Source organism: Caballeronia jiangsuensis (assembly GCF_046030135.1).
Lineage (GTDB): Bacteria > Pseudomonadota > Gammaproteobacteria > Burkholderiales > Burkholderiaceae > Caballeronia > Caballeronia jiangsuensis.
The window spans coordinates 1-55,987 of record NZ_JAQQDB010000041.1; the positions used below are offsets into that span (position 1 = coordinate 1).

Here is a 55,987-nt window from a genome sequence, read left to right on the forward strand (position 1 = left end):
GGCATCTATGTGGCCGAAGCACCGGAGGCGCGCTCCGTGACGTTCAGGATGCCGCGCGGGCTGGGCCCGATCGAGACGCTGCGCGCCCGGGCGGTGATCGAAAGCGGGATCGCGGCGCTCGCCGCTATCGAACGCAAGGATGCGGACCTCGACCGGCTCTTCGCCGCGTTGCGCGCGATGCGTGAAAACATGCACGACAAGGCTGCCAACGAAGCTGCCGACCGTGATTTCCATCTGGCGATTGCACGGGCGACGGGAAACGAAGTGCTCCACTCGGTCGTGACCGCGATATGGGACAACTCCCGCGCCGATCCGTTGTGGAAAAAGATCGAGGAGCACTTCCACACGCCCGCGTTGCGCGAGGCTTCGCAGGACGACCATCAGCGCATCTTTTCGGCCATCATGGCGCGCGATGCGAGCGCCGCGCGCGGAGCGATGCAGGCGCATCTCGCGCGCGTGGTCAGCGAGTTCACGCAGGCCTGGCGCTAGCAGGCGGCGACGTAACGGACCGTGGCGAGAGACTTGCTTCAATTCGCACCAACTCAATTGGCGCAGAGACTCTTCATGCCGCGACCGTCGTTCTCCACCCAGCTCTTCGCGCTCTGGATTCTCGTCGCCATCCTGTGTGGGCTGCTCACTGCGGCCGTGTGGCTCATCCTCTCGTCAGCGCTCGGCGAGCGTGTCACGACCGCGAAGCAACAGGCGGCAGCGGCGTGCACGGCGGTCGCATCGCGCTACGACCTGTCGATGCAGCGCCCCGGCGAAACCAACATCGATCTCATGCACGCGGTGCTCGATCTCGTGCTGATCCGCACCGATGGCATCGAAGGCGGCTTCTGGAACGACAAGACGACGGCCGGCGCGCCCAACGGCTTTCTGGCCTATGCGTTTCCCACCTACGAAGGCAGCGGCGTGAAGCGCGATGTCCCCGAGGCCGAGACGCCGCTCATTCTGCGCACGCTCAGGAAAGCGGGCGGCGCTGGCCAGATGCAGGTCGATGTCGTATCGAGCGGCGCGGATGCCGTGGTCGCGGTCGCCTGTCCCGTGCCGCGCCACGCAGGCCTGCTGGCGTGGATGCTTACGCGCGCGCGGCCGCCGCTCGGACCGTACGGCGAGCGCGCTGCGACCATCCTGGCGGGCGTGCTCGCGATCATCGTCGTGCTGGCCTTGTTTCTGGCCGTCGCGCTCAGGCGCTGGCGGCGCAACCTCACGCGGCTGGAACAGGCGCTCGCGCCCGATGGCGGATTCGAGCAGGGCCGGCGGCTCGAACGGCTCGGCGAGCGCGATCTGGACCAGATCGTCGATGCGCTCAATCGCTATGTCGAGCGCGCCGCGCGCCTCAAGCGCGAGGCGAACGCGCTGAGCACGCAACTGGCGCAGGCCGAGCGATTCGGCGCGCTGGGCAAGATGGCGGCGCAGATCGCGCACGAGATCCGCAACCCCGCGGGCGCCATGCGTCTGAAGGCAGAAAACGCGCTCGCCGGCGACGGTGCGCGCCGCGAAGCCGCGCTGCGAACGATCATCGAGCAGGTGGGACGCATCGAGGCGCAGGTGACCAGTCTGCTCGCGCTCACGCAGCCGGTGACCGTGAACGCGCGCGCCGTCGATCTGCACGCGTGGCTCGGCGACATCGTTCATACGCATGAAGCGGGCGCCGAGAGCCGCGCGATATCGTTGCGCGCGGAGATCGAAACCGGCGCGACGCAGCCCGTCTTCGATCCGGCGCAAATGGCGCGCGCGCTCGACAACCTGATCGTGAACGCGCTGCGCCATGCGCCGCCGGGCGGCCACGTGACGGTGCGCGCGAAGGGCGCACAATGGACCGGGGGCGAACGGCTCAGGCTGGAAGTGACCGACGATGGTCCCGGCGTGAGCGCGGCCGAGCGCGAGCGCATTTTCGAGCCGTTCGTGACGGGCCGCCCCGATGGCTCCGGCCTCGGCCTCGCCGTCGTGCGCGAGATCGCGGCAGCGCATGGCGGACGCGCTTACCTCGCGGAGGATTCGAACGTGACATGCTTCGTGATCGAGGTGCCATGGCGACCATACTGATCATCGACGACGACGACGCCTTTCGCGAAGGCCTCGTCGAAACCATACAGGACCTCGGTCACACGACGCTCGAAGCGCGCTCGGGCGAAGCGGCGCTGGAGCACTTGCGCGAGCGCTGCGCGCCGGACTGCGTCTTTCTCGACTTTCGTTTACCGGGCGCGGACGGTCTCGCCGTGCTCGAATCGCTGCGCGGCATCGCGGGCCTGCAACATGTGCCGGTCGTGATGCTGACTGCGCATGCGACGAGCGACAACACCATCGGCGCGATGCGGCTCGGCGCGTTCGAGCATCTCACCAAACCCGTCGGCCGCGACGAGATCGCGGTGCTGCTCGCACGCATGCTCGCGGCGCATCCCGATGCGCCCGTCGCCGCGACGCCTGCCTTCGCGGACGAAACGCCGTCGCGCGAGCCGCAACTGCTCGGCGTGAGCGATGCCATGCGCGATGTGCAAAAGCGTCTGGGCCGCGCGGCGGGCACGCACTCGACGGTCCTCATCACCGGCGAGACGGGCACCGGCAAGGAAGTGGCGGCGCATGTGCTGCATCGCGCTTCGGCGCGGGCGGGCGGGCCGTTCGTGGCGGTGAACTGCGCGGCGATTCCGGATGACCTGCTCGAAAGCGAGCTTTTCGGGCATGGCAAGGGCGCGTTCACCGGCGCGCACGCGGAGCGGCGAGGGCGCTTCGAGGAAGCGCACGGCGGCACGCTCTTTCTCGATGAAGTCGGCGACATGCCGCTCGCGATGCAGGCCAAGCTGCTGCGCGTGCTTCAGGAACGGCAGGTCACGCCGCTCGGTACGAACCGGCCCGTCGCGGTCGATGTGCGCGTCGTGGCGGCGACCCATCGCGATCTGCCGGCGATGGTCGCCGCGGGAACCTTCCGGCAGGATCTGTTGTATCGGTTGAACGTGATCCCGCTGCACTTGCCGCCCCTGCGTGAGCGGGTGGCGGATATCCTGCCGCTCGCGGAGCATTTCCTGGCGACGCTCGCGGCATCGCCCGATGCGGCTCACAAGCGGCTCTCCGCCGATGCGCAGCGCATGCTCGTCACGTTCTGCTGGCCCGGCAACGTGCGTGAACTGGCGAACGCGATGGAACGGGCGAGCGCGCTCGCGCCGGGCGCGCTGCTCACGCGCGAGGACTTCGCCTTCCTCTTCAACACGACCGCGAGTCCCAATGACGCGATCCCTGCCAGCCTCGCCGAGCTTCCACTCAACGACGCACTCGCGCAGCTCGAACGCGCGCTGATCGTCCGCGCGCTCGCGCTCACCGACGGCAATCGCGCCGAGGCGGCGCGCAGGCTCGGCATCAGCCGTCAATCGCTCTATACGCGGCTGGCGAACCTCGGGATGGCCGGCTCCGACAGTTGAGTGTCAAGAGATCGGACACCCGGCGTCCGGTTCCCCGACACCGCCGCGCGCTTCGCCGCGCCGAGCCCTTTGAGCAGTGGGCTTTCGTTGGATGGCATAGCCCTTGCAGATCACTCCACGTCAAGCGAAGGAGTGAATCATGCAATCGACATCGACCAAGGCAAGCCGCCGCAACACCGCCCGCATCGCAAGCGCGATGAGTCTCACCGCGCTGCTGGCGGTCAGCGCGGGTTGCGTCGCCCAGACCCAGCCGCCCGTTGCGCCTGCGCCGCCCGTCGCGGCAGCGGGTATGCCACCACCGCCGCCGCCCGGAGCCGCGCCTGTGCCGCCGCCGCCCGGCCCCGGTCCCGCGCCGCTCGCGGACCAAGGAACGGCGGTCACGACGCAAGCCACGGTGTCGCGTTTTCTCATCAACCCCGATGGCGATGTCGACGGCTTCCTGACCGGCGACGGCACTCTCGTTCATTTCCCGCCGCACATGAGCGCACAGCTCACGTCGGCGATACATCCGGGCGACAGCGTGCAGATCGAAGGATGGCGCGATGCGGGCAGCAATCTCAAGGCGCAACGCATCACCGATGCGAGAAGCGGCCAGCAACTCACCGATCAGCCACCGCTGCCGGGCGCGCAGCCGTTGCCGCGAGAGTTGCGCGGCGCGGGTCTGTCGCGCCTGAGCGCGCAGGGACAGGTGGCGCACGTCACCACCGCTCCGCGCGGCGAGCCTGACGGCGTGATTCTCGCGGATGGCACCGTCATCAAACTCACGCCTCCCGTCGCCCAGCAATTCCCCCGGCTCGTGCAGACGGGCGCGCGGGTATCGGCGCAAGGCTACGGCACGCGCAACCAGTACGGCACCGCGCTTCAGGCGACGTCGTTCGGTGCGCCGGGCAACCTGACCCGGCTCTATGACCGCGCGCCGCCGAACCCATGAGCGCGTCGATGACCGACGCGCTTTCATCATCATCAAACGAGGATCAACGACATGCATTGGATCGACCCTGAAAGCCTTCCCGAAACGCGCGGCAAGGTGACGCGCTTTCTGCTGAACCCGCACGGCGAAATCGATGGAATCGTGCTCGGCGCGCGACAGGCGCTGCAGGTTCACTTTCCGCCTCATCTGTCGCGACAGATCGCGCGGCAGGTCGCGGTGGGCGACGAGGTTCGCGTGCGGGGCGTGAAGCCGCGCGGCGCGGACATGATCGCGGCGGTCTCGCTTGTGCCTAAGAACGGCAAGGTCATTCTCGACGAAGGCCCGCATCACGATGGCGAGAAACATCACAAGCCGCACGTCGAACGCAAGCCGATGGAAGCGAGCGGCGAAGTGGTGCTGTCGCTCTTCGGGCCGAAGGGCGAACTGCGCGGCGCGCTGCTCGACGATGGCACGTCGTTGCGGATGCCCCCGCATGCCGCAGCCGAACTGACGGCGTATCTCGCGCCGGGCGCGCACGTTCAGGCGTGGGGGCACGGCATCCGCAACCGCCACGGGCGGACGATCGAAGTGGATGAGATCGCCGAACTGATCGACGCGCCGGTCGCCGCCTGACGCAACACGGGCGTGCAACTCTGGAGAGCGACATGCCGAGCCGGCCCAACAAGAACGGACGTCCCTGGTGAGCAGCCCATGAACCCTCTCTATGCGCTCGAAGGACTGAGCTTTTTCATGGCCGATGTGCAGGCGGGCATCGGCCCTTTCCTCGGCGTCTTTTTGCAGGCGCAGGGCTGGCATCCGGCATCGATCGGCACCGTGATGACGCTCGGCGGCATCGCCGGCATGCTCGCGACTTCCCCGGCGGGCGCGCTCGTCGATGCGACGCATCACAAGCGCGGCCTCATCGTGACGGCGGGCGTCATGACGACGCTCGCATCGCTCGTGCTGTGGGTATCGCACGACTTCTGGATGGTCGCCGCCTCGCAGATTCTCACGGCGGTGACCGGCGCCGCGCTCGGTCCGGCGGTCGCGGGCGTGACGCTCGGCATCGTGCGCGAGCGCGGCTTCGACCGGCAGTTCGCGCGCAATCAGGTGGCCAATCACGCGGGCAATGTCGTGGGCGCGGCGCTTTCGGGATGGCTCGGCTGGCGCTTCGGATTCGGCGCGGTGTTCGCACTCGTGGGCGTGTTCGGCGCGCTGACGGTTCTATCGACGCTGCTGATCCGCGCGGATTCGATCGATCACGACAGCGCGCGCGGCCTCGCCGCCTCGTCGCCAACGTCGTCGTCTTCGGAGCATGAGCACGCGAGCGGCTTTCGCATGTTGCTCACGTGCAGGCCGCTGCTGTTGCTCGCCGCCGCGCTCGCGATGTTCCACCTCGGCAATGCGGCGATGCTGCCGCTCTATGGCCTCGCCGTGGTCGCCGCGCATCAGGGCGATCCGAGCGCCTTCACCGCGCAGACGATCGTCGTCGCGCAACTCGTGATGGTCGCTGCGGCGTTCTTCGCGAACCGGCTGATCCGGCGCACCGGCTACTGGGGCGTGATTCTGATCACGTTCCTTGCGCTGCCGTTGCGCGGTCTGGTCGCGGCGATGTTCATCAACGCATGGGGCGTATGGCCCGTGCAGGCGCTCGACGGCATCGGCGCGGGGCTGCAAAGCGTGGCTGTTCCCGCGCTCGTGGTGCGTTTGCTGCAAGGCACCGGGCGCGTCAATGTCGGGCAGGGCGTGGTGATGACGGTGCAGGGCATCGGCGCCGCGCTCAGTCCCGCACTGGGCGGCGCGCTCGCCCAGCATTTCGGCTATGTGACCGCGTTTCTCGCGCTGGGCGCCGTGTCTACGGGCTCGCTCGTGCTCTGGCTCTCTTTCGGCACATCGCTCAAGAAAGCATGCGGCAGTTGCCGCGATTCCGCCAACGATCCTTCTCTCGCCACATGATCGCCACATGAATCCGATTTTTCTGTCCTGGGGCATCGGGCTGGCTGCGACCGCCGGCGTCATCCTCCGTCCATTCAGATGGCCCGAGGCGATCTGGGCCGTCGCGGGCGCCTTGCTGCTCGTCGCGCTCGGCCTGCTTCCCGCGAATCTCGCGTGGCAGGCGGTCGGAAAGGGCACCGATGTGTACCTGTTCCTCATCGGCATGATGCTGCTCTCCGAACTCGGCCGGCGCGAAGGCCTGTTCGACTGGATCGCGGTCCTTGCCGTGAATCATGCGAAGGGTTCGCCACGCAGGCTCTTCTTGCTGGTGTATCTCGTCGGCGTCGTGGTGACGACTTTCCTTTCCAACGATGCCGCCGCCGTTGTGCTCACGCCCGCCGTGTTCGCCGCGGCGAAAAAGGCGCAGACGAAGCCGCTGCCGCTTCTGTATGTGTGTGCGTTCATCGCCAATGCGGCGAGCTTCGTGTTGCCGATATCGAATCCCGCCAATCTCGTGCTCTATGCGAATCACACGCCGGCGCTGGGATTATGGGTAGCGCGCTTCGCGTTGCCCTCGGTGCTGTCGATCGTCGCGACGTTTTTCGTGCTGCGCTGGACGCAACGCGGCGAGCTTGTTGGCGCTTGCGCCTCCGATCTTCCCGTCGACAAGCTGAGCGCGAACGGGAAGGTGACGCTCGCGGGCATCGGCGTGACGGCGATCGCATTGCTCATCGTTTCCGCCCTCGACATGCAACTCGGCTTGCCGACGGCCATCCTCGGCATTCTCACGGCGCTGGTCGTGCTCGTGAAGGAGCGTCAATCGCCGGTCGAACTCGTCAGCGAGATTTCGTGGAGCGTGCTGCCGCTCGTCGCGGGCCTGTTCGTGCTCGTGGAGATGCTCGCGCACACGGGCGTCGTCGCGGCGCTTTCGCATGTGCTCGCGAGCGTGGCGCAACAGAATCAATCGCTCGCGGCTGCGGTGTCGGGCGTTGTCGTCGCTTTGGGCAGCAATGCGATCAACAACCTGCCGGCCGGGCTCATCGCCAGTGCGACGGCGTTGCAGGCGCACAGTCCCGAGCGCGTGATCGACGCGTTGCTGATCGGCGTGGATCTCGGGCCGAATCTGTCGATCACCGGTTCGCTCGCGACCATTCTCTGGCTCTCGTCCATTCGGCGCGAGGGCGAGGAAGTGAGTTTCATGCAGTTCTTCAGGGTCGGCGTGGTCGTCATGCTGCCCGCGCTCGTGCTGGCGCTGGGTGCGCGGCTTCTGATCGCGCATTGAACGAAAACAACGGAGGAGAACGATGAGCCAGGTGTGGATCTTTCCGTTCATCATCGCGGGCGGCATCCTTCAGGCCGCGGGTGCGCCCATCAACGGCGTGCTGAAAGGCTCGCTCGTCAATCCGTGGCTCGCGTCGAGCATTTCGTTTTTGCTGGTGACGTTTCTCGCCGTCGCGTTGTTCTTCATCCAGCCGACTCCGCTGCCGACGCTCGACGATCTGCGCAGCATGAAATGGTGGGCGCCGCTCGGCGGCATCGTCGGGGCCGTGGCCGTATTTGCAGGTCTGACGCTGGTGCAGAAAGTCGGTGTCGGCACGCTCAATGGCCTGACCATCTGCGCGAACCTCGTCGCGTCGGTCGCGATCGATCACTTCGGTTTGATCGGCGTGGCGGAACATCCCATCACCTGGCTGCGCCTGCTCGGCACCTTGCTGATGGTGGCCGGTGTCGCGCTCGTGATGCGCTTCTGAACGGCGATGGAACGCGAACGCGGACGGTGGCGTTTTCGCGAGTCGTTCGACTGGCGCGTCGTGCCGCTCACGGCGCTCGTGATCGTCGCTGCTGCGACGTCCTACGGCTATCACCGCATCCTGCTCGCGCAACGCGACTGGATCGAACACACATATCGCGTGATGTCGACGCTGGAGACGACACTCCAGTTGATGACCGATGCCGAGACCGGTCAGCGCGGCTACATTCTCACGGTCAACGAAGCGTATCTGAGGCCGTACTTGCAGGCGATCAGGGAAGTGCAAGCGGAGCCGACGAAGCTCAGGAAACTGGTTCACGACAGCCCCGCGCAGCTTGCACGCGTCGATGCACTGGACCTCGCCTTGCAAGACAAGCTCGCCGAACTCGCACGGACGCTGAGTGTTCTGAAAGAGCAAGGGACAGCGCAGGCGCGCGACATGATACTGAGCGATGTCGGTCTCGAGCGCATGGACCGGATTCGGATGCTGATTGCGCAGATGCGTCAGTCGGAAACCGAGCTGCTGATCGAGCGCACCGATCGTGCAACACGAACAGAGCGCGCGATGCTCGTCGTGACGATCAGCCTTGCGATGCTCTCGATAGCGGCTCGGCTCGGGCTGCATTTCGTGCGCGGCAATAAAGCGAGAACCTGAACGCGATCTAACCCTCGCGAATCTCCCGCGCGCAAGCCTGCAAGCGGATGAATGCGCGATACCGCGCATCGTGCAACTGCGCAAGGTCGCCGCTTGCCGGCGAGTAGGTCTCCTTGACGCGCGCCATGCCGCTCATCGCGGAGCGAACGTCGTCGAACAGGCCGCCCGCCACGGCGCCGAGCATCGCAGCACCGAGCAGCACGGGCTCCTCGGCCTGCGTGGCCAGCACCGGCTTGCCGGTCGCATCGGCGAGCAGTTGCCGGACCAGATCGAGCCGGCCCGCGCCGCCGCTGATCATCACACGCTCGATCGGCGCGCCGGCCTGAGCCTGCGCTTCGATGATCTGACGCAGGCCGTAACCGATGCTGCACACGCCGGCGACATACAGCGCGACCAGACTGTCGAGGCCGGTTTCCATGCCGAGACCGGCGATGACCGCGCGCGCGTGCGGGTCGGCGAAAGGCGCGCGGTTGCCGAGGAACTCGGGGACGATGTGCAGGCCGTCGGCGAGCTTCACCGCGTCGGACAGGCTTCCGGACGCCTGGGCCGCGAGCCCGGCCAGCATGCCCGGGAGCGATTCGCCGCGCTCTTGCGCGCGCCTCCCGGCATCGGCGGCGGCGGGATGCATCGCGAGCAGGCGTTCGATCGCCGCGCCGGCGACCGACTGACCGCCTTCGTTGAGCCATGCCTGCGGCACCATCGCCGAGAAGTAGGGGCCCCAGACGCCGGGCACAAAGACCGGCTCCGCGGTCGTCGTCATCGTGCATGACGAGGTGCCGAACACATAGGCCAGGCAGGACTCCGGATTGCCTTGCGCGCCCACGGTGCCGATGCCGCCCGCATGGGCATCGATCACACCCGCGCCGACCGGCGTTCCGGCGATCAGCCCGAGTTCCGCGGCGGCGCGTTCGGTAAGCCCGTTGCCGAGTCGCGTGCCCGGTTCGACTACCTGCTGACCGATGCGCGCGAAGTCCTCGTCCGCCAGCGCGCCGAGTCCGATGGTCCGAAAATAGCCGTCGTCCCAGCGCCGTTCATGCGCGAGATAGGTCCACTTGCAGGTCACGGTACAGACCGACCTCGACAGATCGCCGGACGCGCGCCATGTCAGGAAGTCGCTGAGATCGAAGAACTGCCACGCGGCGTTGAAGGTCTGCGGACGGTTTTCCAGAAGCCACAAGAGCTTCGGCGTCTCCATTTCCGGCGAGATTCTGCCGCCGACGAACTTCAGCACCGCGTGGTCCGTCGCGTTGATGCGCGCCGCCTGTTCGAGCGCGCGATGATCCATCCAGACCACGATGTCACGCCCGGCCACTTCCGACGGTCCCACGGGCAGCGGCATGCCGCCATCGCCCAGCACGACGAGCGAACAGGTTGCGTCGAAGCTGATTCCGGCGACGGACTCGGGCGCGATCGCCGCCTGCCCGAGCGCTTCCTTCACGGCATGGCAGACGGCGTTCCAGATTTCCCCGCTCGATTGCTCGACGATGGCGCCGCTCTCGTGGAACAGCGTGATGTCCTTTTTCGCCGACGCGGCCATATTGCCGGCGGGGTCGAAAATTCCGGCGCGGGCGCTGCCGGTGCCCACGTCGACGCCGATGACATGGCGTGCGCCGGCGCTCGGGTTGCTTGCGTTCATCTCTCTGTCCGTGGTTGGAGTGGGGTCATGACGGCAAGGCTACATCGCCCGGCCGATGCGTGCTCACAGATCGACGCTGTTGGGCAGGATCACGAGATCGCGAATGGTCACGTTGCGCGGACGCGTCAGCATGAAGAGCACGGCTTCGGCGACCTCGCGCGGCTGCATCAGACTGCCGGAGGCGAGCGCTTCCTCCATCTTGGCTTTCGGCCAGTCGTCGAGCAGGGCGGTGACGACCGGGCCGGGCGCAACGGCGCCCACGCGCACGCCGTGCTTCGCGACCTGACGCCGCGTGGTGTGCACGAACGCCTGCACGGCGAACTTGGATGCAGTGTAGATCGGTTCCCACACGACCGGCACGATGCCCGCGATCGAACTGGTGAACACGATATCGCCCGATTTCTGCGCGACCATATGCGGCAGTACGGCATGCACCGAGCGGAACGCGGCGTTGATGTTCAGGTTCAGCATGCGATCCCATTCGTCCGGATTGCCGTCCACGATTTCGCCGCCAATATAAGCGCCCGCGTTGGCGTGAAAGATGTCGAGGCCGCCGGCGAGATCGAGAATTTTCGGCAGCATCGCCGAGACTTCGGACGGCTTGAGCAAATCCACGGACAGGGGCAGCGCGTTCGCGCCCAGTTCCGCGCAGCAGGCCGCGAGCCGGTCCTGCGCGCGATCGATCAGCACGACCTTCGCGCCTTCCTCGATCAGGACGCGCGCGCACTCCAGGCCGATGCCCGACGCCGCGCCGGTGATGGCGGCCACTTTTCCCGCGATGGATACTGACATTGACGATTCTCCTGTTTGAGTCCGATCACGCGCGACCGTGCGACACGCGCGATTGCCGGGCGAGCGAATCGACGATCACCGCGATGGCCAGCACCGCGCCGGTGATCATGAAGCGCAACGAAGAAGACAGATTCAGCAGCGTGAGGCCGCTTGCAATCGACTGAATCACGATGATGCCGAGCACCGCCGAATACGCGTTGCCGCGGCCGCCGAACAGACTCGTCCCGCCGATCACCGCCGCCGCGATGGCGTTCAGGTTGACGTCGCCGGTGCCGGCCTGCTGGCTTGCGGATGCGAGTCGGGCGGCGGTGAGAATGCCGCCGAGCGCGGCGAAACTCGCGCACAGCACGAACGCGCTCGTATAGATGCTCGCGACCTTGATGCCCGCGCGCCGCGCGGCCTCGCGGTTGCCGCCGACGGCGTTCATCGAGCGGCCCCAGCGCGTGCGTGTCAGCGCGTAGTCCATGAGCACTGTGAGGCCGAGGAAGACGCCGAACATCAGCGGCACGCCGCGCCCCGAGTTGAGATAGGCGACGACGATCTCCAGAAACACGGTGATCGCGACGGCGCGTGCCAGCAGACCGCCCATCGAGGGCGCGGAAAGCCGCGCGGCCTGACGGCGTGCGCGTGTGCGCAGACCGAGCACGAGGATCGTCACGCCGGGCAGCAGGGCCAGCACATGCGAGACGAGCGCGGGGATGATCATCAATTGCCCGAAGTCCACCATCGTCGTGGAATACGGCAGGTTGATGGAGCCGCTCGCGCCCAGCACGTAGAGCTGCATCCCGAGAATCGCGAGCAGTCCCGCGAGCGTCGAGACGAAGCTCGGCATGCCGAGCCGGTTGAGCAGCAACGCGTACAGCGCGCCGATCGCGCCGCCCACCACGATTGCCGCGACGCATGCGAGCAGCACGGGCCAGCCTTCATTGACCCACAGCGTGCCGACGAGCGCGGAGGCGAAGCCGCTCATCGAGCCCACCGACAGGTCGATCTCGCCGACCAGCAGCACGCAGACGATGCCGAGCGAAATGACGCCGACCGTCGAACAATCGAACAACAGGTTCACGAGATTGTTCGCGGACAGAAAGACCGGGTTCAGACTCGTGAACACGGTCCAGATGATGATGAGACCCGCGATGACCGGCAGCGATCCGAGATCGCCGGAGCGCACGCGGTCGACGAACGCGGAGACGCTTTCACCGACGCCGCTCGCGTGCTTGACGCGGACGTCGCTGCGGTCGAGCAGGGTGGAAGGCTGGGGCGCGCTTTGCGTATCGGGCGGCGCGCTGCCCGGAGTGTGCTTGCTCATGATCGATCCTTTACCCGATGTCCTGTTTCATGCGTCCTGTTGAGCCTGACGGCGTCCGGCGCGGCGCGATACGGCGTTCTCGGTCGCGCCGGTGATCGCGGCCACCAGCTCCGCGTTCGACGAATCGGGATAGAAGATGCCGTTGTTGCGGCCGAGCCGCAGCACCACGATGCGGTCCGCGACCGCGCGCACGTCCTCCATGTTGTGACTGATCATGATGACCGCGTGGCCGCGATCGCGGACGCGCTCGATCAGGTTCAGCACTTCGGCCGTCTGCGCGACGCCGAGCGCGGCCGTCGGCTCGTCGAGCATGATGAGCTTCGGGTCGAGCAGCAGCGAACGCGCGATCGCGACCGTCTGGCGCTGTCCGCCCGAGAGCGAGGCGACGACGTCGCGCACGCTCGGAATGCGCGCCGAGAGTTCGTTCAAGAGCGTCCAGGCGCCCACTTCCATCGACACTTCGTCGAGACGCATGGGGGCGAGCTCGCGCCCGAGATAGATGTTGGCGACGACATCCAGGTTCTCGCACAAGGCGAGGTCCTGAAAGACCGTCGCGATACCCAGGTCGAGCGCCGTGCCCGGATCCGACAGCGTGACTTCCTTGCCGCCGAAGGTGATCGTGCCTGCGCTCGGCTGATGCACGCCCGCGAGGATCTTGACGAGCGTCGATTTGCCCGCGCCGTTGTCGCCGACCAGTGCGACGACTTCGCCGGCGTGGACGTCGAGCTCGATGTCGGTGAGCGCCGACACCGCGCCGAAATGCTTCGAGACGCCGCGCAGGCTCAGTACCAGCTCGCCGCGCCCGGCGTGTGGAGTGGGGATTGCATTCATGATGTTCCTCTTCGGTGCGGCGGAGCCCGCAGGCAGCCGGACTCCGCCGCGATCAGTCCCGGTCAGTGCGTGATGCCGAGCTTCTTGCAGCCGTCCGCATAACGGTCCGTGCAAAGCTCCTTCGCGTTCGCGAAGCCCTTGTCCACCACTTCGGCCTTCAGGTTCTGCGCCGTGATGACCGAGGGCTTGAACAACTGCGTCGGCGTGTTGAAGAGCGAGGTTTCGCCCTTCGGCGCCTGTCCCGAGAGAAAGCCGACCGCTGCCTTCGCCGCCGCCGCCGCGACGATCTCGCTCGGCTTGAGGATGGTGTTGTACTGGTCGCCCGAGATGATGAGCTGCAGGCCGGCGATGGTCGCGTCGTTGCCGGTCACGGGCGGCACGGGATTGACGCCTGCCGCCTTGAAGGCCGCGATGGTGCCGCCGGCCGTGCCGTCGTTGGCGGCGACCACGCCGACGATCTGCGAGCTGAAGCGCGTGATCTGCCCGCTGACCCATTGCTGGGCCTTGGGCGGCGCCCATTCCGGCGTGTCGTATTCCGCGAGGGTCTTGTAGCCGCCGCTTTGCAGACCGGTGTGAATGCCCTTCTTGATGAGACCCGCCGCCGCATCCGTGGGCGAGCCGTTGACTTCGAGCACGCCGCCCTTGCTGGTCGCGACGCCCGTCGCCTTGAGATGATCGACGAGCGACGTCGCGATCGCCTTGCCGATGCCTTCGTTATCGAAGGAAACGTAATAGTCCGCGGGCGTCGACGGCACGGGCCGGTCATAGGCGATGACCTTGATCCCCTGACTCTGCGCCATATGGACGAGCGACGCGGCAGCCGTGGAATCCACCGGATCGAGGACGATCACCTTCGCGCCTTGCGCGATCACGGAATTGAACTGCTGCTGCTGCGTCGCGACGGCCGCATTGGCGTTCTGATAGAGCACCTTGCAATCCGGACAAAGCTTCGCCATTTCGGCCTTGAAGCCGGGAAAGTCGTGTTGCTCGTAGCGCGTCGAGGCCTGATCGGGCATCAGGAACGCCACCGTGCCGCTGGGCGCGGCCAGCGCCGGCAGGCTGCACGACAGGCCGAGACTCAGCACGCCCGCGCTGATCAGTTGGGTTGAGAGCTTTTTCATTGCATGTCTCCGAGTTCTTGGGATTTGAATGTCGTACTACCGTGGTTGGCCTGCCGCATGCGCATTCGAACAGCTTAGGTATCCTTTTCAAGAAGTCTGTTATCGGATGCCCGACACCGCCATTGCGCCGCACACTAGCCGGCGATTTCCGGCATCTCGACCTGTTCGATCGAATCAGCCGCGCTCGCGGCGTTGAGCCGTTGATAGGTGCGCCAGCGCGTCGGCGACATCTGCTTGAGCAACAGGAACTGGCGATTGAAATTCGAAAGGTTATTGAAGCCGACCTGATAGCAGATATCGGTGACGCTCAACTCATCCGACATCAGCAACTGGCAGGCCAGGTTGATGCGCAGCCGGTTCACGTACTGGACGAACGGCACACCCGTATGACGGCGGAAATAGCGCGAGAAGGCGCTTGCGCTTTGTCCGGCGAGTTCCGCCAGCTCGGTCTCGCGCAACTCCTGCGAGAGATTCTTCCCGATGAACGAAAGCACGTGATTGATGCGGGTCTCGCCGTAACGGTCGGGGTCGGCGCGATAGGCGGCGCTCGCGAGCCTTCGCGGTTCCTCGCTCTGGGCGAGCAACTCGAACAACGCCGCCAGCAGGCCGATGCGCCGCATGCCTTGCGCGCCGAGCATCTCGCGCATGATCGGTTCGGCGGCCGCGCCCGTCTCCTGTGTGAAGAGCAGGCCCCAGCGCGATGAATCGAGGAGCGACTCTATGCGCCTGAACTCCGGAAACGCCTCGGTCGCGCGCGTGACGAATCCGCTATCGAACTGGAGCACGAGGCAGCGTTCGGCGACGCGATCGCCGCCCGGAACGTTGCTGACCCAGTTGTGCGGCAGGTTCGATCCAACCATCACGAGATTGCCCGGCGCGAAATTGCCGATGTGATCGCCGACGAAGTATTTGCCCGTGGTCGCAGTGATGAGATGGATCTCGTACTCGGGATGAAAGTGCCAGCGCACAGTGCGATAGGGATAGCCATGCGACCACACTTTGAACGACTCATCGCGCGGGACAGCGACCAGCTCCAGATCGGGCTCGGTCGCTTTGGCGCGACGGACGTCGTCGTTGCGCGCCATCGTCTCCCGGTTTGCTGTCATGCATCGTCTCCACGGCTTTTTGTGCTTTTGCGCAGCGCGTTTCATCGCGTCTTGCCATGACTGAAAAGTAGCCCTTTCGGTGTCATCTCACCACTTAAAATAACACCGCGGACTGATACTTTCTTGCATCGGGGTTAGTCCTTAGCGGAAGAAAGTCAACTTTTGTGCAAAGCAGCAGCATGCAGGGACGACGATGCGCGCGGCTATTTGGCGAGCCTCGCGTCAGCGACGCCGGACGATTCGCGCATCACGAGTTCCGGCAGGGCCGGCACGACCGACCGCGCGCCTTCTTTGCTTCCGAGGTGGGCGAACAGCAACTCGACAGCTTGCAGCGCCATGTCATCGAGATGCAGATCGACGGCGGTGAGCGGCGGCCGGCAGCTTCGCGCGCGCATGCCGTCGTAGCGCGTGACGACCTTGATGTCCTCGGGCACGCGCTTGCCGGCCTGCGCGATCGCCTGAACCGATCCGACCGCGAATGCGTCGACGAGCGCGCAGAGGCCGTCCACCTCGGGATGGTCGCGCAGCAACGAAGCGCACGCATCGCGGCCCGCGTCTTCGCCGCCCGATTCGTCGGCGATCGCGATCACCGGCGTCATGCCGTGCGCCGCGCAGAAGCGTTCGTAACTCGCGCGCGCTTCGATGTACGAATTGCGCTGCTGCGCGCCGATGAGCAGCGCGATCCGCTTGCTGCCCTGTTCCCGGAGATGATTGAGCAGCAACTCCGTGGTCGCCGACGAGTGGATGTCGACGAACGGTACGGCATCGTTGCCCGGCTGGCGTCCGAGGCATACGACGGGCAGGCCGCGATCCTGCAGATGCGCGACATTGGCGTCGTCCGTCGTGGGCTCGATGACGATCGCGCCGTCGATGTCGAGTTGCCCGAGCGGCAGTCGTCCCGCCATCACCGGCGGCACCAGCACGAGCGCGAGCCCGCGCGTGAGCGCGGCCGCCGCGGCGACGGCGGCGACTTCCATGAGGAAGCCGAGCCTCGATGCGCCGCCCGCGATTTCGAAGGGCATCGACGAGATCAGCGCGATGGTGTGGGCCTCGCCCGTGCGCAGCCGCTGCGCCCGCACGCTCGGGCGATAGCCGAGCGCGCGCGCCGCTTCCTTCACGCGCTCGCGCGTGTGCGGATCGACGTAACCCTTGTCGTTGAGCGCGTGCGAGACGGTCGTCGTCGAGACGCCCGCGGCGCGCGCCACATCGGCGATAGTGGGCCGCTGCTTGTTCGGCGCCGGGTTCTGCATGGTCTTTTCGTTCACGCTGCTCACGTTTCGATGCGGAATTCTCTCACGGGACAACGGCGCCTCCGGCGATCGATTCCTGTGATCAAAAACCGGAGCACACGTCGCACGACCTGATGAAATCCCCTGCTTGACAGGCTGAAAATGAAGCACCATTCTACGATCACAAATCGATTTGGGGCAGACGCCCATTTCTTTTGTCGCGATCCCAAATCGATTTTGGATTCATCAACCGTCCACCGGAGTCGACCGTCATGGCCCATCATCCACCGGTTCACGCAGTCGACGAGCGCCTGCCGCTCGCGAAGCTCGTCCTGTTTGGTCTGCAACATGTCCTCGTCGTGGCGGCGTCGCCGATCACGGCCGTGTTTCTGGTGGCGAAGGCGCTCGGGCTTTCGTCCGCGCTCACCGTCGATCTGATCAGCGCGACGTTTCTCGTCTGCGGGCTCGGCACGCTGTTGCAGTCGTTCGGGCCGCTCAAATTCGGCGCGCGCCTGCCGTTCATCATGGTGCCGGGCGGGGCGCCGGTCGTGCTGTTCGTGCTCATCGCGCAGCAGACGAATCTCCAGACCGCCGCGGGCGCGACCATCCTCACGGGCCTGTTCTACTTCCTGCTGCTGCCGGTCTTCGCGCGCTGCCTGCGCTTTTTTCCGCGCATCGTGATCGGCACGATGCTGATCCTCGTCGCCGTCAATCTGATCCGCATCTACGGCGTGGTGATCGTCGGCACACCGGGCACGGCGGAGTTCGGCAGCCCGCTCGGCATCGGCCTCGCGCTCGCGACGGTCGGCTTCACGGTGCTCTTCGCGAAGCTCTTCAAGGGGATGCTGGGGCAGCTCGCCGTGCTGCTCGGCCTGTTCGCGGGCGCGGCGCTCGCTTGGGCGCTCGGGGTGATGAGCTTCGCGGACGTCTGGAGCGGCGCGCTCGTCACGCTGCCCACGCCGCTGCCGTTCGGCATGCCGCGCTTCGACGTGCTCGCCGCGCTGCCGCTCATCATCTTCAGCGTGATCTCGATGGCCGAAGCCACGGGTCAGACGGTTGCGATCGCGGAAGTGGTCGGCAAGGAAATCGATCCTCAGACCGAAGTGCCGAAGACCATTCGCGGCGATGCGTTGATGTCCGTGCTCGGCGGGCTGTTCGGCACGTCGCTGATCATCACGAGCAGCGAGAACATCGGCATCGTGCAGGCGACGGGCGTGCGCTCGCGCTTCGTCACGGCGGCGGCGGGCGTGCTGCTCGTCGTCATCGCGTTGCTCGCGCCGCTCGGACGGCTCGCGAACGCGATCCCCGCGCCGGTGGTGGGCGGCACGGCGCTCATCGTGTTCTCGATTATCGGCGTGATGGGCATCAACCTGCTGCGCCAGGTCGAGCTGCGCTCGCGCGCCAACATGTACACGCTCGCCGCGGCGCTCACGATGGGCGTGCTGCCGATCGTCGTCCCCGGCGTGTACAGCCGCTTTCCGGCCGCCTTGCAGATCGTGCTGGGCAACGGCCTCGCGATGGGCGCGCTCACCGCCGTCCTCGTCAACGCGCTGTTCGCGCATCTGAACCTCGACTGGCGCGAGCGCCGCGCCGCCGATCCCGCCGCGCATCTCGAAGCCGCCGTCAACGACAACCGCTCTTGCCACTGAAGAACCATCATGAAGAACGATTCCCTCACGCCTGCCCGTCTGCACGACGACGAATTCCTGCTCCTGCCCGGCTATGTGCTGCTCGCCGACGGCCCGCAGCGCGATCACGCCGTGGTCGTGTCGAACGGCACGTTCACGGCGGTCGGTCCCGCCGATGAACTCATCGCGCGCCATCCGCATCTGAGCCCGCTTGCGTTGCCGGAGAAGCTCGTGATGCCGGGCTTCGTCGATGCGCATCATCACCTGACGCAATCCTTCGGCAAGGCGCTTGCGTTCGGCGAGCCTTCGGAGATCTATCGGCGCATCTGGGTGCCGCTCGAGAACTGTCTCGACGAAAACCTCGTGTATCTGTCCGCGAAGCTCGCCGCGCTCGAAGCGCTGCGCGGCGGCTTCACGACCGTCTGCGATGCGGGCACGCGCGCGGCCGGCGATGCCTCGACGATCGCGGCGGCCACGCAGGAAGCCGGCGTGCGTTGCGTGCTCGGCCTCATCTGCAACGATCTCGCCGATGACATCGATGCCCGCGCGCGCGCCGCGATCGTGGTGCGCGCGCAGCAGCATCTGGCGCGCTGGGAAGGGCATGCGCTCGTGCATCCGTCGCTCGCGGTCTCGGTGCCGGAAGCGGGCTCGGACGGCATGCTGCAAACGGCGGCCGCGCTGTGCGCCGACGCGGGCGCGGTGTTCCAGACCCATGCGAACGAGCATCTCGCGGCGGTCGAGCGTTCCATCGTGCGACGCAAGATGCGGCCGATCGAGCATCTGCATTACGCGGGCGCGCTGGGGCCGCAGACGCTGATCGCGCACGCGACGCTCGTCACGCCTTCGGAGCTGAACCTGCTCGCCGGAACCGGCGCGGCCGTGAGCTACAACCCGGTCGCGAGTTCGTGGAAGGGCAATGCCGTCGCGCCCGCGATGCAGATGGCCGCGCTCGGCATCCGTTTCGGTCTCGGCACGGACGGCACGCGCAGCGACGCGTTCCGCCTGATGGATGCGGCCGAAACCGCGCAGCGCTTCGCCTTCGGCCTCGCGACCGGCGATTCGTCGTGCGGCGGCGGCGAGCTGTGGCTCGATCGCGCGTTGCGCGGCGGCGCGGACGCGTTGCGTCTCGACGCGCGCATCGGCCAGATCGCGCCGGGCAAGGCGGCGGACTTTCTGCTCGTCGATCTCGATGTGCCCGAGATGCGCCCGTCGTGGGACCTCACATGGGAACTGGTGCGGCTCGCGAACCGCAGCCAGATCGAAGCCGTGTTCGTCGCCGGCAAGCTGCGTCTCTGGCAAGGCTGGCCGACCGACTGGGACGCGCGTGCCTTCCTGCGCGAAGTCGACGAAATCGCGAGCGAAGTCGTCGCGCGCGCGCCTATCCAGCGCGTGCACAGCGCGCCGCGTGTACACGAAGCCGCGCGTCACGCGGCATCGGACGCGATTCTTCCCACCGCCTGAGAGAGCCTGCCCGTGAGTCTCACTGTCTTTATCGTTCTCGCATCGACCGTCGCGATCGCCGCGTTCATTCAGGGCGCGGTCGGCGTCGGCTTCGCGCTGATCTGCGCACCCGTGATCGGACTGATCGAGCCGGGCCTGCTGCCGGTGTCGCTGCTGATTTTGATGCTGCCCCTGAACGTCTACCTCGCCTGGCGCGAGCGGCCCGCGCTCGATTCGAAAGGCACGCTATGGATCACGGTCGGCAGAACGGCCGGCGCGGTGGCGGGCGTGTGGATCATTTCGCGCATCTCGGCGCACGACCTGAACGTGTTCATCGGTGCATCGACGATCGCGGCCGCCGTCGCGACGCTGTGCGCGCCGAGCTTCCTGCCGGGCCGTAATGCGCTGATGGCGGCGGGCGCGGTGACGGGCATCACCGAAACCGCGACGGGCATCGGCGGCCCTGCGCTCGCGATGGTTTTCCAGCACTATCGGGCGCCGGCGCTGCGTTCGACCATCGCGCTGTGCTTCGCGATCGGCGAGGCGCTCTCGCTCGCGATGCTGAGCGTGACGGGCACGATCACCGGCGCGAAGTTCATGTCGGCGCTGTGTCTGGTGCCGCCGGTGATCATCGGCGCGTGGATCAGCCAGCACGTGCATCAGCGGCTCAATGCGCGCGTGTTGCGCATCAGCGTGATGGCGTTCGCCATCGTCTCGGGCGCGGCGATTCTTTATCAAACGCTGGCGTCCTGAGCCTACGCCGGCGTTCGGCCGGCTCATCCCTTCGATCGATCGAGAGACCCTTATGAACAAGAGTCGGAATGCGCTCGCCTTGTCGATGCTGCTCGTCGCGTGCGGCGTGCATGCGCAAAGCAGCGTCACGCTGTACGGCAGTCTGGATGCGGGCGTCGGATACGTGAGCAATCTGCGCGGCGGACGCGCGTTCATCGCGCAGCAGGGCACGCTGCAGGCCGATCGCTGGGGGCTGACCGGCGTCGAGGATCTGGGCGGCGGGCTCAAGACGGTATTCAAGCTGGAATCCGGCTTTTCGACGATCAGCGGCGCGATGTCGAGCGCGGGCACGCTGTTCAACCGGCAGGCTTACGTCGGACTGAGCGAGAGCCGCATCGGCACGGTCACGCTCGGACGGCAGACGGACTTTCACTTCGAGATGCTCGGACCGTTGTCGACGGCGCAGACGCTCGGCGATTTCTCCGCGTTTCACCCTGGCAATATCGACGGTCTGGGTAATACGGTGCCCGTCGAGCTGTCGAACACGATCAAGTTCCGCAGCCGGACGATCGCGGGCGTGACGCTCGGCGCGATGTACGGGTTCACCAATCAGTCGAGCAGCACGACAGGGCGCAGCATCAGCTTCGGCGCGACATATGGCTATGGCCCGCTCAATCTCGCGGCGGCTTACTCGGAGTATCGCGATCGCACGTTGAATCTCGCAGGCGGCCTCGGGCTGACGAGCTTCGAGGGCATCGGTCTCACGGCAAGCGCCCCCTTCGTCGCCGACAGCGTGAGGAACGCGGGCATCGGCGGAAGCTTTCAGATCGGACGCGTGCAGTTGCACGCGCTGCTCACGCAGGTGCGTATCGAGGAACGCGGCAGGGCGGACAACTATCGGACGATCGACGGCGGCGCGAACTTTCAGGTGACGCCCGCGTATATGATCGGCGTGGGCGCATGGACCACGACATTCGCCGGCGAGCGCTGGACCCAGGTGACGATCGCCAACGTCTATGCGCTCTCGAAGCTCACGCAGCTTTACGCCGACGTAATGGTGGAGCAGGCGTCATCGGGGGCGGTGGCGAACACGCTGGGCATCGGGCCATCGTCGTCGAACCGGCAAACGGTCGTGCTGGCGGGCGTTCATCACCTGTTTTGAGCGTGTCGCGTGTCCGGAAATCCTTGTACATGCGACATTGGAACGGCGCTGCATCCGATGAAAAATGAGGCTTTCGAGGAGTGTGACGACCATGCCCTACCTGCAACTGGACGTGAACGACCACTATTCAGTGGAAGACAAGCGGCGCCTGGCGCTGAAGATGAGCGAAACCTACGCGCGGATGATGTCGGTGGACATCAGGCGCATCAGCGTCGCGATTCGAGAACTGGGCGAGGGAGGCGTCTGGCGGATTCCCGAACCCGGCGAGGAGCCAACGCCGGTCGCGGTGATGATGCTGGACATCCGAAAGGGCAGGCCGCCCGAGCTGCGCATGGACGTGGCCAAGGCGCTTTGCGCGCATTGCATCGAAATTCTCGGCTTGCGTGAAGACCGGCTCAACGTCGAATTCACCCAGCATTCCGGCGACGAGATGTATCACCCGGCGTTGGGTGGCTATAGCCCGGAATGGACGCCCGGGGAGCAGTAAAGCGAGCGACGCTAAAGCGCAAGCGGCGTGACACCCGACGCCCGCTGAATGGTTTGCGGCGGCTGACCGAACGCACGCAGGAACGCCTGACGCATGCGTTCACGGTCACCGAAGCCCGTCTCTCTCGCGACCACCTCGATCGGATGCCGCGTCGTTTGCATCATCAGGCGGGCGGCCTCGACGCGTAGCCGCTCGACTGCCTTGGCGGGCGATTGACCCGTTTCCTCACGAAATACCCGGCTGAACTGGCGCGGGCTGAGCCGTGCCGCTTCGGCCAGCCGCTCGACCGACAAATCGCTCGCCAGATTTTCACTCGCGTAGGTGAGCGCCATCTGTACGCGGTCCGAGCGTGCTCCCATCTCGAGCAGCGCCGAGAACTGCGACTGGCCGCCGCCGCGTCGCTGATACAGCACGAGCTTGCGCGCGACCATGCGCGAAGTCTCCAGCCCGAAATCGCTTTCGACGATCGCGAGCGCGAGGTCCACGCCCGCGCTCATCCCCGCTGACGTCCACATCTGATCGTCGACCACGTAGATGCGGTCTTCTTCGAGCCGGATGTTCGGATACTGCGTCTGGAAGGCACGCGCGTGGAACCAGTGCGTCGTTGCTCGCTTGCCTTCCAGCAGGCCCGCGGCGGCCAGAACGAACGCTCCCGTGCAGATCGAAGCGATGCGCCGTGAATGGCGCGGTGCCTGCCGAAGGTATTCGACAAGCGCTGCCGAAGGCAGGCGGCATTCGTTGTCGCCCGCGACGATGAGCGTGTCGTAACCCTCTTCGGCCAGCGGTTCGCTATGAACCGAAAACCCCTGCGACGACGCGATCGGGCCACCGTGCTCGGACACGATGCTGAACTGGTACGACGTCTCGTCGCGCAGAAGGTTGGCGTATTCGAAGACGCTCGCCACGGCCAGCGCGAGCGACTGGAAATTCGGATAAACGAGCAGTCCGACGGTATGCATGATGTTCGCTGTTCGATGGCCTGATTCGTTGAAGTTAGCACAAAAGAGACAGGCGCAACGGCAAATCGATGGCCTGAATCATTGCATATATGGCATTGAGGTCGAAGACAGTCGAGGTCAGAATTCGCTCCATGAACCAGCACCCTGTTGGCTCAACCCACTCAAAGGAACGATCATGACTGCTTCTACGAAAGGTTTTGCACTGGTTACGGGCGCATCGGCCGGCATCGGCGCCATCTACGCGGACCGCCTCGCCCGTCGCGGCTTCGACCTGATTCTGGTGGCGCGCAACCAGTCCCGGCTGAATGCGCTCGCAGACCGCCTCACGAGAGAGACGGGCCGCTCGATCGAGACCGTCGCCGCGGATCTCAACGACAAGGCCGCGCTCGCGAAAATCGAAACCCTGCTTCGCGAAGACTCGCGCATCACGATGCTGGTGAACAACGCGGGCGTCGGTTCGGTTGCGTCGGTGCTCGACGGCGATGTCGACGCCATGGAATCGATGATCGATCTGAACATCACGGCGCTGACACGCCTCACCTATGCAGCCGCGCCCGCGTTCGTCGCGAAGGGTGCGGGCACCATCATCAACATCAGCTCGGTGGTCGGCATTGCGGTCGAACTGCTGAACGGGGTCTATAGCGCGTCGAAGTCCTATGTGCTGAGCTTCGGCCATGCGCTGCAGCGCGACCTCGCAGGCAAGGGCGTGCGCGTGCAGACCGTGCTGCCGGCCGCGACGGCAACGGAGTTCTGGGACGTGGCGGGTTACGCGAAGCAAAAGGAAGCGGCGAGCACGATGACGGCCGACGACCTCGTGGATGCCGCGCTCGCCGGTCTCGATCAGGGCGAACTGGTGACCATCCCGACGCTGCATGACGGCGACCAATGGACGAAGTGGGAAGCGGACCGCCGCGCGCTGACGCCCCGGTTCGCGAATGCCAAGGCTGCGCCGCGTTATGCGTCGAATGTCGAGTAACCCTGCGTCTAAAGAGAACCATCATGAACATCCTTAAAATCGGCGCGGCCGCGCTCGCGATGGCCACTGCCTTTGCGTTGCCGGCGAGCGCGTCGGCACAGTCACGCGGCAAGGTGCTTGTCGTGATGTCGAGCGCGCATGAACTCGAACTGCGCGATGGCAAGCACTATGAAACGGGCTACTACCTGAACGAGTTCGTCGTGCCGTATCGAAAGCTCGTCGAGGCGGGATACGAGCCGGTCATCGCGAATCCGAAAGGCGACATGCCGGTGATGGACGCCAACTCGAACAACAAAATGTTTTTTGGCGGCGATTACACGGCGCGCGCGGATGCACTCAAGTACGCGCAAGGCATCGCTCAGCTGAAGCATCCGAAGACGCTTGCCTCGGTGGTCGCGGAGGGAACGGGCGGATATGTCGGCCTGTTCATTCCCGGTGGCCACGCGCCGATGGTGGATCTGCTCAGAGACCGCAATCTCGGCAAGATTCTCGTCGGCTTCCATGACAGTGGGCGTCCGACCGGAATCATCTGTCACGGGCCGATCGTGCTGCTGTCGACGCTCCACGATCCGGACGCCTTCATCGCATCGATGATCGCCAATGACGGCAAGGCGAATTCGTTTGCGGCGGGCTGGCCGTATGCGGGTTATCGCCTGACCGTTTTCTCCACGGGCGAGGAACAGCAACTCGAAGGCCCGAACGGACTCGGCGGCAATGTGCAGTTCTATCCGGTGAATGCGCTTGCGGAAGCGGGCGCGCATGTCGATACGGTCGCGAACTGGCATAGCAACGTGATCGTCGACCGTGAGCTGATCACGGGCCAGCAGCCGATGTCAGCGCCGGAATTCGGTGACGTGCTGGTGGCGAAGTTGAATGCGCACAATCGCTGACGTTTGAGCCGGGGCGCCACGTGAACGGACTGGATTGCGTCGTTGATACCGCTCTCAAGCTGATACCGACGTTCCGCGTGATTCTTTCAGCTCATCGGCCCCGTTGTATCGCGACGAACCAGTTGGATGGGCAGGACATCGTGCACCGGTGCGCCCATCCCTCCGGCTCGAATGCGCTCGACGAGTCTGCGTGCGGCGGTGCGCGCCATGGCTTCGACGGGCTGTCGGATCGACGTCAACCCGACCAGCGGCGATCCGGCAAGGGGCATGTCGTCGAAGCCGATGATCGAGAGTTGTTGAGGCACCGCGATGCTCTGCCTTTTGGCCGCTTCGAGCACACCGAGTGCGATCGTGTCGTTTCCGGCGACGATGCCCGTCACTCGGTTTTCCTCGCTCAGCATCGCGATGGCGCTGGAGTATCCCGCCTCGCTGGTGTAATCGCAATAGATCAACGGCACCGATGTCGGCGATATGCCCGCGCCTGCGAGCGACTGCAAGGCCCCTTTGACGCGGTCTCTGCTGGTCGACGTGTTTTGCGAGCCCATGACCAGCCCGATCCGTCGATGCCCCAGCTGATACAGATGCTCGACCGCGAGGGCGCCGGCGTGAACGTTGTCCACCTCGACCGTGTCGACCTTCACATCGTCCACGGACCGGACGACGAGCACCAGCGGAATGCCGCGTCTTTGCATCTCCGCCACCACGGGTGAGTCGAGCGTCGCGGTTGCAAAGATCATCCCATCGAGATAGCCGTCAATCAAAGGTCGAAATGCCAGCAGATTGTCCGCGTCGTTCATCGAGTCGATCATCAAGGTGATCTGATAGTCGAACTCCTGCAGGGCGTCATGAAGATGCGTCAGCAACAAGGTCATGAACCGGTTGTGCAGCGCGCCGACGACCACCCCGATCAGCTTCGTCGCCGACTTGCGCGTGGATCGTCCCTGTGACGGCATTCGGTAGCCCAATTCAGCCGCAACTGCCTGCACGGCGCCACGGGTCTCGCTACTGATGGCGGGATGACCGGCCAAAGACCGTGACACCGTGGACACCGATATGCCAAGGCGCTCGGCAACATCTTCGAGCCGGACCTTCGACGCCTTTGCGCGGATGCCTGTACGAGGTTTCGTTTGCATAAATTTGCATTGATGCGTTGTGATTGCGATGCCCCATTTCCGCTTGAAATGGGCCATCTAGGGAAAGTATCGAGCATTTGCGCAAAATTTGCATAAAAATTTGCGCTACATTTTCATCAACGCAGCCAGCCTTCAAACATACGGCGCACGCTGCTTCCCGGTCACCCCGCAAAAAGGAAATGCAAATGGCAATCCAATACTTGAAGCATGGTCGTAGCGCGGAAGAATCGTCGCAAGACGCCGCCAAGGTTCGTGACGTGGTCACGGGCATCCTCGGCGACGTTGCATCGCGCGGCGACGCAGCCGTCGCCGAACTCTCGGCGAAGTTCGACAACTGGTCGCCCGAAAGCTTCCGGCTGTCGGAAGACGAGATTGCGCGCTGTGTTCGCACGCTGTCGCCGGGCCAGCTCGACGACATCAGGTTTGCACAGGCTCAGGTGCGCAACTTCGCTCAGGCACAACGCGAGTCGATTCGTGATGTCGAAATCGAAACGCTGCCGGGCGTAGTGCTGGGCCACAAGAACATGCCGGTCGACAGCGTGGCTTGTTACGTCCCCGGCGGCAAGTTTCCACTGGTTGCATCGGCGCACATGGGCGTCGTGACGGCCAAGGTGGCGGGCGTTGCGCGCATCATCACCGCATCGCCGCCGGTCGGCGGCAGGCCGAATCCCGCTGTGGTCGCGGCCATGCACCTCGGCGGCGCCGACGAGATCTACACGTTCGGCGGTGTTCAGGCGATCGCGGCGATGGCGCTCGGCACGCAGACGATCGATCCCGTTGCGATGGTGGTTGGACCGGGCAATGCCTACGTCGCGGAAGCGAAGCGTCAATTGTTCGGCCGCATCGGCATCGACCTGATCGCAGGGCCTTCCGAAACGCTGGTGATCGCCGACGACAGCGTCGATGCGGAACTGTGCGCGACCGACCTTCTGGGTCAGGCGGAGCACGGCTTCAACACACCGGCCGTTCTTCTCACCAACTCGATGCAACTGGCGAAAGACACCATCGCCGAGGTCGAACGCCTGCTCGAAATTTTGCCGACCGCGAACACGGCAGGGGTTTCGTGGCGCGACTATGGCGAAGTGATCGTGGCGGACACGCTTGAAGAGATGGTTTCGGTGGCCGATCGCATCGCGTCCGAGCACGTTCAGGTGATGACGCGTGACCCGGATTACTTCCTGAAGAACATGAAGAACTACGGCGCGCTCTTCCTCGGCGCCCGTACCAACGTCGCTTATGGCGATAAGGTCATCGGCACGAATCACACGCTGCCGACCGGTAAAGCCGCGCGTTACACCGGTGGTTTGTGGGTCGGCAAATTCATCAAGACCTGCACATATCAAAAGGTGCTGACGGATGAAGCGAGCGCGCTGATCGGCTCGTATTGCTCGCGGCTTTGCGCCATCGAAGGCATGATCGCGCACGGCGAGCAAGCCAACATTCGTGTGCGCCGCTTCGGCAATCGCGATGTGCCGTACGGCACGGCTGTTCCCGCGTAATTGCCGCTGAGGAGACGCTCATGACACGTACCAGGCCGCGGCCTCGAAGCGACTTCCACTGGTTTTGTCAGGTGAACACCCAGTGGAAAGACATCGACATCTACGGGCACGTGAACAATGCCGTTCATTACACCTGGTTCGATACCGCGGTCAATGGATGGCTGATCGATCGCGGTCTTCTCGACCCGGTTCGCGGCGAGGCGGTCGGCCTGGTCGTGCGCACGAGCTGCGAGTACTTCGATGAGGTCGTCTTTCCGGACCTCGTCACGTGCGGATTGTGCGTCAGCCGAGTGGGGACGACCAGCGTGACATACGAGATCAGTCTGTTCAGAAACGACCGCGATCAGTCGTTCGCGCATGGCACTTTCGTTCACGCCTACGTCGACCGTGTTACGCGAAGGCCTGTGTCGCTGTCTGACGAATTGCGGCACGCGGTCCATCAGATCCAGGAACCTTGAAAATGCATATCGACGACACGCGGCGGAGCAATCTACCGTTCACCGCCCACGTTCTGCAGCGTCTCGAGTGCCTCCAGGAGCACGTTCCTGGCCGGCCCCTTGAGGTACTTCCGGAGTTCCTTCTCGACCTGAGTCTGCGCCGCGCGCCAGTGCGGCTCGGCTTCTTTCAATACGCGGGTGCCGGCGGGGCTGAGCTTCGCCAGTTTGTAGCGCGCATCGTCGTCGCTCGAGACCTCGACCCATCCGGCATCGATGAGTAATTTGATGTTGCGCGAGATAGTGGTCTTGTCGAGCGACAACTCGGCTGCAATCTCGTTATAGGTTGCCGAGCCAAGTCGATCGAGGCCGCGAAGCAGGGTGTGCTGGGTGATTTTCAGGCCCACCGGGCGCAAAGCCTCGTCGTAAATGCTCGTCAGGGCATTCGCGGAGCGCCTGAACTGGGTGCAATAGCATTCGGTGAACATCGACGATCCCTTTTAAAGAGTGATCAGTGTATATGCAACTATCGTAGCACTTCCTGACGAGAGACGGCACAGGCTTTCCGGAGAAAGAGGCCGGTACGGGTTCTCACTAGGTTGAAGAGGTATCGATTCTTACTAGACTGTTGCATATACATCGGTTGTAGATGCATCTGTTTAGGTCAGCACCGTCAGAACGGTCCGGCGCGGCAAACATCGATTGCCGAGTGCATCGGCTTTCCTTGGACACGCTGCGCCCATATAGATGCATATGCAACAGACTATCGGCGCCGTTCAAAGATTTATTCCCCAACTAGCTTCGAAGGAGTTACCGGAAATGCCCATCATCGTTTGCAACACGCGCGCCGGACTGGACGTCGACGTCAAGCGCAAGATCGCCAAAGCGATCACCATCGCCGTGAACGAGACCATCAAGTCGCCGCTCGAAATCATCAGCGTGGTCTTCAACGATCTTGCGTCCGAAAGCAGTTACGTGGGCGGAGAACCGGGCGGCGACACGCTCATCATGTGCAATATTCGCGCGGGTCGATCGGACGACGCGAAGCTCACGCTGGTCAGAAAAGTGAGCGCCATTTTCAGCGACTATGCGGGCGTCCCGGAAGACCGTATCGAAACGGGCCTGCTCGAATACAACCCCAAGTTCATCATTCGCGGCGGCCAGCAGTTGCCTGATCCACCCTACGCGTGATCGACGGCACGGTAAGTGGACAATCGATAAGTTCATACATTTTGCATTCCTATGCATCAGGAGGCGGGCTTGAATACTAGACACTCGACTGCGACAGCGCATTCGTCACCGAAGATGCTGACGATCGCCATCGCCAGTTTCATGGGAAGCGCCATTGAATGGTTCGACTTCTTTCTCTACGGAATCACCTCGGCGCTCGTTTTTGGCAAGCTGTATTTCCCCGGTGGCGATCCGTTGACCGGAACGCTTCTGGCATTCGGTACGTTCGCGGTCGGGTTCATCGCACGACCATTCGGCGGCATCGTCGCGGGTCACCTTGGCGACCGTGTCGGACGAAAATTCGTGCTAGTCACGACACTGTTGGCAATGGGCGTTTCGACCACGCTCATCGGTCTAGTGCCGTCGTACAACAGCATCGGACTTGCCGCGCCGATGCTCCTGATCCTGCTGCGCATCGTGCAAGGGTTGGCCGTAGGCGGCGAATGGGGAGGGGCCGCTCTGATCGCCGTCGAGCACGCCAACCCGAATCGCCGTGGCCTGTATGGCAGCTTCCCTCAGATGGGACTTCCCGCAGGGTTGTGTATGGCGGTAGGCGGGATGGAACTGGCTAGCCGCCTGCCTGAGACGGAGTTCCTCGCGTGGGGCTGGCGTATCCCGTTCCTCTTCAGCGCGGTACTCGTCGCGGTTGGTCTCGTGATCCGCCTTCGTATCGAAGAACCACCCGCTTTCAAGAAGGTGCTCGACTCCGACTCGACCGTCAAGCTACCCATCGTCGAGGCGGTTCGCAGATTTCCGAGGGCGATCCTGATGTCCGCGGGACTTCGCTTTGCGGACAATATTCTGTACTACGTATTTACGACCTTCGGCCTGACTTACATGACGAGCCATCTCGGCTTGCCGAGAAAGACGGTGCTGGTCGCCATCCTGATTGCGGCCGCACTTGAACTGCTGACGAATCCGCTCTTTGGTGCGTTATCGGACAAGTTTGGTCGAAAGCAGATCGTGATCTTCGGCGCACTGGTCGCAGTCGTTGCGCCATTCCCGTTCTTTCACATGGTAGGAACCGGGAATCCGACGATGATCCTGCTCGCCGAGATCATGGTGATCACGATTGCTCACGCGGCCGTGTTCTCGCCAATGGCTGCATGGTTCGCCGAAATGTTCAGCCCCGAAGTCCGTTATAGCGGGGTGACGATCGGATTCCAGCTGGGTGCACTGCTCGCCGGCGCGCCCACGCCGCTGATCGCCACGGCGCTGCTCGCAAAGTACGGCGACTACACCCCTGTGGCTATCTTCGCGATGATCGCGGCAGGCATCACGCTCGTCTGCGCCCTTTTCGCGAGGGTCGTTCAGGAGCGCAGAGCGCCGTCAGCGTCGACCCTGATTCCAGCCAGCACGACGCAGGAAGGCTGACCGAACTAACGCCCGAGTCGCGAAGCAAGCGATCAATCGAAATTGAAATACTGAAGGGACATATGTCTAACGAACTTTTTAACCTTGAAGGGAAGAGCGCTGTCGTGACTGGCGCGGGGCGTGGCCTTGGCGCGGACATCGCTTCTTTGCTCGCACAATCCGGCGCGCACGTCTATCTGCTCAGCAAGGATGCGCGAGAACTGGATGAAGTCGCTGCCCGCATCCATCGAAACGGTGGCGCGTGCACGCCTGTCGTATGCGACCTCCTGAAAGACGATCAACTTGAGCGGGCGTTCAGCGAACTTCCCCGACTGGACATCCTCGTCAACAACGCAGGCACCAACGTCCCTGCGCGACTCGCGGACGTCAAGACTTCAGATCTGGATTTCGTGATCGGCCTGAACGTCAGAGCCACATTCCTGGCAACGCGCGCTGCCGTTCGCAAGATGCTCGAAGGTGAAGCAACCGACGACCGCGCCATCATCAACATATCGTCGCAGATGGGGCATGTAGGCGCGCCCGATCGATCCGTGTACTGCATGACGAAGCACGCGATGGAAGGGCTGACGAAAGCAGCCGCAGTGGAGCTTGCACCGAGGATACGCGTGAACTCGGTGGCGCCTACGTTCGTCGATACACCGATGACGCAACCGTTCTTCGAGAACGAGCAGTTCAAGCGCTGGGTCTTCGACCGCATCCCGATGGGCCGTCTGCTCTCGAGCGATCACGTCGCTGCGGCGGTGCTGTATCTCGCGTCTCCTGCCGCCGCGATGATCACCGGAACGAGTTTGCGCATCGACGGAGGATGGACGGCGCAGTAGATCAGCCAAACGCAAACCGGGACAGCGCCTCCTTATCGAAATCGAACCCCGTGCCTGGCCGATCTGGAATCTCGATCAGGCCGTCTTTGACAGGAAACGGCGCCTCCAGGATCGGATCGACCCAGTCCTGCCATTCGAGCCAATGGGCTGTCTCGGTAACCCGCAGAAGGTGCGCGGAAACTTCCGGATACAGATGACTCGAAACGTCGATGCCCATTGCGCCTGCAATGGGTACCGAGCGAAGCCAGCCCGATACGCCGCCGATGCGCATCATGTCCGGCATCATGAAGGTTCCTGCCTTCGCCGTGACCGCACGCGACAGCGCACGCGGTCCGTAGAAATTCTCACCGAGGCAGAGCGGGGTCTTGAGCCTGGCCGCCAGGTCCGAGTAGCCGTCGATGTTGTCATAGGCGATGGGCTCTTCGAACCAGTAAAGCCCGAAATCGTCCAGTTCATGACAGCGGCGCACTGCATCTCCGAATCTCATGCCCTGATTGAAATCGACCATGAGTTTGATGTCGCCGCCCACGGCATGGCGGACCGCTTCGATTGCGTCGATATCCTGCTGCAGTCGATCGCGCCCGAGCCGGAGCTTGATTGCCCCGAAGCCTCCTTCGGCGATCAGGGCAAGCGCTTCGTCGGCCAGCTTGCCGGTATCGGTAAGCCACAACGCGTTGCTGTTATAAGCGGGCACCGTGCCGATATCCCCGCCCAGCAATCGCGCCAGCGGGAGATTCACGGCTTTCGCCAACGCGTCCCAGGCCGCCATATCCAGGCCTGCAATGGCGATCATCGCAAGACCTTCGTAGCCGACCAGACTCAAAGACTTGCGATCGGCCTGAAAATCGGACAAAGGCGCGATGCGCTTACCTTTCTTATTGGCCGCCAGGTCGCTCATGATCGATACGATGTACTTCACCGAATGAGCGAGATACGGTTCGAGATAGCTGCATCCGCTTACGCCTTCGTTGGTCCTGAGCGTGACGGCGATGACCGGCCAGTCCGAGAAGCTTCCCACCTTCGACACGATTGGTCGCTTCAACGGGATCAGCACGGGCTGTAACTCGAGCGAATGAAAGGTCAAATGCTCCAGTGGCTTCATATCGTCCTCCATGCTGACATTTTTCTTGGCCGGCTTATACCGATGCGAGGCTAATCCGCAGGCGCGTATTGCATTTCCCCGTTGCCGAACGACCAGTTCTCCCGTGCGACCTCGACCAGACTGATCCAGACATCTTCCTTTCGCAGTCCCGTCTTCGAAGAAATGCCGTTGGCGACGGCGGCGTAGAAAGCCTTCTTGACATCGATCGAACGACCGGTATTCCAGGTGATCTGAATGAAAACAATCGACGGAGAGTAGGAGATGCCGAGATAGCCATCGGCCGGATAGACGAGTTCGTCGGCGTCGTGTCGGGTGACGATCTGAAACTTGTCGTTGACGGGGACGCCGGCGATCGAGGTCATCGCCTCGTAGACGGTGTCGCTGACAGCCTGAACGACGGCGGGTGCCGCGGCTTTCGAAAGATCGATTCGGACGAGTGGCATAGTGGCCTCAAAACAAGAGTGCGTGATAACGCCCACTAGGCTAGACTCAATCGATGCTTTCCAAAAGCGAATATTCAGACTGCTTTGAATGACGGAATGGAATAATGATCGAGGAACTGAAGTCTTTCGTGACGGTGGTGGAGGAAGCCTCTCTGACGCGTGCCGCACACAAGCTGTGCGTGACGCAGTCGGCGGTATCGAAGCGCATCCAGCGACTGGAAGATGTGCTCGGCGCGCAACTGCTCGACCGCAATTCCAAACCGCCGCGTGCAACTGCGCTTGCGCATCGTATTCACGAGCATGCCGTGCCATTGCTCGCTGCCTTCGACCGGCTGATGAATGTCAGCCGGGAAGACGGAGATCCTTCGGGAAAGCTGCGTTTCGGTTTGCCGCAAGGTATCGCCGACATCGTCCTGTTCGATGCCCTGACCGCGCTCGGGGATGCATTTCCGGCGCTCGACGTGACGCTCAAGTCGGACTGGAGTCCCGGTCTGCTTCGTCTGCTCGACGCGGGCGAACTGGATGCCGCCGCAATTCTGAGCCCGAAGGGCAGACAACCCGCCGACGCATACGTGCGCCGACGCGTCTCGACCATCGAACTGGTCGTCGTGCAAAGTAAAAGGCGTCCGCTGGTTTCGAGTCGTGCGACGCTATCTGCCATCGCGGACGGTGGATGGATCCTGAACCCGGAAGGATGCGGTTATCGGGCGGCGCTGCAACACGCAGTCGAAGCGGCCGGCTACGCGTTGCGCGTCAAAGCGGATACGCACGGCAGCGAAATGCAATTGCAGCTCATCGCCTCAGGCTTGGGACTGGGTCTGGTTCCGCGAAGTGTGCTGACTCATAGTGCGTGGCAGCGGCGGCTCGAAGTCGTGAAGGTCGCACGCTTCGCGCCTCAGCTAGACGTGTGGCTTTTGCATCCGCCTCACCTCGGGAATCTCAGCCGCGCGGTGGCGCGCCTCGGAGACAGGATGGAAGCGTCGTTCAAGTCTTGAGGTCTCCGTCCTGGTTCTCCAACGTTTCAAAGCGTCGGCATATGCAGATGATGCGGATCGCCCATCATGTCGGCGACGCGTCTTAACGCTTCGCGGCAATCTTCCCGGTTCTGAGGTCCGCCGAGGCACAAGCGCAGCGCATTCGGCGGATTCCCGTCTGCGGAAAATGCAGCACCGGCCACCGCGCCGATGCCCTGAGTCCGCAACTGAAGAGCCAGTTCCGGCGCACTCCAGTCACACATCGAAGGCACGGGCAGCCAGAGATGAAACCCGTGCGGGTCGGCGTCGAACGCTAAGCCTCGAAGCTCGTCCGACGCGATCGCCTGTCGGGCCGATGCCTCTTCGCGAATAGCGTCGAGCACGTCCGACGCCGTACCGTCGTTGACCCATTGGGTCGCGAGAAGGACGGTGAAAGGACTCGGCATGACCGTGGTCGCACGCAATGCGCCCGCGATCCGCTGCGTCTGCCGCAGCGTTGGCGCCTTGAGATAGGCCACGCGCAACCCTGCACCCAGCGTCTTCGATAAGCCGGTCACGTGATACGTCAGTTCGGGCGCGAGTTCCGCGAGCGTGGCGGGCGCATCGAGAGGCAACATGCCGTAAGGCTCGTCTTCGATGATCGGCACGTTGTAGCGCAAGGCCACGTCGGCAAGGGCTTCGCGCCGCTGCCGCGTCAAGGTCAATGTGCTCGGATTCTGCAGCGTCGGATTGCAGTAGAACGCTCCCGGTTTCTCCGTCTTGCACAACGCTTCGAACGCATGCGGCAACGGCCCTTCGTCATCGCGGGCGAGGGCCTGCAAGCGCACGCCCAGTTGCGAAGCAATCGCCTTGATCCCGGGATAAGCGAGCGAATCCAGACAGATGATCTCGCCCGGCCGCGCAAGCTGCGACACCAGCGCAACGAGCGCGCCATGAATGCCCGGACAAACGAGCACGTTATCGACATCGCAATCCGGAACGCGCTTCCGAAGCCATTCGCGTCCCGCCGCCCGATCCGCCGCCGTACCGCCGAAATCCTGATAGCGCAACAACTGGAACGGATCGGCACGCTCCATCAGGCTCGCCGCCGACGCGCGCAGTCGCGCTGCCACGAGCGGCGGTTCAGGCGGCATGTTCATCGACATCTCGACACTGCCGCCCCCGGCGAGCGGCAACGTCTGCGTCCTGCCGCGCGCGAAGGTTCCGCTACCCGCGCGCGCATCGAGCAGGCCGCGCTTGCGCGCTTCCGCATACGCACGCGCGACCGTCGTGTAGTTGAGGCTGAGCAGGTCGGCGAGATCGCGCAGACCGGGCAATCGATCGCGCGGCCGCAATCGTCCGGTCGCAAGGTCCTCTTCGATCAGATCGGGAATCGTCAGATAAGCGGGCTTTCTACTCTCTTCGAGCTTTCTGATCCAGTGATGCGCCGGCTGATTCATGACCGCGATGTCCTCGGCAAAGGTTCGATTCACCTTAGCATGACAAATCAATCAAAAGAAAAGAGATCGCATGCGCCGATCGCAGTTGATTGCATTGATCGCTTTTATGCACGGCTTCGGTGTGCTACGCACCACGCACAGGAACCGCTGCGCTGAAAGTGTGCGCGCATCGCTTATGCAAGGCTCCCGCGTATGACAGCGACAGCCCGCCCGGATTGGCTTGCACGAAAATTTTTCGCGTCGCGCATGCAAGTTCGTTTTGCTTGATTGCAAGGTGATTGCATTTTACGGGCCAATCATTGGCATATCCGTTGCGTTTGAGCGTTCGCCGTCGCGATGAAACGAGACGGTAGAGACGTGAACCCAACATCGGAGAATGCCATGCCCGCAGTCAATCAACCGCTTCACAAGAACGGCGACTATCTGGTCGACTACGAAGAGAAAGTATTCGAAGACGTGAAGGCCGAACCTGGCGAGAAAGCGCTCGTCACGTTTCATACGGTTGCATTCGAAGGCTCGATCGGCTTCGTGAATCTGCTGCAAGCCACGCGTCTGCAACGCAAGGGCTTCGACACCTCCGTGCTGCTCTACGGACCCGGTGTGACGCTCGGCCTGCAACGCGGCTTCCCGACGCTCGGCGACGAAGCGTTCCCCGGCCATCTCAACTTCAACAAGCAACTGCAGAAGTTCATGGCCGAAGGCGGGAAGGTCTACGCATGCCGCTTCGCATTGCAGGCTCTGTACGGACACGGCGAGGCGTCGCTCATCGAAGGCATTCGTCCGATCAACCCGCTCGATGTGCTCGATCTCCAGTTGCTTCATCGCAAGGAGAACGCGCTCGTCATCCATACGTGGACCGTGTGACGATCATGGCCGATGCCCTGACGACGAAGCGCGTCGTGCGCGCCGCCGCCGTGCAGATCGCGCCGGATTTCGAGCGCCCGAACGGCACGCTCGACCGCGTCTGCACGGCCATCGACGAAGCCGCCGCGAAAGGCGTGCAGCTGATCGTGTTTCCCGAGACCTTCCTTCCGTATTACCCGTACTTCTCGTTCGTGCGCGCACCGGTTGCCTCGGGCGCGGATCACATGAAGCTCTACGAACAGGCGGTTGTCGTGCCGGGTCCGGTCACGCAGGCGGTCGCGGAACACGCGCGGCTCGCGAACATGGTGGTCGTGCTCGGCGTGAACGAGCGCGATCACGGCAGCCTCTACAACACGCAGCTCATCTTCGATACCGACGGCCGCCTGCTGCTCAAGCGCCGCAAGATCACGCCGACCTTCCACGAACGGATGATCTGGGGACAAGGCGATGCCGCGGGGCTGAAGGTCGCCGAAACGCGCGTCGGACGTGTGGGCGCGCTGGCGTGCTGGGAGCATTACAACCCGCTCGCGCGGTACGCGCTGATGACGCAGCATGAAGAGATTCATTGCAGCCAGTTTCCCGGCTCGCTGGTCGGCCCGATCTTCGCCGAGCAGATCGAAGTGACGATCCGGCATCACGCGCTGGAGTCGGGCTGCTTCGTCGTCAATGCGACAGGCTGGCTGACCGATGCGCAGATCGAAGCCATCACGCCCGATCCGAACCTGCAACGTGCGCTGCGCGGCGGCTGCAACACGGCGATCGTCTCGCCCGAAGGCCAGCATCTGGCCGAGCCGCTGCGCGAAGGCGAAGGCATGGTGATCGCCGATCTCGACATGGCGCTCATCACCAAGCGCAAACGCATGATGGATTCGGTCGGCCACTACGCGCGGCCCGAGTTGCTGAGTCTCGCGATCAACGACCGGCCCGCCACGCCCGTCACTTCTTTCAAGGACACCCACGACGATGAGCGCAAGAGAGAACCTGCCGGCGTCGAGCCGGCAATTGATGACTGAGCTTCAGTCGAGCGGCCTGCGACTGGTCGATCCACGCGCCGGTGTGTCCAGCCGGCGCGGCGGCGCGGGTCCATCGGATCACAAGGCGGTCACCGTCGATGGCGTGACCATCATGGTGCCCGTGCACACGAGCACGGCATGGGATTCGCCGTTCGTCGCCGACCAGCCGGACGCGAACGGCAACAGCGCGCTGATGCGCAACACGATCCCGATCGCGAGCATCAGCTTTCCGAAGGCGCCGCGTTTCTACGCGATGCAGACACTCGACGGCGTGCCGTATTCGCACATCGCGACGCTGCACAGCGCCGATGTGCTCGCGACGACCGTGCTGCAAACCTGCATCCGTTACGAAAGCCGCCGAAAGTCGTGCAAGTTCTGCGCGATCGGGCAATCGCTCGCGGCGGGCCGCACCATCGCGCGCAAGACACCGGAGCAGCTCGCCGAGGTGGCGCGCGCCGCCGTGTTGCTCGACGGCGTCAAGCATATGGTGCTGACCACCGGCACGCCGCCGACGCCCGATCGCGGCGCGCAGATTCTCTGTGAGAGCGCGTTCGCGATCAGGGCAGCCGTCGATCTGCCGATCCAGGCGCAGTGCGAGCCGCCCGATGACGACCGCTGGTTCGAGCGCATGAAGGCGAGCGGCATCGACACGCTCGGCATGCATCTCGAAGCGGTGACGCCCGCGGTGCGCGAGCGCATCATGCCGGGCAAGGCGAGCGTGCCGGTGTCGCGCTACATGGAAGCCTTCGAGGCGGCGGTCGCGGTGTTCGGGCGCGGGCAGGTGAGCACGTACATCCTTGCGGGACTCGGCGACAGCGCACAGGCCATCGTCGATATGGCGCGCGATCTGATTGCGCTCGGCGTGTATCCGTTCGTCGTGCCGTTCGTGCCGATCAGCGGCACGCCGCTCGAAGACCATCCCGCGCCCACGCCCGACTTCATGCGCTCGGTGCTGGCGCCGATCGGCGCGATGCTCGCGCAGGCGAACATGCGCTCCGCCGATATCAAGGCGGGCTGCGGCAAATGCGGCGCGTGTTCGTCGCTATCTTCGTACGAGGTGTGACATGTTCGTCGAAGCCATCGAGGGCGATGCGTTCGAGCTCGACTACACGCCGGTCGAATACCGCGTGAAGTGGGCGACGCTGCCGTGGGAAGAAGATGAAGCGTACAAGCTGCGGCGCGCGGTGTTCTGCATCGAGCAGGGCGTGTTCGTCGGTGACGATCGCGACGAGATCGATGAGCGCGCGCAACTGCTGGTCGCGCTGAGTTGCGTCGCAGGCATGCCGGAACAGGTGGTCGGCACCGTGCGCATTCACGAGACGGAGCCGGGCGTGTGGTTCGGCTCGCGGCTCGCAGTGCACGCGGCCTTCCGCTCGCACGGCAAGATCGGCTCGACGCTCATCCGGCTCGCGGTATCGAGCGCGCATGCGCTGGGCTGCGAGACTTTTCTCGCGCATGTGCAGGCGCAGAACGTGCCGCTCTTTCGCCGTCTGCGCTGGGACACGCAGCAGGAGGAAACGCTCTTTGGCCGCCCACATCATCTGATGCGCGCGCAACTCGACGCGTACCCGCCGTGCATCACGCCGCAAAGCGGTTTCGTCGCGCTGGCGCGGAGGCTGCCGTGAACGCGCTCGCCGGACTCGTAGAACGTCTGCGCGAGAGTCGCGGCTTTCGTCACAAGAGCGATATCTCGCATGTGCTTTCGCGTCTTCCTTCGAACGCGCAATCCGTGGCGATTGGCGATGACTGCGCCGCGATCCCCGATGGCGATGGTTATCTGCTCTTCGCGATCGAAGGCATGGTGAGCGATTTCGTTCATTCGATGCCGTGGTTCGCAGGCTACAGCGGCGTCATGGTGAACGTGAGCGACATCTACGCGATGGGCGGCCGCCCGCTCGCCGTCGTCGATGCGCTGTGGAGCGGCAGCGCGGACGCCGCCAGCGATGTTCTCGCCGGCATGGCGGCGGCATCGAAGGTATATGGCGTGCCGGTCGTCGGCGGGCACAGCAACGTGCGCAGCGACGGCGCGCAACTCGCGGTGGCGATCGTCGGGCGAGCGCGCAAGCTGCTGACCAGTTTCGATGCGCGCCCGGGCGACGCGCTCGTGATGGCCGTCGATCTGCGCGGCAGGTTCGAGGAGCCGTATCCGTTCTGGAATGCATCGGTGGGATCGCCCGAAGGCCGCGCTCGCGCCGATTTCGAACTGTTGCCCGCGCTCGCCGAAGACGGTCTGTGCGAAGCCGCGAAGGACATCAGCATGGCGGGCGCGCTCGGCACCGCATTGATGCTGCTCGAATGCTCGGAAGCGGGCGCGCGCATCGATCTCGATGCATTGCCGCGTCCCGCCGATGTCGATATCGAACGCTGGCTCACGGCGTTTCCTAGCTTCGGCTTCGTGCTTTCCGTGCGTCGCGAGCATGTCGGCGAGGTTCTGGCGCGTTTCGCCGGGCGCGATCTCGCGAGCGCGGTGATCGGTGAAGTCGATGATTCGCGCGATGTAGTCGTGACGCGCGGCGACGAGACTGCCTTGCTGTGGAACTTTCGCGAGGAACCGTTCATATGTGCGCGATGAACCCATAACGGAGGCTCGGACATGCCTGTCATGCACTTTCGAATTCGCTGGCCGGACGGCGTCGAGGCGAACTGCTACTCGCCCTCGACAGTCGTCGGCGAATACTTCGCGGCGGGCGAGAGCTATGCCGTCGGCGACTTCGTCGCGCGCTCGCGCGAGGCCCTCAACATCGGCTCCGAGCGCGTGCGCGAGAAGTACGGCTTCGCGTGCTCCGCGGCGCTCGATCAGCTTGCACGCATCGAAGAGGACGCGGGACGGTTCAGCGAGGCGCACGATGCGCGCGTGACCGTGCTCGCGCTCGATTGACCCATTTGTCGAAGAGGAAGCGGATATGTCGAACATCGAATCCACTCAGGCAGCGCCGGAGCATGTCGGCGTGATCGTCATCGGCGGCGGCCAGGCCGGGCTCTCGGTCAGCTACTTTCTGCAACAGGCGAATATCGGGCATCTCGTGCTCGAAAAGCACAGCGTCACGCACACGTGGCGCACTCAGCGCTGGGACACGTTCTGTCTCGTCACGCCGAACTGGCAATGCGCGCTGCCGGGCCATGCATACGACGGCCCGGACCCGCACGGCTTCATGAAGAAGGACGAGATCATCGCCTATCTCGATGCGTTCATCGCCAAGGTGAACGCGCCGGTGCTCGAAGGCGCGGCAGTCACACGGGTAACACGTGACGCCAATGGCGGCTACGTCGTGCACAGCACGCGCGGAACGTATACAGCCGATCAGGTGGTCGTCGCGTCGGGCGGCTATCACACGCCGATCGTGCCGCGCATGGCGGAGCGCCTGCCGCAGAGCATCGTGCAGATGCAGTCGTCGGAATACCGCAACGCCGACGCGCTGCCACCCGGCGCGGTGCTCGTCGTCGGCTCGGGGCAGTCGGGCGCGCAGATCGCGGAAGATCTGCACCTGTCGGGCCGCAAGGTGCATCTCGCGGTCGGCGAGGCGCCGCGTTGCGCGCGCTTCTATCGCGGCCGCGATGTCGTCGACTGGCTGGCCGACATGCGCTACTACGACATGCCGGTGACCGATCATCCGCTGCGCGAAGGCGTGCGCGACAACACCAATCACTATGTGACGGGCCGTGACGGCGGGCGCGACATCGACCTGCGCCGCTTCGCGTCCGAAGGCATGGAACTGTTCGGGCGGCTGGAGGACTTCCGCGATGGAAAACTGCGCTTTGCCCCGAACCTGCGCGCCAACCTCGACGACGCCGACGACACGTACAACCGCATCAACGCGAGCATCGACGGTTTCATCGAGAAGCATGGTATCGATGCGCCGGCTGCCGCGCGTTACGAGCCGCTGTGGCATCCGCCGGGCGAACGCGCGGAACTCGATTTGCAGGCGAGCGGCATCACGTCCATCGTGTGGTGCATCGGCTTCACGCCGGACTTCGCCTGGCTCGACGCGCCGGTGTTCAACGGGCGCGGATATCCGGCGCATATGCGCGGCGTGACGGCCGTTCCGGGCATCTATTTCGTCGGCCTCCCGTGGCTGCATACGTGGGGCTCGGGACGCTTCTCCGGCGTCGCGCGCGACGCGCAGTACATCGTCGACGCTATCTGCGCGGAGCGTTCGAACGTGCCCGATCATGTGTCGATTGCGTGTGCGTGAAGAAGCATGATGCCTCGCCACGACGACACTTACCGCGCCGGCATGCCGCAACTCAACTACGCGGGCCTGTCCGAGAACTGGCTGCTCAAGGAGTGCGGCGACCGGCACTGGGACGCACTCGCGCATGCCACCGGCAGCGACTTCGTCGCCGATGAAGGCACGCGCGCCTATGCCGCGTTCACGTCGATCCGGCTGCGCGCGCACGGCATGCACGAGGTGCGCGAGAACGACGCATTGCGCATTCGCACCGAGCTTGCGCGGATCGGTGCGGCGCGCCATGTCAGCGAGCATCACGTGGAGCGTGGACATGGCGCGATCGCCTCGCTGTCGATGATGTCCACCTTCGTGCGGCGCACCGAGGCGCGCAACAACCGCTCGGTCGCGCGCGCGAGCTTTGCGAAAATGAAGGGCGACATTGCGCCGATGAACGCGGCGATCACCGACATGCAGGACGCCGCGCGAGAACTGCGTCTGCGCGAAGCGGGGCCGCGCATCGCCGAAATGGGCTTGCACGCGGCAGACTGCGCGCCGGTCGAATTTCTGCCGTGCCCTTACAACGATTTCAACGGTGCGGACTTCCTCTATTTCGCGAGCTTCCAGGGCTTTGTCGATCGTGCGGAATGGCAGACCTGGCGTCTCGCGGATACCCCCGCGCTCGTTTCGCGCGAACTGCACTATCACGGCAACATCGATGTCGGCGAGCGCTTGCGGCTGACGTTCCGGCGCGCGTTCGTCGACGAGACGCGCGTCGCGCACTGGTGCGAGATCGAACGCACGAGCGACGGCAGGAAGATCGCCGACGTCCTCACGCACAAGGCACGGAGGCGCGCATGAGCCGTCCGCGACGCGTTCCATTGAAGCCGCTCTACACGTCGGCGGATCTCGACGGCATCGAGCATCTCGGTTCGCAACCCGGCGCGCAACCATTCGTGCGCGGACCGTATGCGTCGATGTACACGTCGAGGCCCTGGACCATTCGCCAGTACGCCGGTTATGCGGACGCCGCGGATTCGAATCTCGCGTTTCGCAAGGCGCTCGCACATGGGGCGCAAGGCTTGTCCGTGGCCTTCGATCTGCCGACGCAGCTCGGCTACGATTCCACCGATCAAGAAGCACGCGCGGACGTCGGCCTTGCAGGCGTGGCGATCGATACCGTCGAGGACATGGCGCGTCTTTTCGAAGGCATCGCGCTCGATCGCGTGTCCGTCTCGATGACGATGAACGGCGCAGTGCTGCCGGTGCTCGCCGCTTTCATCGTCGCGGCCGAAGAGCGCGGCATTGCGAGGGATTCGCTCTCGGGCACGGTGCAGAACGACATCCTGAAGGAGTTCATGGTGCGCAATACCTATGTGTTCGCACCGGAGCCGTCGATGCGCATCGTCGCGGATGTCGCGCAGTTTGTGAATGAACACATGCCGCGCTTCAAGGCGCTTTCCGTGTCGGGCTATCACTTTCAGGAAGCGGGCGCGGATGCTTCGCTGGAACTTGCGCTCACGTTCGCGAATGCCCGCGAATATCTTCGCGCATTGCGTGCGCGCGGTCTGGAGGCCGAGGCCGTTTGCGAGCAACTGAGCTTTTTCTTCGGCACCGGAACGGACTTTTATACAGAGATCGCGAAGCTGCGCGCCGCGCGCCTGCTGTGGTCGGGAATCGCGGCGGAAGAGGGTGCGAGCACGCCGAAAAGCCGTGCGCTGCGCATGCACTGCCAGACTTCGGGCTGGTCGCTCAGCCCGACGCGCACGCATAACAACATCGTGCGTACGACCGTCGAGGCGATGGCTGCGGTGTTCGGCGGAACGCAGTCGCTGCACACGAATGCGCATGACGAGGCGCTCGCGCTGCCGTCCGCATCGGCGTCGCAACTCGCCCGCGACACGCAACTGATCCTTCAGCACGAAATGGGCTTGTGCGACGTGATCGATCCGTGGGCCGGCTCGTACATGATGGAATCGCTGACGGCCGATCTTGCCGGGCGGGCGCGCGAAATGATCGATGAAATCGAGGCGGGCGGCGGCGCGCGCGAGGCGATCCGGACGGGCTGGGTTCGGGAGCAGATTCACGCAAGCGCGGCGGCGACGCAGGCGCGCATCGATACGGGCGAACAGATGATCGTCGGCACTAACGCCTTTGCGGCAATCGAGGCCGATGACGATGCTCCCGAATGCGTCGCAATCGATGGCGAGCGCGTGCGCGTGCAACAGTCGCGCAGAATCTCCGAAGTCAAGCGCCGACGCGACGAATATCGCGTGAGCACCACGCTCTCGGCATTGACTCGCGCCGCACACGACGATGCCGGCAACCTGCTTGCACTGACGATCGACTGCATGCGCGCGCGGGCGACAGTGGGTGAGTGTACGCGTGCCCTTGAAGCAGTTTGGCCGCGCTATGTGCAGCCATCGGACGTTACGTCGAATGCGTATGGAACACAATGCGCAGAGGACGAGGCATGGCACGCGGCGAGCGCACAGGTTGCGCGACTCGCGAAGAAACTAGGCAGAAAGCCGCGCCTGCTGATGGCGAAAATCGGACTCGACGGACACGATCGCGGCGCGAACGTGGTGTCGGCGGCGCTGAAGGACGCGGGCTTCGATGTTGCGATGAGCGGCCTGTTCGCTTCTCCGACGCGCGCAGCGAGATTTGCCGCGGAAGAAAGGTGCGACGTAATCGGCATTTCGTCGCTTGCGGGAGCGCATGGAAGTCTGATGCTTCAATTCATGCGCGAGCTTGGAGAAACCGACGTATGTGCGCCTGTCGTCGTCGGCGGGATCGTGCCGGATAATGACGCGCGTTCTCTACGGAACATGGGCGTGGCGGAAATCTTCGGACCGGGGACAACCGTACACGAGATCGTCGCGCGGCTCGTGCGGTTGATCGAAACGAGCCGCTTCGGTGGGGCGGCCCGGCCAAGACGCGTCGCTGATCTAGACCGGGAGCGCTACGGTTGACTCAGGTCCGCTGCACGGTGGTCCCTACTGCCTGCCGCCGTGCGCCGACCGACCGTGCGATGGCTGTTCCGATCGCGAGCACTAAAAGACATGCGGTAGGAACAAGCATCGGCGCAGTGTGGCTCTCGCTGATCTTGCCGACATAGGGCATGAGGTTTTGGCCAAAGAAACCTCCAAGATTTCCGATGCAGTTGATGGCCGCAACACTCGCTGCGGCTCGGGCACCCGAGAAGAAGCGCGGCGGAAGCGACCAGAAGCACGGATACAGCAATGGAATACACGCGCCGCCCAGGCACAGAGCAATGAAGCGAAGGGAAACGGTTGGCAATACCAGGCTCGAAGCGAAGCAAACGACTCCAACACCCGCAACGACGGTCATCGCTCGAAGGACAACGCGCTCTCGTTTGAGCTTGCCCGGCAGCCACAGCAGGAGCAGGGCTGCCAGTGCCCACGGAATCATGTTGAGCAGACCGTTGACCGTCGACGAGACGCCATAGCTTTTCACCAGCGTAGGCATCCAGTAGGTCACGCCATAAAGTGACGTCGACATCAGCATGTAGGTCGCAGCAAACATGAGAACCTTGGGGTCGATGAATGCAGCCCAGGGATGCGACGCCTTCGCCTCGGTAGGCGCCTCCCTTTGAAAAGCCGCCAGTACAATCTCCTTCTCCGCTTGCGAGAGGAATGGCGCGACTTGCACCGAGTTCGGAAGATACTTCAGCGCAACAAAGGCGATGAGGATGGCCGGAATGCCGGTTGCGATGAACACCCACTGCCAGCCCTGCAAATCCCACGTGCCGCCGAGCGAAAGCAGTAGTCCACCGACAAGCGACCCCAGCATGTTGGCCAGTGCGCTACCCAGGGTGAAGAACCCGAGCACCCGCGTTCGATAGCTCTGCGGGAACCATTGCGTGAGGTAGTAGATGACGCCAGGATAGAAGCCTGCCTCAGCTACGCCGAGCGCGAACCTGTAAAAGTAAAACAGGGGCAGCGACTTCGTAAAGGCGAGCAAGACAGTGATGATGCCCCACGTAATCATGATTCGCGCCAGCCATGTACGCGCTCCAAAGCGGTGGAGCGCCAACGTGCTCGGCACCTCGAACAGCAGATAACCGATGAAGAACAGTGATGCGCCAAAACCATAGGCCGCCTCGGTCATCCCCAATGCCTGCACCATTTCAAGCTTTGCGAATCCGACGTTTTGCCGGTCGATGAACGCGATGAGGAACATCACGATGAGCAGCGGCATGAGTCGCCACGCCATCTTTCTCATCACATGCTGTTCAGAAATCGGAATCGAATCCATGTACCCCCCAGAAATATCGCCTGCGACACTGGTCCCTCGTGGAGACGGGCAGTGGCATCCGACGCAAGATATAAACATATATATCTTTATATCTCTTGATGACGTCGGCGAACTATGAGGTGTTACCCGAACGATGCGGGGAGCACCCGGAGCGCGAACGATAAATCGGTCAGGCGCGAAAAGGCACGCACAGGTTGCGCGTAAAGCCGGGAGAACGTTGTCTGTCAAGGAGCCCGCGCTCGGGCGGGCTAGAAAGGGAGGGTTACCGGATTTCTACCTGATACTGGAACCCTGTCGCGGCACCTCGCGTTGTGCGCCATTCTATCGGTGTTCCGGCGAAATCCAGCGCCACTCGATTGACCATAATAACGGGGCTGCCGACGTCAACGTGAAGTGCCGCCGCATCCTCTTGATTGGCCTGTTCGACGGTCAGGGTTTCAGTAGCCGATGCCACTATCTGCCGGCAAGCCCGCTCGTAGAGGGGATACATGAGGTTCCCGAAGTCGTCGAGCGGAAGGGTCGCCAACGCATCGAAGCGGGGTCGGGCGAGCCAGATTTCCTCGCGGAGAACCGGTTTCGAATCGATGAGACGCACTCGGGACAGGTGGATGCTCTTTTCGGTCGGCTCCATTTGGAGCGCATCGCGGATCGCCTTGTTCGGCTTCACGATCTCACGCTTCAAAACTCTGCCGATCGGCTGGACCGGCTGGCCGTCCGCCGATTTGAACCGAAAGAAGCGAAAAAGAGATGAATCGAACCGCGGTCGACGAACGAATGTTCCTTTCCCTTGCGTGCGCGTGACGACGCCTTCTGCTACGAGCAGTTCGATGGCTTTCCGTAGCGTACCGATCGAGACGACATAGGCTTCGCAAAGGTCGGCCTCGGTCGGTAGCGCCTGCTCGGGCGTCCATTCCCCATTGGCGATTCGACGCACGAGGTCGTCGCGGATCAGCTGATAGCGCGGAAGCCGTAGGTCGGCGTTAGCGTGGAAGGAGGCCGTGTTCATGATTCATATAGTTAACCACAACTCTAGCTCTCCGTGTGAATCACAGCACTTAGCGCGGGTTAATCCCCCGACGGATCAGGACGAGTCCGCGCCATTCAACTCACGATTCGCTGGTTTCGGGGTTTAAGAGTGTCGCTTGCGCGTCGCAGGCCTTCGGGCTTTTTTGCCTTTGGTTGAGACGGAGCGCTGGCTGGCATCCTTCGGCAAGCGTCGAGGATCGCCAAGGAATGCCTACGGCGTGCCCCCCGAGAAGCTGGGAGGACAAGCTTCGTCCAGGTTCGTCGCGCAGGCCTTCGCTGGTGGAAGGCTGGTCAAGGGCTTTAATCATCTGGCCGCCGCGGTCCTCGCGCAAGACCCGGCCGTACATGGTGGGAGGCGAGTCGTGTTCCTGGCGAGCGACGATGACGGCGCCGCAGCGGAGATCGGTGCGCTTGCGGAAGATCTCGGTTTCTCGCCCATCGAACTTGGCGGACTTTCGGAAGGTGGACTGCTCGTGCAGGGGCGCGAAAACAGCTGGGGTCAACTGATCTTCAAGGACCTGGTCAAGTTCGACTGATGAAATGGAGAGATTTCGATGAGCACTGAAGAGAATGTCCGGATCGTGAAGGATTTTTTTGCAGCAATCGGTCGCGGCGATGAGCAAGCTCTGCTGGCGTTGGCTGCCGAAGATATCGAGTGGATCATTCCGGGCAAGGACTGGCCGCTGGCTGGCACGCATCGCGGGCACGCGGGATTGGCGAACGTGCTTCAGAAGGCTTCGAACGAGGTGGAAATGACATACCCGGAGCCCCCCGAATTCGTGGCGCAGGGGGACCGGGTTCTGGTCATCGGCGTCGCTACGGGCAAAATCAAAGCGACGAATAAAACGTTCAAGGACGATTGGGTCTTCGCCATTACCGTTAGAAATGGCAAGCTCGCGAACATCCGGGAATATATCGATACGCAAGCCCTCGCGCGGGCCAGCGAGACGGACGCGGCCCCTGGATCCTGACCCGGGTTTCGGCATGTTTATGAATGCTCAGGCGACCGTTGCCTCCGGTGGATGCTTCGCAACATAACGTCCCGGCGCGGGCTCGATCGGCGCGAACTTCGCGCTGCCCAGCTTCTTCGGCGCGGCGACCTGCTCGCCCGCGTACGTTTGCAGCCACTTGCTCCAGTGCGTCCACCAGCTTCCCGGCTGCGAAGTGGCCGATTCGAGCCACGCTTCTGGATCGTCGCCGAGCTTGCCGTCGATCCAGTAGGAGCGCTTGTTCTTCGATGCAGGATTGATCACGCCCGCGATATGTCCGCTCGCGCCGAGCACGAACTGCGTCTCGCCGCCCAGGAGACGCGTCGACTGGTACGCGCCCTTCCACGGCACGATGTGATCCTCCTGCGTCCCGAAGATATAGCTGGGCATGTCGATGCGCGCGAGATCCACCGGCGTGCCGCACATGGTGAGCCGCCCCGGCTGGCAAAGATTGTTCTCGAGATACATGTTGCGCAGATACCAGGCGTACATCGGCCCGGGCAGGTTGGTGCCGTCGGCATTCCAGTAGAGCAGGTCGAACGCCTGCGGCGCGCCGCCCTTGAGGTAGTTGTCGACGACATACGGCCAGATCAGGTCGTTCGCACGCAGCGTCTGGAACACGAAGCCCAGTTCGCCGCCCGAATAAATGCCGCCGCGCCCGATGGTCTGCTCGCGCTGCGTGACGCCCGCCTCGTCGATGAACACGCCGAGGTCGCCGGGATCGCTGAAATCGAGCATCGTCGTGAGCAGCGTGAGGCTCGCGACCGGATCTTCGCCGCGCGCGCGCAATACCGCCAGCGCCGACGACAGAATCGTTCCGCCGACGCACCAGCCGACCGCATTGACCTTGTCGGCGCGGCTGATCGCGCGCGCCACTTCGATCGCCTTGATCGCGCCGCTCTCGATGTAGTCGTCCCAGGTGATGTGGCCCAGTTCCTTGTCGGGGTTTCGCCACGACACGAGGAACACGGTCTGCCCCTGTTCGCAGGCGAAGCGCACGAACGAATTCGCCGGCTGCAGGTCGAGGATATAGAACTTGTTGATGCATGGCGGCACGATGACGAGCGGCCGCTCGGCAACCTTCTCCGTGAGCGGCGCGTACTGGATCAGTTGAAACAGTTCGTTCTCGAATACCACCGACCCCTTCGAGACCGCCACATTGCGCCCGACTTCAAAGGCACTTTCATCCGTGATGGAGATGCGTCCGCGCCTGAGGTCTTCGAGCAGATTCGCGAACCCCGTGCGCATGCTCTTGCCCTGCGTCTCGATCGCGGTTTGCATCGCCTCCGGATTGGTCACGGCGAAATTGACCGGACTCATCGAGTCGATGAACTGTCGCGCGTAGAAACGCAGCTTGTGCTTCTCCTTCGCGTTGATATCCGCGGCTTCGACCATGTCGTTGAGCAGCTTCGAATTGAGCAGATAAGTCTGCTTGAGGAGGCTGTACCACGGATTGTCGTGCCAGGAATCCGACTTGAAGCGGCGGTCGCCGCGCTCCGGCTCAATGGCGGGCGCCGGCTTCTGGCCGGTCGCGCTCGCCATCATGCCCGCATAGAGCGCCATCTGCTGCTGCCAGTAATGCGCCTGAGCTTGCGCGAGCGCCAGCGCGGGCAATGTCCTGCCGGACGCCGAACGCGAGTCGGTCGTGTTGCCGGCGACGCCCATATAGGCTTCCAGCAGCGTCTGCCCGGATTTGAAAAACCCCCGGACGAACTCCTCCGGCATGTTGAACGGCGAGGCCATGTTGTCTCCCTGGGGTCATCGTCAAAAGCACGTCGCGCGCCTTGTCATCAGACAGGGCGCGCCGAGGTGCAGCGTTCCGACTGGACGAAACCGCGCTATTTTCGCTGCAGCATCTTCTTTATTTCGTCGACGTGCTCGTTGGCGCGCTGCGTGATGTTCGCCATCGTGTCGGCCTGCGACTTGCGTGCGATTTCCGCGAGATCCTTGATGTCTTCGAGCGCTTTCACGCAGGCATTGCGCACGAATTCGTTTTGCTTGCCCGGATCGCTGATGCCGGTTTTCGCCGCTTCCTGAATGTCCTGCATCGCGCGCGTGAGCATGTCGGTCTGCTTGCGGGCGAGTTGCTGCATGGACTCGTACGCGGTCTTGTTCGCTTCGACGATAGCCTCGATGTCCTTCTTGCGCGATTCGACCAGTGCCGACATGTCGACGCCGGGCACCTTGAACTGTTCGAGCATCCTGGTCAGATCTTCGAAGGGATTCTTTGGGTCAGCCATGACTGTCTCCTGGGTTGTTTGTGTGATGCGGAGGGCTCGGATCGCGATGCTGGATTCGCGGAACGCTCGTGCGGTTCGCCGGCCTGGGGTGGCGCGTCGAGAACCGGGCCTCGCGGACATCACTTTACGCCGTCCGGGCGCAGCGTGCTCCGCGCTTTGCACAAGATGTTCCGTGGTTACGCCGTGTATAGCGTGATGAGAAAGATCGCGAATCGGTAGCCTAGAACGATGAGGCCAGCCGTCAGCGCCAAAGTTGCCGCTTTAAGGAGCCTTGTCACACCGTGAGAGCCGAAGACTGGGTTCAAAGCCAGGAACACATAGCCGCCACAGAGGCTCAGATTGAGGATCGAAAGAAGGTTGTCGACGACGGGTGAATCGAGTCCGAGGCCGCCAAGATGGACCTCGATGGCCGCGACGCCGAGCGCGAGCGAGAACAGCAACAGCAAGAACGCATAGAGATGGAGCGAGAAATAGACAAATGTGACGAATGGCTTGCGCGCGCGGAGGAAGGTCATCCACAACAGCAGCGTGAACGGAATCACCATGAGAATAATGAGTGACTTGGCATTGAGCACCGCCGCACGGTCGAAAATGGACGTGTACTGGGGCAGGTCCGTCCGTAGTTTCGCGACGCGTTCGGCCACCAGCGACCGCGCGAGCGGACTCCAGTCCTGAAGATAGAGATGGGACTGCAGCGTCGAGCCGAAGACCTGAGTGTCGGTCAGCGACTGCATTGCGAAGAAGAACGCGTTGGCGATGAGAAACAGTTGGAACGGCGGCACATAAGGCATCCGCTTTCCGTTCAGATGCGCGACCGTCAGCTCGCCGGGATGACGCAGCAAAATCCAGATCGTGCGAAGCAGGCGCCCGTCGATGGTCGTCGCCGCGTGCAGGAGCTTCGCTCCGATCCCGCGCAGGGTCAGGTCGGGAGGCCGGAGCGGGCTCTCGCCGCACATCGGGCAGAACGGTGTGATGACGTGATTGGCGCACGTCGGACATATCCAGGGTTCGGTCGCAGACATGACGTCCTCCGTTGGACCGCTCGTACACATGGACTAACAGAGTCGGACTAACAGAGTCGATCGTGAGCCCTGCGGCCGTATCATCTGCGCGATGCAGCGACGAATCCCACCCGTCAAGGGGGCGCCACGGGCTGTGCGCCATAGAAGCAGTTTAGACGACGAACGGCTCCGCACATGCTGCGGACAGGCGCGGTAGCTCGGACTCCCGAGCTACCGCGCGCCACTACTACGCGGCGCGCTCAGGCAACCTGGACAGCAATGGCCCGAGACCTTCGGCAATAGTCAAATGGGAGATCACGGCATCCCGGAGTTTCGGATACGGAAGCTCTGCGATCATCGCCGTCTGCACCGCGGCCAGCACTTCTCCCGCTTCGGAGCCGATCATCGTGAAGCCGAGAATGCGGTCGTCTTCCGCGCCGACGAGCACCTTCATGAAGCCCTGCGTTTCGTCGGTCGCTTCGGTTCGCAGCACACTGCTCATCGGTAGCGTGGCGACGCGCGTGGCGATGCCCTCGCGCCGCGCATCGGTTTCGCTCAGGCCGACGCGCGCAAGCGGCGGATCGGTGAACAGCGTGTATGGAATCAGCCGATCGCCAGTGCTGCGATGTCCGCCCGCCATGTTGTCGCGCACGATCCGGAAGTCATCGACGGAAACATGCGTGAATTGCGGGCTTCCCGCGACCTCTCCGATTGCCCACACATCGCGCGCCGACGTTTGCAGCCGATCGTTCACGCGGATATAGCCGCGCTCGTCCAGTTCGATGCCTGCACGCTCCAGGCCGATATCGGCGGTGTTCGGAATGCGCCCGGCCGCGACCAGAATGTCGCTGCCCTCTACGGTCTGCTCGCCCGAAGACGTGCGCACGACGACGCGCACCTGCGTGCCCGAGTGTCCTTCGACGCGGATCGTCTGCGCGTCCAGCACGACGTCGATCTCTTCCGCGCGAAGTATGCGCAGCATTTCGTCGCCGATGTCCGCGTCTTCGCGGGCCATCAGTCGGGCACCGCGCTCGATGATCGTCACGCGGCTGCCGAAGCGCCGATACGCCTGCGCCATCTCGACGCCGATATAGCCGCCGCCCATCACGATCAGATGCGATGGCGCGCGATCGAGATCCAGCGCGCCGATGTGCGTCAACGGATCGGCCGACGCCAGGCCCGGCACATCCGGAATCGCGGCATGCGTGCCGACATTGACCACCACCTGATCGCCGCCGAGCGTGCGGGTGCCGCCGTCATTGAGCTGCACCTCGATGGTCTTCGGCCCGACGAACCGTCCGACGCCCATGATCAGCTCGGCGCCGCTCGATGCATACGCCTGCACGTGAAACGCGGCTTCCCGTTCGACCATGCCGCGCTTGCGATCGCGAACCTTCGCCATATCCACGGCGACGGCTCCCGTCGCTACGCCGAAATCGGCGGCATGCCGCGTCAGATGCGCCACGCGCGCGCTCCAGATTTCATTCTTGCTGGGCAGACACGCGACCGCGGGACACGAGCCGCCTACCCACTGCCGCTCGACCACGGCGACGCGCTGCCCCGAGCGCGCCAGATGCCATGCCAGAAGCTTGCCGCCCTGACCACTACCGAGAATCAACGTATCGAACTGTTCGATCTGAGACATGACCTTCTCCCAATCAGCTAACGGATGAATCGATGTGGAGCGGACGGATCCGCTCGCGAGTGTCGGCATTACTCGACGGGCGGAAAATCGACGTCGGTGTCGTTGATGCGGTTGAACGTGTTGGTGAAGATCGTCATCGCAATCGCCAGCGATATCTCCGCCAGTTGCGAATCGCGATAACCTGCCGCGCGAATGGCGGCGAGTTCGTCAGCGCCGATCGTGCCGCGCGTCGTCTGCAAAAGCCGCACGAAGCGGATCAGCGCATCGCGCTTGAGATCACCGGTCGGCTGGCCGGCGCGAATCTGCCTGAGCGCTTCCGGCGTCAGACCGGTCATCTTGCCGAGCATCACGTGCGCGGCTACGCAGTAGTCACAACCCGTCTGCTCGCTGACCAGCAGCTTGATGGTTTCCAGATCCTGCTTGCTCAGGCTGCTGGCGGCCAGCGCGCCTTCGGCGTCGAGCGCGGCGTTCAGCGTCGCGGGCGCGAGATGGCCGAGCGCCGCGAACAGATTCGGCACGCTGCCGCCCGCGATCTTGCGAACGCGTGCGTAGACGTCGGCGGTGTCGCCGGTGGCGTTAGCGACGGCGGGAATGGAGATGCGGCTCATGGTGGACCTCATTCGGTGGTGGTTAGGAGCCTCCACTTTAGGGTCGCCGGATGAGCTTGTTGAGTCGCTAAATTCTCAATATCATGCTCAAAAGTCTCATCGTTTCATTCGAGGTAAGCATGTCGATGTCGATCGATTGGCTGAGCCGCCTGCTCGGCATGATGACCGTGCGCGGCCAGCTCGAACTTCGTTGTTCGTACGGCGCGCCGTGGGAAGTGATTTACGCCGATTCGGACGCGGGCGAGATGCCGTATCACATCGTGCTCGGTGGATCGGCCGTGCTGGAGACGCCGGGCGGTGGCAAGCCGCAACATCTGCGCGCAGGGGACATCGTGATGCTCACGCACGGTTCGGCGCATACGCTTCGCGATGGCAGCGGGGCGCGGCCGAAGCCTGCCCGGCAACGCGCGGCGCTGAACCTGATCATCAGCGAAAACAAGGGCGCCGGCGAGCGTCTGGATATGCTGTGCGGACGGATCATCCTGGCGCCGCCGCATGACCGCTTCGTTCGTGCGTATCTGCCGGCGCGGCTCGTCGTCCGTACGTCGACAGCGAAGGGCAGCGGGCAGGGCGCGGCGCTGGAACAGTTGAATGGTCTCGTCGCGTTGATGCGGACGGAATCGATCGCCGACAATCTCGGCGGCTACGCGATGATGAACGCGCTGTCGGCGGCGCTTTTCGCGCTGGCGTTGCGTGCGAGCGCGGAGTCCGACGAAGCGCCCGCCGGTCTGCTGACGCTCGCGGGACATTCGCGTCTGTCGCCCGCGCTCGCCGCGATCTTCAACGATCCGGCGCGCGACTGGACGCTGCCGGAACTGGCGAGTCTATGCAGCATGTCGCGCGCGACGTTGATCCGTCATTTTCAGAACAAGGTGGGACGTTCACCCATCGATCTGCTGACCAGCGTCCGAATGGCGCTGGCGGCAAACGAGTTGAAGAGGCCAGGCGTCTCGACGGAAGTGGTGGCCGAGACCGTCGGCTATCAATCCGTGGCGGCCTTCAGGCGTGCGTTCAGTCAGCACTTCGACATGACGCCGGCGCACTGGCGGCGCTCGAATGTGGAGACGCAGCAGGCGCGTGTCAAGGACTGAGGATACGCGCCCGCGCTCACGATCGCGTTCAGGCGGAGAACTGCATCGCGAGCTCGTCGTCCTTGATGCTGGCGATGGGTTGCAGTATCGAGCTATCGAACTGCCTCGGTTCGCGCCCGCTCGCGAGCATCATCGGCAGATCGGGATTGGCGAGCGCGCCGCGTCCGACCGTCACGATGTCCGCGCCGGACCCGAGCGCATGGGCTATACGTTCGGCCGTGTGCAAGCCGCCGTTCGCGATGATCGTCGCGTTCGGCGCATAGCGGCGAGCCAGCGCGATGAGGCTGTCGCGCGTGCCTTCGAATGCGGGCTGCCACGCTTCGTGCTCGGTCACGTGGATGAAGTTCACGCCTGCGTCGGCGAGCGTGCCGAAGATCACTTCGGCGTCCGCCTCGCCGCCGGGCCACTTCGACGCGAAATCGTTGACCTTGCCCTGCGAGATGCGGATGCCGACCGGCACTGCATCGCCGACGCCGAGCCGCACCGACTTCACGACATCGACGAGCAGTTGTACTCGCGCCCTCGTGCTGCCACCCCAACGGTCGTTTCTGAGATTCGTGTGTGCGCCTAGAAACTGGTCGAGCAGATAGCCATTCGCGCCGTGAATTTCCACACCGGCGAATCCCCCGATATTCACCGCGCGCTGCGCCGCCTGCACGAAGCCCCGGATCGCCTCGTCGATCTCGGCATCCGTCATCTGCCTGGGTTCGGGATACGGTCCATCGCCGTAATAGAACGCCATCTGTTCGCCTTTGGGCCGCACGGCCGATGGCGCCACCGTGTGCTTGCGATAAGCATTGCCCTGACTCAGCGCGCCTGCGTGCATCAGTTGCGCGAACACGCTTGCGCCATGTGCCTGCATGTCGCGATTGAAGTCTGCCCATGCGCGCGCCTGTTCGTCATCGGCCAGGCCAGGCTGAAAACGGTATCCTTGCGAAAACGCCTTGTCGGTATAGATACCTTCTGTCGTGACAAGACCGAAGCCGCCTTTCGCGAACCGGCCGTAGTAGTCGAACATCGTCTGTGTCGGATGGCCGTATTCGGTGGCCGTGATGCGCGTCATCGGGGCGACTGCGATGCGGTTGCGCACTGCAATGCCGTTGCCGTCGTACGGGGAAAGGATCTGCGAGGTGAAGTCGTTCATTTCGCGGCTCGTCAAGGAAGGAAAGTGACTTCATCCTAGGCGTTGGGAGGGCGGGGAAACAGACATCGAATGGTGAAGCCGCCGTAACGTTATCGGATATAAACCATGTTCCTTCCAGACGTTCGAACCTTCCTCGCCGTTGCGTCGGCGGGCAGTCTTTCGGCTGCGGCGCGCCAGCTCGACGTCGTTCCCATGCAGGTGTCGCGTCGCATCGCCGCGCTGGAAGAAGATCTCGGCGTGCGTCTTTTTCATCGCACGACCCGGTCGCTCACGCTGACTGCCGAAGGCGAAGCGTTCGTCCCGTTCGCCTCAGCGATGGTGGATGCGGAATCCGGTGCGCGCGCCGAGCTCAGCCCGTCGCAGGGAAAGGCATCGGGCGTGCTTCGTCTGACGGCGCCGAGCGGGTTCGGGCAATCCGTCGTGCTGCCCATGCTTGCGAGTTTGCTCGAAGCCAATCCGGAACTTCGCATCGACCTCGATCTTTCGGATCGTCAGGTCGATATCGTCGG

55 protein-coding genes and 1 pseudogene (1 of these 56 cut by a window edge) are annotated in these 55,987 nt (G+C 63.8%); 35 read left to right on the top strand and 21 right to left on the bottom strand.

Annotation, left to right across the window (positions count from 1 at the left end):
• The 9 genes from PQR08_RS30995 to PQR08_RS31035 all read left to right on the top strand — a co-directional run.
• Window positions 1-489, top strand: a 489-nt coding sequence (locus PQR08_RS30995) for a FadR/GntR family transcriptional regulator (RefSeq protein ID WP_408163498.1), incomplete at its 5' end; no start/stop codon positions are given.
• Window positions 490-564: 75 nt separating this feature from the next.
• Complete coding sequence (locus PQR08_RS31000; protein ID WP_250487671.1) at window positions 565-2,049, top strand: sensor histidine kinase; 1,485 nt, start codon at window positions 565-567, stop codon at window positions 2,047-2,049.
• Complete coding sequence (locus tag PQR08_RS31005; RefSeq protein WP_250487672.1) at window positions 2,034-3,416, top strand: sigma-54-dependent transcriptional regulator; 1,383 nt, start codon at window positions 2,034-2,036, stop codon at window positions 3,414-3,416. Before PQR08_RS31000 ends, PQR08_RS31005 begins: the two co-directional genes overlap by 16 nt.
• Window positions 3,417-3,555: 139 nt before the next feature.
• Window positions 3,556-4,347 (top strand): hypothetical protein, encoded by a 792-nt coding sequence (locus tag PQR08_RS31010; RefSeq protein WP_250487673.1) that lies wholly within the window; start codon window positions 3,556-3,558, stop codon window positions 4,345-4,347.
• Between the two features lie 51 nt (window positions 4,348-4,398).
• The gene (locus tag PQR08_RS31015; RefSeq protein WP_250487674.1) at window positions 4,399-4,959 is read left to right on the top strand and encodes a hypothetical protein; all 561 of its coding nucleotides are present in this window, start codon (window positions 4,399-4,401) and stop codon (window positions 4,957-4,959) included.
• Window positions 4,960-5,037: 78 nt separating this feature from the next.
• The gene (locus PQR08_RS31020; RefSeq protein ID WP_250487675.1) at window positions 5,038-6,282 is read left to right on the top strand and encodes an MFS transporter; all 1,245 of its coding nucleotides are present in this window, start codon (window positions 5,038-5,040) and stop codon (window positions 6,280-6,282) included.
• 7 nt (window positions 6,283-6,289) lie between these two features.
• Entirely contained in the window at window positions 6,290-7,543 is a 1,254-nt protein-coding gene (locus PQR08_RS31025) for an arsenic transporter (protein WP_250487676.1), read from the top strand.
• A 22-nt stretch (window positions 7,544-7,565) separates the two neighbouring features.
• Window positions 7,566-8,012, top strand: a complete 447-nt coding sequence (locus PQR08_RS31030; RefSeq protein ID WP_238213069.1) for a DMT family transporter — start codon at window positions 7,566-7,568, stop codon at window positions 8,010-8,012.
• Between the two features lie 6 nt (window positions 8,013-8,018).
• Window positions 8,019-8,666: a CHASE3 domain-containing protein gene (locus PQR08_RS31035; RefSeq protein WP_250487677.1), complete on the top strand. Its 648-nt coding sequence runs from the start codon at window positions 8,019-8,021 to the stop codon at window positions 8,664-8,666.
• Between the two features lie 7 nt (window positions 8,667-8,673).
• Here PQR08_RS31035 and PQR08_RS31040 read toward each other — a convergent pair whose 3' ends face one another.
• The 7 genes from PQR08_RS31040 to PQR08_RS31070 form a co-directional block, all read right to left on the bottom strand.
• Window positions 8,674-10,302 carry an FGGY-family carbohydrate kinase gene (locus PQR08_RS31040; RefSeq protein ID WP_250487678.1) on the bottom strand — a complete coding sequence of 543 codons (1,629 nt, stop codon included), beginning with the start codon at window positions 10,300-10,302 and terminating at the stop codon, window positions 8,674-8,676.
• 63 nt (window positions 10,303-10,365) lie between these two features.
• Window positions 10,366-11,094 (bottom strand): SDR family oxidoreductase, encoded by a 729-nt coding sequence (locus PQR08_RS31045; RefSeq protein ID WP_035498318.1) that lies wholly within the window; start codon window positions 11,092-11,094, stop codon window positions 10,366-10,368.
• Between the two features lie 25 nt (window positions 11,095-11,119).
• The gene (locus PQR08_RS31050) at window positions 11,120-12,403 is read right to left on the bottom strand and encodes a sugar ABC transporter permease (protein WP_187603277.1); all 1,284 of its coding nucleotides are present in this window, start codon (window positions 12,401-12,403) and stop codon (window positions 11,120-11,122) included.
• 27 nt (window positions 12,404-12,430) lie between these two features.
• A complete protein-coding gene (locus PQR08_RS31055) occupies window positions 12,431-13,234 on the bottom strand; it encodes an ATP-binding cassette domain-containing protein (RefSeq protein ID WP_250487682.1) in 804 nt (267 codons plus the stop codon).
• Window positions 13,235-13,296: 62 nt separating this feature from the next.
• Window positions 13,297-14,355: an ABC transporter substrate-binding protein gene (locus PQR08_RS31060; protein WP_250487683.1), complete on the bottom strand. Its 1,059-nt coding sequence runs from the start codon at window positions 14,353-14,355 to the stop codon at window positions 13,297-13,299.
• A 134-nt stretch (window positions 14,356-14,489) separates the two neighbouring features.
• Complete coding sequence (locus tag PQR08_RS31065) at window positions 14,490-15,461, bottom strand: AraC family transcriptional regulator (protein ID WP_250487684.1); 972 nt, start codon at window positions 15,459-15,461, stop codon at window positions 14,490-14,492.
• Between the two features lie 203 nt (window positions 15,462-15,664).
• Entirely contained in the window at window positions 15,665-16,726 is a 1,062-nt protein-coding gene (locus PQR08_RS31070; protein ID WP_250487685.1) for a LacI family DNA-binding transcriptional regulator, read from the bottom strand.
• Between the two features lie 236 nt (window positions 16,727-16,962).
• Here PQR08_RS31070 and PQR08_RS31075 point away from each other — a divergent pair, with 236 nt between their 5' ends.
• The 5 genes from PQR08_RS31075 to PQR08_RS31095 all read left to right on the top strand — a co-directional run bounded on the left by PQR08_RS31075 (window position 16,963) and on the right by PQR08_RS31095 (window position 22,139).
• Window positions 16,963-18,339, top strand: a complete 1,377-nt coding sequence (locus PQR08_RS31075; RefSeq protein ID WP_250487687.1) for a uracil-xanthine permease family protein — start codon at window positions 16,963-16,965, stop codon at window positions 18,337-18,339.
• Window positions 18,340-18,348: 9 nt separating this feature from the next.
• On the top strand, window positions 18,349-19,779 hold the full coding sequence (locus tag PQR08_RS31080; protein WP_250487688.1) for an amidohydrolase family protein: 1,431 nt from the start codon (window positions 18,349-18,351) through the stop codon (window positions 19,777-19,779).
• Window positions 19,780-19,791: 12 nt separating this feature from the next.
• Window positions 19,792-20,511 (top strand): sulfite exporter TauE/SafE family protein, encoded by a 720-nt coding sequence (locus PQR08_RS31085; RefSeq protein ID WP_250487689.1) that lies wholly within the window; start codon window positions 19,792-19,794, stop codon window positions 20,509-20,511.
• A gap of 52 nt (window positions 20,512-20,563) precedes the next feature.
• Window positions 20,564-21,652 carry a porin gene (locus tag PQR08_RS31090; protein ID WP_250487690.1) on the top strand — a complete coding sequence of 363 codons (1,089 nt, stop codon included), beginning with the start codon at window positions 20,564-20,566 and terminating at the stop codon, window positions 21,650-21,652.
• A gap of 91 nt (window positions 21,653-21,743) precedes the next feature.
• On the top strand, window positions 21,744-22,139 hold the full coding sequence (locus PQR08_RS31095) for a tautomerase family protein (protein ID WP_035498308.1): 396 nt from the start codon (window positions 21,744-21,746) through the stop codon (window positions 22,137-22,139).
• A gap of 11 nt (window positions 22,140-22,150) precedes the next feature.
• Here PQR08_RS31095 and PQR08_RS31100 read toward each other — a convergent pair whose 3' ends face one another.
• On the bottom strand, window positions 22,151-23,098 hold the full coding sequence (locus PQR08_RS31100) for a GlxA family transcriptional regulator (RefSeq protein ID WP_250487691.1): 948 nt from the start codon (window positions 23,096-23,098) through the stop codon (window positions 22,151-22,153).
• 175 nt (window positions 23,099-23,273) lie between these two features.
• Between PQR08_RS31100 and PQR08_RS31105 the strand changes: the two genes are divergently transcribed.
• Both PQR08_RS31105 and PQR08_RS31110 read left to right on the top strand, forming a co-directional pair.
• Window positions 23,274-24,074: an SDR family NAD(P)-dependent oxidoreductase gene (locus tag PQR08_RS31105; RefSeq protein ID WP_250487692.1), complete on the top strand. Its 801-nt coding sequence runs from the start codon at window positions 23,274-23,276 to the stop codon at window positions 24,072-24,074.
• 23 nt (window positions 24,075-24,097) lie between these two features.
• Entirely contained in the window at window positions 24,098-24,964 is an 867-nt protein-coding gene (locus PQR08_RS31110; RefSeq protein ID WP_408163505.1) for a type 1 glutamine amidotransferase domain-containing protein, read from the top strand.
• Between the two features lie 86 nt (window positions 24,965-25,050).
• Here PQR08_RS31110 and PQR08_RS31115 read toward each other — a convergent pair whose 3' ends face one another.
• Window positions 25,051-26,154, bottom strand: coding sequence for a LacI family DNA-binding transcriptional regulator (locus PQR08_RS31115; protein WP_250487694.1), 1,104 nt, complete (start codon window positions 26,152-26,154; stop codon window positions 25,051-25,053).
• Window positions 26,155-26,282: 128 nt separating this feature from the next.
• Between PQR08_RS31115 and hisD the strand changes: the two genes are divergently transcribed.
• On the top strand, window positions 26,283-27,596 hold the full coding sequence (hisD, locus tag PQR08_RS31120) for a histidinol dehydrogenase (RefSeq protein WP_238287439.1): 1,314 nt from the start codon (window positions 26,283-26,285) through the stop codon (window positions 27,594-27,596).
• Window positions 27,597-27,616: 20 nt separating this feature from the next.
• Entirely contained in the window at window positions 27,617-28,054 is a 438-nt protein-coding gene (locus PQR08_RS31125) for an acyl-CoA thioesterase (RefSeq protein WP_250487695.1), read from the top strand.
• Window positions 28,055-28,086: 32 nt separating this feature from the next.
• Here PQR08_RS31125 and PQR08_RS31130 read toward each other — a convergent pair whose 3' ends face one another.
• Entirely contained in the window at window positions 28,087-28,518 is a 432-nt protein-coding gene (locus PQR08_RS31130; RefSeq protein WP_187603289.1) for a MarR family winged helix-turn-helix transcriptional regulator, read from the bottom strand.
• Between the two features lie 331 nt (window positions 28,519-28,849).
• On the opposite strand from PQR08_RS31130, the gene PQR08_RS31135 reads away from it, so the two are divergent.
• The 3 genes from PQR08_RS31135 to PQR08_RS31145 all read left to right on the top strand — a co-directional run bounded on the left by PQR08_RS31135 (window position 28,850) and on the right by PQR08_RS31145 (window position 31,455).
• On the top strand, window positions 28,850-29,221 hold the full coding sequence (locus PQR08_RS31135) for a tautomerase family protein (protein ID WP_250487696.1): 372 nt from the start codon (window positions 28,850-28,852) through the stop codon (window positions 29,219-29,221).
• Window positions 29,222-29,335: 114 nt separating this feature from the next.
• Complete coding sequence (locus tag PQR08_RS31140; protein WP_250487697.1) at window positions 29,336-30,634, top strand: MFS transporter; 1,299 nt, start codon at window positions 29,336-29,338, stop codon at window positions 30,632-30,634.
• A 62-nt stretch (window positions 30,635-30,696) separates the two neighbouring features.
• Window positions 30,697-31,455 carry an SDR family NAD(P)-dependent oxidoreductase gene (locus tag PQR08_RS31145; protein WP_250487698.1) on the top strand — a complete coding sequence of 253 codons (759 nt, stop codon included), beginning with the start codon at window positions 30,697-30,699 and terminating at the stop codon, window positions 31,453-31,455.
• Window position 31,456: 1 nt separating this feature from the next.
• On the opposite strand, the gene PQR08_RS31150 is transcribed toward PQR08_RS31145, so the two are convergent.
• Window positions 31,457-32,557 carry an enolase C-terminal domain-like protein gene (locus PQR08_RS31150; protein WP_250487699.1) on the bottom strand — a complete coding sequence of 367 codons (1,101 nt, stop codon included), beginning with the start codon at window positions 32,555-32,557 and terminating at the stop codon, window positions 31,457-31,459.
• A gap of 50 nt (window positions 32,558-32,607) precedes the next feature.
• Window positions 32,608-33,000: a tautomerase family protein gene (locus PQR08_RS31155; protein ID WP_250487700.1), complete on the bottom strand. Its 393-nt coding sequence runs from the start codon at window positions 32,998-33,000 to the stop codon at window positions 32,608-32,610.
• Window positions 33,001-33,104: 104 nt separating this feature from the next.
• On the opposite strand from PQR08_RS31155, the gene PQR08_RS31160 reads away from it, so the two are divergent.
• Entirely contained in the window at window positions 33,105-33,995 is an 891-nt protein-coding gene (locus PQR08_RS31160; RefSeq protein ID WP_250487701.1) for a LysR family transcriptional regulator, read from the top strand.
• Between the two features lie 26 nt (window positions 33,996-34,021).
• On the opposite strand, the gene PQR08_RS31165 is transcribed toward PQR08_RS31160, so the two are convergent.
• Window positions 34,022-35,413 carry an aminotransferase-like domain-containing protein gene (locus tag PQR08_RS31165; RefSeq protein ID WP_250487702.1) on the bottom strand — a complete coding sequence of 464 codons (1,392 nt, stop codon included), beginning with the start codon at window positions 35,411-35,413 and terminating at the stop codon, window positions 34,022-34,024.
• Between the two features lie 381 nt (window positions 35,414-35,794).
• Between PQR08_RS31165 and PQR08_RS31170 the strand changes: the two genes are divergently transcribed.
• Genes PQR08_RS31170 through scpA form a run of 9 tightly spaced genes read left to right on the top strand, consistent with a single transcriptional unit; the run spans window position 35,795 to window position 44,428 of the window.
• On the top strand, window positions 35,795-36,277 hold the full coding sequence (locus PQR08_RS31170; protein ID WP_016348771.1) for an MSMEG_0572/Sll0783 family nitrogen starvation response protein: 483 nt from the start codon (window positions 35,795-35,797) through the stop codon (window positions 36,275-36,277).
• A 5-nt stretch (window positions 36,278-36,282) separates the two neighbouring features.
• Window positions 36,283-37,290: a Nit6803 family nitrilase gene (locus tag PQR08_RS31175; RefSeq protein WP_250487704.1), complete on the top strand. Its 1,008-nt coding sequence runs from the start codon at window positions 36,283-36,285 to the stop codon at window positions 37,288-37,290.
• The gene (locus tag PQR08_RS31180) at window positions 37,283-38,353 is read left to right on the top strand and encodes an MSMEG_0568 family radical SAM protein (RefSeq protein ID WP_238287890.1); all 1,071 of its coding nucleotides are present in this window, start codon (window positions 37,283-37,285) and stop codon (window positions 38,351-38,353) included. Before PQR08_RS31175 ends, PQR08_RS31180 begins: the two co-directional genes overlap by 8 nt.
• A gap of 1 nt (window position 38,354) precedes the next feature.
• Window positions 38,355-38,915 carry an MSMEG_0567/Sll0786 family nitrogen starvation N-acetyltransferase gene (locus tag PQR08_RS31185; RefSeq protein ID WP_187603297.1) on the top strand — a complete coding sequence of 187 codons (561 nt, stop codon included), beginning with the start codon at window positions 38,355-38,357 and terminating at the stop codon, window positions 38,913-38,915.
• The gene (locus PQR08_RS31190) at window positions 38,912-39,862 is read left to right on the top strand and encodes a sll0787 family AIR synthase-like protein (RefSeq protein ID WP_250487705.1); all 951 of its coding nucleotides are present in this window, start codon (window positions 38,912-38,914) and stop codon (window positions 39,860-39,862) included. Before PQR08_RS31185 ends, PQR08_RS31190 begins: the two co-directional genes overlap by 4 nt.
• A gap of 21 nt (window positions 39,863-39,883) precedes the next feature.
• Entirely contained in the window at window positions 39,884-40,168 is a 285-nt protein-coding gene (locus tag PQR08_RS31195; RefSeq protein ID WP_238287454.1) for an MSMEG_0570 family nitrogen starvation response protein, read from the top strand.
• 25 nt (window positions 40,169-40,193) lie between these two features.
• Entirely contained in the window at window positions 40,194-41,483 is a 1,290-nt protein-coding gene (locus PQR08_RS31200; RefSeq protein WP_250487706.1) for an MSMEG_0569 family flavin-dependent oxidoreductase, read from the top strand.
• A 9-nt stretch (window positions 41,484-41,492) separates the two neighbouring features.
• Window positions 41,493-42,317 (top strand): Pnap_2097 family protein, encoded by an 825-nt coding sequence (locus PQR08_RS31205; RefSeq protein WP_250487732.1) that lies wholly within the window; start codon window positions 41,493-41,495, stop codon window positions 42,315-42,317.
• Window positions 42,314-44,428 carry a methylmalonyl-CoA mutase gene (scpA, locus tag PQR08_RS31210; RefSeq protein ID WP_408163511.1) on the top strand — a complete coding sequence of 705 codons (2,115 nt, stop codon included), beginning with the start codon at window positions 42,314-42,316 and terminating at the stop codon, window positions 44,426-44,428. The genes PQR08_RS31205 and scpA overlap by 4 nt, the downstream gene beginning before the upstream one ends.
• Window position 44,429: 1 nt before the next feature.
• Here scpA and PQR08_RS31215 read toward each other — a convergent pair whose 3' ends face one another.
• Entirely contained in the window at window positions 44,430-45,734 is a 1,305-nt protein-coding gene (locus tag PQR08_RS31215) for an MFS transporter (protein WP_250487708.1), read from the bottom strand.
• A 262-nt stretch (window positions 45,735-45,996) separates the two neighbouring features.
• Entirely contained in the window at window positions 45,997-46,740 is a 744-nt protein-coding gene (locus tag PQR08_RS31220; RefSeq protein WP_250487709.1) for a GntR family transcriptional regulator, read from the bottom strand.
• A 223-nt stretch (window positions 46,741-46,963) separates the two neighbouring features.
• Here PQR08_RS31220 and PQR08_RS31225 point away from each other — a divergent pair.
• Window positions 46,964-47,296 (top strand): annotated as a pseudogene (locus tag PQR08_RS31225) (NAD(P)-binding domain-containing protein); the annotation flags it as partial.
• Window positions 47,297-47,314: 18 nt separating this feature from the next.
• Window positions 47,315-47,731, top strand: a complete 417-nt coding sequence (locus PQR08_RS31230; protein WP_250487710.1) for a nuclear transport factor 2 family protein — start codon at window positions 47,315-47,317, stop codon at window positions 47,729-47,731.
• A gap of 27 nt (window positions 47,732-47,758) precedes the next feature.
• On the opposite strand, the gene PQR08_RS31235 is transcribed toward PQR08_RS31230, so the two are convergent.
• From PQR08_RS31235 to PQR08_RS31255, 5 genes are all read right to left on the bottom strand, one after another.
• Entirely contained in the window at window positions 47,759-49,492 is a 1,734-nt protein-coding gene (locus PQR08_RS31235) for a PHA/PHB synthase family protein (protein WP_250487711.1), read from the bottom strand.
• Between the two features lie 95 nt (window positions 49,493-49,587).
• Window positions 49,588-49,989 carry a phasin family protein gene (locus tag PQR08_RS31240; protein ID WP_238287472.1) on the bottom strand — a complete coding sequence of 134 codons (402 nt, stop codon included), beginning with the start codon at window positions 49,987-49,989 and terminating at the stop codon, window positions 49,588-49,590.
• A 176-nt stretch (window positions 49,990-50,165) separates the two neighbouring features.
• Entirely contained in the window at window positions 50,166-51,011 is an 846-nt protein-coding gene (locus PQR08_RS31245) for a DUF3667 domain-containing protein (protein WP_250487712.1), read from the bottom strand.
• A 226-nt stretch (window positions 51,012-51,237) separates the two neighbouring features.
• Entirely contained in the window at window positions 51,238-52,635 is a 1,398-nt protein-coding gene (locus PQR08_RS31250; RefSeq protein ID WP_250487713.1) for a mercuric reductase, read from the bottom strand.
• A 68-nt stretch (window positions 52,636-52,703) separates the two neighbouring features.
• Entirely contained in the window at window positions 52,704-53,243 is a 540-nt protein-coding gene (locus PQR08_RS31255; RefSeq protein ID WP_238213115.1) for a carboxymuconolactone decarboxylase family protein, read from the bottom strand.
• A gap of 119 nt (window positions 53,244-53,362) precedes the next feature.
• Here PQR08_RS31255 and PQR08_RS31260 point away from each other — a divergent pair, with 119 nt between their 5' ends.
• Entirely contained in the window at window positions 53,363-54,334 is a 972-nt protein-coding gene (locus tag PQR08_RS31260; protein ID WP_250487714.1) for a cupin domain-containing protein, read from the top strand.
• Window positions 54,335-54,362: 28 nt separating this feature from the next.
• On the opposite strand, the gene PQR08_RS31265 is transcribed toward PQR08_RS31260, so the two are convergent.
• The gene (locus PQR08_RS31265; RefSeq protein ID WP_250487715.1) at window positions 54,363-55,478 is read right to left on the bottom strand and encodes an NADH:flavin oxidoreductase; all 1,116 of its coding nucleotides are present in this window, start codon (window positions 55,476-55,478) and stop codon (window positions 54,363-54,365) included.
• Window positions 55,479-55,583: 105 nt separating this feature from the next.
• Here PQR08_RS31265 and PQR08_RS31270 point away from each other — a divergent pair, with 105 nt between their 5' ends.
• On the top strand, window positions 55,584-55,987 hold the 5' portion of the coding sequence (locus PQR08_RS31270; protein WP_250487716.1) for a LysR family transcriptional regulator. The gene runs 493 nt beyond the window's last position; the window shows 404 of its 897 coding nt (coding positions 1-404); the start codon lies at window positions 55,584-55,586; the stop codon falls past the right edge of the window.

What these genes read in the sequence shown, in the direction of transcription:
- PQR08_RS31000 (WP_250487671.1), top strand. Translation starts at nt 565, where the DNA reads ATGCCGCGACCGTCGTTCTCCACCCAGCTCTTCGCGCTCTGGATTCTC.
- PQR08_RS31005 (WP_250487672.1), top strand. Translation starts at nt 2,034, where the DNA reads ATGGCGACCATACTGATCATCGACGACGACGACGCCTTTCGCGAAGGC.
- PQR08_RS31010 (WP_250487673.1), top strand. Translation starts at nt 3,556, where the DNA reads ATGCAATCGACATCGACCAAGGCAAGCCGCCGCAACACCGCCCGCATC.
- PQR08_RS31015 (WP_250487674.1), top strand. Translation starts at nt 4,399, where the DNA reads ATGCATTGGATCGACCCTGAAAGCCTTCCCGAAACGCGCGGCAAGGTG.
- PQR08_RS31020 (WP_250487675.1), top strand. Translation starts at nt 5,038, where the DNA reads ATGAACCCTCTCTATGCGCTCGAAGGACTGAGCTTTTTCATGGCCGAT.
- PQR08_RS31025 (WP_250487676.1), top strand. Translation starts at nt 6,290, where the DNA reads ATGAATCCGATTTTTCTGTCCTGGGGCATCGGGCTGGCTGCGACCGCC.
- PQR08_RS31030 (WP_238213069.1), top strand. Translation starts at nt 7,566, where the DNA reads ATGAGCCAGGTGTGGATCTTTCCGTTCATCATCGCGGGCGGCATCCTT.
- PQR08_RS31035 (WP_250487677.1), top strand. Translation starts at nt 8,019, where the DNA reads ATGGAACGCGAACGCGGACGGTGGCGTTTTCGCGAGTCGTTCGACTGG.
- PQR08_RS31040 (WP_250487678.1), bottom strand. Translation starts at nt 10,302, where the DNA reads ATGAACGCAAGCAACCCGAGCGCCGGCGCACGCCATGTCATCGGCGTC.
- PQR08_RS31045 (WP_035498318.1), bottom strand. Translation starts at nt 11,094, where the DNA reads ATGTCAGTATCCATCGCGGGAAAAGTGGCCGCCATCACCGGCGCGGCG.
- PQR08_RS31050 (WP_187603277.1), bottom strand. Translation starts at nt 12,403, where the DNA reads ATGAGCAAGCACACTCCGGGCAGCGCGCCGCCCGATACGCAAAGCGCG.
- PQR08_RS31055 (WP_250487682.1), bottom strand. Translation starts at nt 13,234, where the DNA reads ATGAATGCAATCCCCACTCCACACGCCGGGCGCGGCGAGCTGGTACTG.
- PQR08_RS31060 (WP_250487683.1), bottom strand. Translation starts at nt 14,355, where the DNA reads ATGAAAAAGCTCTCAACCCAACTGATCAGCGCGGGCGTGCTGAGTCTC.
- PQR08_RS31065 (WP_250487684.1), bottom strand. Translation starts at nt 15,461, where the DNA reads ATGACAGCAAACCGGGAGACGATGGCGCGCAACGACGACGTCCGTCGC.
- PQR08_RS31075 (WP_250487687.1), top strand. Translation starts at nt 16,963, where the DNA reads ATGGCCCATCATCCACCGGTTCACGCAGTCGACGAGCGCCTGCCGCTC.
- PQR08_RS31080 (WP_250487688.1), top strand. Translation starts at nt 18,349, where the DNA reads ATGAAGAACGATTCCCTCACGCCTGCCCGTCTGCACGACGACGAATTC.
- PQR08_RS31090 (WP_250487690.1), top strand. Translation starts at nt 20,564, where the DNA reads ATGAACAAGAGTCGGAATGCGCTCGCCTTGTCGATGCTGCTCGTCGCG.
- PQR08_RS31095 (WP_035498308.1), top strand. Translation starts at nt 21,744, where the DNA reads ATGCCCTACCTGCAACTGGACGTGAACGACCACTATTCAGTGGAAGAC.
- PQR08_RS31100 (WP_250487691.1), bottom strand. Translation starts at nt 23,098, where the DNA reads ATGCATACCGTCGGACTGCTCGTTTATCCGAATTTCCAGTCGCTCGCG.
- PQR08_RS31105 (WP_250487692.1), top strand. Translation starts at nt 23,274, where the DNA reads ATGACTGCTTCTACGAAAGGTTTTGCACTGGTTACGGGCGCATCGGCC.
- PQR08_RS31110 (WP_408163505.1), top strand. Translation starts at nt 24,098, where the DNA reads ATGAACATCCTTAAAATCGGCGCGGCCGCGCTCGCGATGGCCACTGCC.
- PQR08_RS31115 (WP_250487694.1), bottom strand. Translation starts at nt 26,154, where the DNA reads ATGGCCCATTTCAAGCGGAAATGGGGCATCGCAATCACAACGCATCAA.
- hisD (WP_238287439.1), top strand. Translation starts at nt 26,283, where the DNA reads ATGGCAATCCAATACTTGAAGCATGGTCGTAGCGCGGAAGAATCGTCG.
- PQR08_RS31125 (WP_250487695.1), top strand. Translation starts at nt 27,617, where the DNA reads ATGACACGTACCAGGCCGCGGCCTCGAAGCGACTTCCACTGGTTTTGT.
- PQR08_RS31130 (WP_187603289.1), bottom strand. Translation starts at nt 28,518, where the DNA reads ATGTTCACCGAATGCTATTGCACCCAGTTCAGGCGCTCCGCGAATGCC.
- PQR08_RS31135 (WP_250487696.1), top strand. Translation starts at nt 28,850, where the DNA reads ATGCCCATCATCGTTTGCAACACGCGCGCCGGACTGGACGTCGACGTC.
- PQR08_RS31140 (WP_250487697.1), top strand. Translation starts at nt 29,336, where the DNA reads ATGCTGACGATCGCCATCGCCAGTTTCATGGGAAGCGCCATTGAATGG.
- PQR08_RS31145 (WP_250487698.1), top strand. Translation starts at nt 30,697, where the DNA reads ATGTCTAACGAACTTTTTAACCTTGAAGGGAAGAGCGCTGTCGTGACT.
- PQR08_RS31150 (WP_250487699.1), bottom strand. Translation starts at nt 32,557, where the DNA reads ATGAAGCCACTGGAGCATTTGACCTTTCATTCGCTCGAGTTACAGCCC.
- PQR08_RS31155 (WP_250487700.1), bottom strand. Translation starts at nt 33,000, where the DNA reads ATGCCACTCGTCCGAATCGATCTTTCGAAAGCCGCGGCACCCGCCGTC.
- PQR08_RS31160 (WP_250487701.1), top strand. Translation starts at nt 33,105, where the DNA reads ATGATCGAGGAACTGAAGTCTTTCGTGACGGTGGTGGAGGAAGCCTCT.
- PQR08_RS31165 (WP_250487702.1), bottom strand. Translation starts at nt 35,413, where the DNA reads ATGAATCAGCCGGCGCATCACTGGATCAGAAAGCTCGAAGAGAGTAGA.
- PQR08_RS31170 (WP_016348771.1), top strand. Translation starts at nt 35,795, where the DNA reads ATGCCCGCAGTCAATCAACCGCTTCACAAGAACGGCGACTATCTGGTC.
- PQR08_RS31175 (WP_250487704.1), top strand. Translation starts at nt 36,283, where the DNA reads ATGGCCGATGCCCTGACGACGAAGCGCGTCGTGCGCGCCGCCGCCGTG.
- PQR08_RS31180 (WP_238287890.1), top strand. Translation starts at nt 37,283, where the DNA reads ATGACTGAGCTTCAGTCGAGCGGCCTGCGACTGGTCGATCCACGCGCC.
- PQR08_RS31185 (WP_187603297.1), top strand. Translation starts at nt 38,355, where the DNA reads ATGTTCGTCGAAGCCATCGAGGGCGATGCGTTCGAGCTCGACTACACG.
- PQR08_RS31195 (WP_238287454.1), top strand. Translation starts at nt 39,884, where the DNA reads ATGCCTGTCATGCACTTTCGAATTCGCTGGCCGGACGGCGTCGAGGCG.
- PQR08_RS31200 (WP_250487706.1), top strand. Translation starts at nt 40,194, where the DNA reads ATGTCGAACATCGAATCCACTCAGGCAGCGCCGGAGCATGTCGGCGTG.
- PQR08_RS31205 (WP_250487732.1), top strand. Translation starts at nt 41,493, where the DNA reads ATGCCTCGCCACGACGACACTTACCGCGCCGGCATGCCGCAACTCAAC.
- scpA (WP_408163511.1), top strand. Translation starts at nt 42,314, where the DNA reads ATGAGCCGTCCGCGACGCGTTCCATTGAAGCCGCTCTACACGTCGGCG.
- PQR08_RS31215 (WP_250487708.1), bottom strand. Translation starts at nt 45,734, where the DNA reads ATGGATTCGATTCCGATTTCTGAACAGCATGTGATGAGAAAGATGGCG.
- PQR08_RS31220 (WP_250487709.1), bottom strand. Translation starts at nt 46,740, where the DNA reads ATGAACACGGCCTCCTTCCACGCTAACGCCGACCTACGGCTTCCGCGC.
- PQR08_RS31230 (WP_250487710.1), top strand. Translation starts at nt 47,315, where the DNA reads ATGAGCACTGAAGAGAATGTCCGGATCGTGAAGGATTTTTTTGCAGCA.
- PQR08_RS31235 (WP_250487711.1), bottom strand. Translation starts at nt 49,492, where the DNA reads ATGGCCTCGCCGTTCAACATGCCGGAGGAGTTCGTCCGGGGGTTTTTC.
- PQR08_RS31240 (WP_238287472.1), bottom strand. Translation starts at nt 49,989, where the DNA reads ATGGCTGACCCAAAGAATCCCTTCGAAGATCTGACCAGGATGCTCGAA.
- PQR08_RS31245 (WP_250487712.1), bottom strand. Translation starts at nt 51,011, where the DNA reads ATGTCTGCGACCGAACCCTGGATATGTCCGACGTGCGCCAATCACGTC.
- PQR08_RS31250 (WP_250487713.1), bottom strand. Translation starts at nt 52,635, where the DNA reads ATGTCTCAGATCGAACAGTTCGATACGTTGATTCTCGGTAGTGGTCAG.
- PQR08_RS31255 (WP_238213115.1), bottom strand. Translation starts at nt 53,243, where the DNA reads ATGAGCCGCATCTCCATTCCCGCCGTCGCTAACGCCACCGGCGACACC.
- PQR08_RS31260 (WP_250487714.1), top strand. Translation starts at nt 53,363, where the DNA reads ATGTCGATGTCGATCGATTGGCTGAGCCGCCTGCTCGGCATGATGACC.
- PQR08_RS31265 (WP_250487715.1), bottom strand. Translation starts at nt 55,478, where the DNA reads ATGAACGACTTCACCTCGCAGATCCTTTCCCCGTACGACGGCAACGGC.